Source organism: Candidatus Tisiphia endosymbiont of Thecophora atra, from assembly GCF_964026395.1.
Lineage (GTDB): Bacteria > Pseudomonadota > Alphaproteobacteria > Rickettsiales > Rickettsiaceae > Tisiphia.
Genome location: NZ_OZ032145.1, coordinates 57,672 through 115,342 on the forward strand (window position 1 = coordinate 57,672; position 57,671 = coordinate 115,342).

Annotated in this window: 63 protein-coding genes, 2 tRNA genes, 1 rRNA gene and 1 other RNA gene (2 of these 67 cut by a window edge); 19 read left to right on the forward strand and 48 right to left on the reverse strand. The window is 34.2% G+C overall.

Features of this window, described 5'->3' with window-relative positions; translation table 11 throughout:
• From AAGD45_RS00305 to AAGD45_RS00480, 35 genes are all read right to left on the reverse strand, one after another.
• A protein-coding gene (locus AAGD45_RS00305; protein WP_341761516.1) for an efflux RND transporter permease subunit crosses the window boundary here: on the reverse strand, positions 1–456 show its 5' portion. The gene continues 2,553 nt to the left of window position 1, outside the view; 456 of the gene's 3,009 nt are visible here — the first part of the coding sequence; it begins with the start codon at positions 454–456; its stop codon lies off the left edge, out of view.
• Positions 457–1,274: 818 nt separating this feature from the next.
• Positions 1,275–7,424 (reverse strand): hypothetical protein, encoded by a 6,150-nt coding sequence (locus tag AAGD45_RS00310; RefSeq protein ID WP_341761517.1) that lies wholly within the window; start codon positions 7,422–7,424, stop codon positions 1,275–1,277.
• Positions 7,425–7,544: 120 nt separating this feature from the next.
• Positions 7,545–8,663, reverse strand: coding sequence for an efflux RND transporter periplasmic adaptor subunit (locus AAGD45_RS00315; RefSeq protein WP_341761518.1), 1,119 nt, complete (start codon positions 8,661–8,663; stop codon positions 7,545–7,547).
• Between the two features lie 521 nt (positions 8,664–9,184).
• Complete coding sequence (locus tag AAGD45_RS00320; protein WP_341761519.1) at positions 9,185–9,991, reverse strand: glycosyltransferase family 2 protein; 807 nt, start codon at positions 9,989–9,991, stop codon at positions 9,185–9,187.
• Between the two features lie 589 nt (positions 9,992–10,580).
• Complete coding sequence (gene rpsT, locus AAGD45_RS00330; RefSeq protein WP_341761521.1) at positions 10,581–10,844, reverse strand: 30S ribosomal protein S20; 264 nt, start codon at positions 10,842–10,844, stop codon at positions 10,581–10,583.
• A 24-nt stretch (positions 10,845–10,868) separates the two neighbouring features.
• Positions 10,869–11,288, reverse strand: a complete 420-nt coding sequence (rplQ, locus tag AAGD45_RS00335) for a 50S ribosomal protein L17 (RefSeq protein WP_341761522.1) — start codon at positions 11,286–11,288, stop codon at positions 10,869–10,871.
• A gap of 14 nt (positions 11,289–11,302) precedes the next feature.
• On the reverse strand, positions 11,303–12,322 hold the full coding sequence (locus AAGD45_RS00340) for a DNA-directed RNA polymerase subunit alpha (protein ID WP_341761523.1): 1,020 nt from the start codon (positions 12,320–12,322) through the stop codon (positions 11,303–11,305).
• A gap of 15 nt (positions 12,323–12,337) precedes the next feature.
• The gene (gene rpsK, locus AAGD45_RS00345; RefSeq protein WP_341748194.1) at positions 12,338–12,724 is read right to left on the reverse strand and encodes a 30S ribosomal protein S11; all 387 of its coding nucleotides are present in this window, start codon (positions 12,722–12,724) and stop codon (positions 12,338–12,340) included.
• Positions 12,725–12,736: 12 nt separating this feature from the next.
• Complete coding sequence (gene rpsM, locus AAGD45_RS00350; RefSeq protein WP_341761524.1) at positions 12,737–13,114, reverse strand: 30S ribosomal protein S13; 378 nt, start codon at positions 13,112–13,114, stop codon at positions 12,737–12,739.
• Positions 13,115–13,175: 61 nt separating this feature from the next.
• Complete coding sequence (locus AAGD45_RS00355) at positions 13,176–13,814, reverse strand: adenylate kinase (protein WP_341762257.1); 639 nt, start codon at positions 13,812–13,814, stop codon at positions 13,176–13,178.
• A gap of 96 nt (positions 13,815–13,910) precedes the next feature.
• Positions 13,911–15,212 carry a preprotein translocase subunit SecY gene (gene secY, locus AAGD45_RS00360; protein WP_341761525.1) on the reverse strand — a complete coding sequence of 434 codons (1,302 nt, stop codon included), beginning with the start codon at positions 15,210–15,212 and terminating at the stop codon, positions 13,911–13,913.
• A 3-nt stretch (positions 15,213–15,215) separates the two neighbouring features.
• Positions 15,216–15,671, reverse strand: a complete 456-nt coding sequence (gene rplO / locus AAGD45_RS00365) for a 50S ribosomal protein L15 (protein ID WP_341761526.1) — start codon at positions 15,669–15,671, stop codon at positions 15,216–15,218.
• A 10-nt stretch (positions 15,672–15,681) separates the two neighbouring features.
• The gene (rpmD, locus tag AAGD45_RS00370) at positions 15,682–15,891 is read right to left on the reverse strand and encodes a 50S ribosomal protein L30 (protein ID WP_341761527.1); all 210 of its coding nucleotides are present in this window, start codon (positions 15,889–15,891) and stop codon (positions 15,682–15,684) included.
• A gap of 230 nt (positions 15,892–16,121) precedes the next feature.
• On the reverse strand, positions 16,122–16,676 hold the full coding sequence (gene rpsE, locus AAGD45_RS00375; protein ID WP_341761528.1) for a 30S ribosomal protein S5: 555 nt from the start codon (positions 16,674–16,676) through the stop codon (positions 16,122–16,124).
• Between the two features lie 15 nt (positions 16,677–16,691).
• Positions 16,692–17,048: a 50S ribosomal protein L18 gene (gene rplR / locus AAGD45_RS00380; RefSeq protein WP_341751354.1), complete on the reverse strand. Its 357-nt coding sequence runs from the start codon at positions 17,046–17,048 to the stop codon at positions 16,692–16,694.
• A 16-nt stretch (positions 17,049–17,064) separates the two neighbouring features.
• Entirely contained in the window at positions 17,065–17,598 is a 534-nt protein-coding gene (gene rplF / locus AAGD45_RS00385; protein WP_341748187.1) for a 50S ribosomal protein L6, read from the reverse strand.
• Between the two features lie 9 nt (positions 17,599–17,607).
• On the reverse strand, positions 17,608–18,006 hold the full coding sequence (gene rpsH, locus AAGD45_RS00390) for a 30S ribosomal protein S8 (protein ID WP_341748186.1): 399 nt from the start codon (positions 18,004–18,006) through the stop codon (positions 17,608–17,610).
• Positions 18,007–18,278: 272 nt separating this feature from the next.
• A complete protein-coding gene (rpsN, locus tag AAGD45_RS00395) occupies positions 18,279–18,584 on the reverse strand; it encodes a 30S ribosomal protein S14 (protein ID WP_341761529.1) in 306 nt (101 codons plus the stop codon).
• Positions 18,585–18,602: 18 nt separating this feature from the next.
• The gene (gene rplE / locus AAGD45_RS00400; protein WP_375331539.1) at positions 18,603–19,142 is read right to left on the reverse strand and encodes a 50S ribosomal protein L5; all 540 of its coding nucleotides are present in this window, start codon (positions 19,140–19,142) and stop codon (positions 18,603–18,605) included.
• Positions 19,143–19,144: 2 nt separating this feature from the next.
• Positions 19,145–19,477, reverse strand: coding sequence for a 50S ribosomal protein L24 (rplX, locus tag AAGD45_RS00405; protein ID WP_341754669.1), 333 nt, complete (start codon positions 19,475–19,477; stop codon positions 19,145–19,147).
• The gene (gene rplN, locus AAGD45_RS00410) at positions 19,477–19,845 is read right to left on the reverse strand and encodes a 50S ribosomal protein L14 (RefSeq protein ID WP_341748182.1); all 369 of its coding nucleotides are present in this window, start codon (positions 19,843–19,845) and stop codon (positions 19,477–19,479) included. The genes rplX and rplN overlap by 1 nt, the downstream gene beginning before the upstream one ends.
• 102 nt (positions 19,846–19,947) lie before the next feature.
• Positions 19,948–20,193 carry a 30S ribosomal protein S17 gene (gene rpsQ / locus AAGD45_RS00415; RefSeq protein WP_341761530.1) on the reverse strand — a complete coding sequence of 82 codons (246 nt, stop codon included), beginning with the start codon at positions 20,191–20,193 and terminating at the stop codon, positions 19,948–19,950.
• A 4-nt stretch (positions 20,194–20,197) separates the two neighbouring features.
• The gene (gene rpmC, locus AAGD45_RS00420) at positions 20,198–20,410 is read right to left on the reverse strand and encodes a 50S ribosomal protein L29 (RefSeq protein ID WP_341761531.1); all 213 of its coding nucleotides are present in this window, start codon (positions 20,408–20,410) and stop codon (positions 20,198–20,200) included.
• A complete protein-coding gene (gene rplP / locus AAGD45_RS00425) occupies positions 20,403–20,813 on the reverse strand; it encodes a 50S ribosomal protein L16 (RefSeq protein WP_341761532.1) in 411 nt (136 codons plus the stop codon). The genes rpmC and rplP overlap by 8 nt, the downstream gene beginning before the upstream one ends.
• A gap of 15 nt (positions 20,814–20,828) precedes the next feature.
• Positions 20,829–21,488: a 30S ribosomal protein S3 gene (gene rpsC, locus AAGD45_RS00430; protein ID WP_341761533.1), complete on the reverse strand. Its 660-nt coding sequence runs from the start codon at positions 21,486–21,488 to the stop codon at positions 20,829–20,831.
• Between the two features lie 3 nt (positions 21,489–21,491).
• Positions 21,492–21,851 carry a 50S ribosomal protein L22 gene (rplV, locus tag AAGD45_RS00435; protein WP_341748177.1) on the reverse strand — a complete coding sequence of 120 codons (360 nt, stop codon included), beginning with the start codon at positions 21,849–21,851 and terminating at the stop codon, positions 21,492–21,494.
• 2 nt (positions 21,852–21,853) lie between these two features.
• A complete protein-coding gene (rpsS, locus tag AAGD45_RS00440; protein ID WP_341748176.1) occupies positions 21,854–22,132 on the reverse strand; it encodes a 30S ribosomal protein S19 in 279 nt (92 codons plus the stop codon).
• 13 nt (positions 22,133–22,145) lie between these two features.
• Positions 22,146–22,967: a 50S ribosomal protein L2 gene (gene rplB, locus AAGD45_RS00445; protein ID WP_341761534.1), complete on the reverse strand. Its 822-nt coding sequence runs from the start codon at positions 22,965–22,967 to the stop codon at positions 22,146–22,148.
• On the reverse strand, positions 22,968–23,267 hold the full coding sequence (gene rplW, locus AAGD45_RS00450; RefSeq protein ID WP_341761535.1) for a 50S ribosomal protein L23: 300 nt from the start codon (positions 23,265–23,267) through the stop codon (positions 22,968–22,970).
• Positions 23,264–23,887, reverse strand: coding sequence for a 50S ribosomal protein L4 (gene rplD / locus AAGD45_RS00455; RefSeq protein WP_341748173.1), 624 nt, complete (start codon positions 23,885–23,887; stop codon positions 23,264–23,266). The genes rplW and rplD overlap by 4 nt, the downstream gene beginning before the upstream one ends.
• A gap of 5 nt (positions 23,888–23,892) precedes the next feature.
• Positions 23,893–24,543, reverse strand: a complete 651-nt coding sequence (gene rplC, locus AAGD45_RS00460; protein WP_341761536.1) for a 50S ribosomal protein L3 — start codon at positions 24,541–24,543, stop codon at positions 23,893–23,895.
• Positions 24,543–24,866, reverse strand: coding sequence for a 30S ribosomal protein S10 (rpsJ, locus tag AAGD45_RS00465; protein WP_341748171.1), 324 nt, complete (start codon positions 24,864–24,866; stop codon positions 24,543–24,545). Before rpsJ ends, rplC begins: the two co-directional genes overlap by 1 nt.
• 131 nt (positions 24,867–24,997) lie before the next feature.
• Entirely contained in the window at positions 24,998–26,182 is a 1,185-nt protein-coding gene (gene tuf / locus AAGD45_RS00470; RefSeq protein ID WP_341748170.1) for an elongation factor Tu, read from the reverse strand.
• 84 nt (positions 26,183–26,266) lie between these two features.
• Positions 26,267–26,340, reverse strand: a tRNA-Gly gene (locus AAGD45_RS00475).
• Between the two features lie 20 nt (positions 26,341–26,360).
• Positions 26,361–26,446: transfer RNA gene (locus AAGD45_RS00480), tRNA-Tyr, on the reverse strand.
• Positions 26,447–26,896: 450 nt separating this feature from the next.
• Here AAGD45_RS00480 and rlmB point away from each other — a divergent pair.
• The 3 genes from rlmB to AAGD45_RS00495 all read left to right on the forward strand — a co-directional run bounded on the left by rlmB (position 26,897) and on the right by AAGD45_RS00495 (position 29,325).
• Complete coding sequence (gene rlmB, locus AAGD45_RS00485; RefSeq protein WP_341761537.1) at positions 26,897–27,631, forward strand: 23S rRNA (guanosine(2251)-2'-O)-methyltransferase RlmB; 735 nt, start codon at positions 26,897–26,899, stop codon at positions 27,629–27,631.
• Positions 27,632–27,758: 127 nt separating this feature from the next.
• Entirely contained in the window at positions 27,759–28,313 is a 555-nt protein-coding gene (locus AAGD45_RS00490) for a hypothetical protein (protein ID WP_341761538.1), read from the forward strand.
• The gene (locus AAGD45_RS00495) at positions 28,279–29,325 is read left to right on the forward strand and encodes a hypothetical protein (RefSeq protein WP_341761539.1); all 1,047 of its coding nucleotides are present in this window, start codon (positions 28,279–28,281) and stop codon (positions 29,323–29,325) included. Before AAGD45_RS00490 ends, AAGD45_RS00495 begins: the two co-directional genes overlap by 35 nt.
• A gap of 278 nt (positions 29,326–29,603) precedes the next feature.
• Here the strand turns inward: AAGD45_RS00495 and AAGD45_RS00500 are convergent, their stop codons facing one another.
• The 4 genes from AAGD45_RS00500 to AAGD45_RS00515 all read right to left on the reverse strand — a co-directional run bounded on the left by AAGD45_RS00500 (position 29,604) and on the right by AAGD45_RS00515 (position 33,246).
• Positions 29,604–29,765, reverse strand: coding sequence for a hypothetical protein (locus tag AAGD45_RS00500; protein WP_341761540.1), 162 nt, complete (start codon positions 29,763–29,765; stop codon positions 29,604–29,606).
• 301 nt (positions 29,766–30,066) lie between these two features.
• Positions 30,067–31,569: ribosomal RNA gene (locus tag AAGD45_RS00505) — 16S ribosomal RNA — on the reverse strand.
• Positions 31,570–31,783: 214 nt separating this feature from the next.
• The gene (locus AAGD45_RS00510) at positions 31,784–32,932 is read right to left on the reverse strand and encodes an FAD-dependent monooxygenase (protein WP_341761541.1); all 1,149 of its coding nucleotides are present in this window, start codon (positions 32,930–32,932) and stop codon (positions 31,784–31,786) included.
• 44 nt (positions 32,933–32,976) lie between these two features.
• Entirely contained in the window at positions 32,977–33,246 is a 270-nt protein-coding gene (locus AAGD45_RS00515) for a monovalent cation/H+ antiporter complex subunit F (RefSeq protein WP_341761542.1), read from the reverse strand.
• A gap of 108 nt (positions 33,247–33,354) precedes the next feature.
• On the opposite strand from AAGD45_RS00515, the gene AAGD45_RS00520 reads away from it, so the two are divergent.
• The 6 genes from AAGD45_RS00520 to AAGD45_RS00545 all read left to right on the forward strand — a co-directional run bounded on the left by AAGD45_RS00520 (position 33,355) and on the right by AAGD45_RS00545 (position 38,087).
• A complete protein-coding gene (locus AAGD45_RS00520; RefSeq protein ID WP_341761543.1) occupies positions 33,355–34,356 on the forward strand; it encodes an NAD(P)/FAD-dependent oxidoreductase in 1,002 nt (333 codons plus the stop codon).
• Complete coding sequence (locus tag AAGD45_RS00525; RefSeq protein WP_341761544.1) at positions 34,356–35,252, forward strand: bifunctional 5,10-methylenetetrahydrofolate dehydrogenase/5,10-methenyltetrahydrofolate cyclohydrolase; 897 nt, start codon at positions 34,356–34,358, stop codon at positions 35,250–35,252. The genes AAGD45_RS00520 and AAGD45_RS00525 overlap by 1 nt, the downstream gene beginning before the upstream one ends.
• Positions 35,236–35,892, forward strand: a complete 657-nt coding sequence (locus tag AAGD45_RS00530) for an outer-membrane lipoprotein carrier protein LolA (RefSeq protein WP_341761545.1) — start codon at positions 35,236–35,238, stop codon at positions 35,890–35,892. Before AAGD45_RS00525 ends, AAGD45_RS00530 begins: the two co-directional genes overlap by 17 nt.
• A gap of 36 nt (positions 35,893–35,928) precedes the next feature.
• Positions 35,929–36,024, forward strand: an RNA gene (gene ffs, locus AAGD45_RS00535) — signal recognition particle sRNA small type.
• A gap of 59 nt (positions 36,025–36,083) precedes the next feature.
• On the forward strand, positions 36,084–37,751 hold the full coding sequence (gene dnaX / locus AAGD45_RS00540; protein WP_341762160.1) for a DNA polymerase III subunit gamma/tau: 1,668 nt from the start codon (positions 36,084–36,086) through the stop codon (positions 37,749–37,751).
• 12 nt (positions 37,752–37,763) lie between these two features.
• Positions 37,764–38,087, forward strand: coding sequence for a YbaB/EbfC family nucleoid-associated protein (locus AAGD45_RS00545; protein ID WP_341761546.1), 324 nt, complete (start codon positions 37,764–37,766; stop codon positions 38,085–38,087).
• Between the two features lie 142 nt (positions 38,088–38,229).
• Here the strand turns inward: AAGD45_RS00545 and AAGD45_RS00550 are convergent, their stop codons facing one another.
• Together AAGD45_RS00550 and AAGD45_RS00555 are read right to left on the reverse strand one after the other, a co-directional pair.
• On the reverse strand, positions 38,230–38,796 hold the full coding sequence (locus AAGD45_RS00550) for a cell cycle transcriptional regulator TrcR (protein WP_341761547.1): 567 nt from the start codon (positions 38,794–38,796) through the stop codon (positions 38,230–38,232).
• Between the two features lie 98 nt (positions 38,797–38,894).
• Positions 38,895–39,611 carry an OmpW family outer membrane protein gene (locus AAGD45_RS00555; protein WP_341761548.1) on the reverse strand — a complete coding sequence of 239 codons (717 nt, stop codon included), beginning with the start codon at positions 39,609–39,611 and terminating at the stop codon, positions 38,895–38,897.
• A gap of 178 nt (positions 39,612–39,789) precedes the next feature.
• On the opposite strand from AAGD45_RS00555, the gene AAGD45_RS00560 reads away from it, so the two are divergent.
• From AAGD45_RS00560 to tyrS, 8 genes are all read left to right on the forward strand, one after another.
• Positions 39,790–40,677: a DMT family transporter gene (locus AAGD45_RS00560; RefSeq protein ID WP_341761549.1), complete on the forward strand. Its 888-nt coding sequence runs from the start codon at positions 39,790–39,792 to the stop codon at positions 40,675–40,677.
• 206 nt (positions 40,678–40,883) lie between these two features.
• Positions 40,884–41,129 (forward strand): type II toxin-antitoxin system Phd/YefM family antitoxin, encoded by a 246-nt coding sequence (locus AAGD45_RS00565; RefSeq protein WP_341761550.1) that lies wholly within the window; start codon positions 40,884–40,886, stop codon positions 41,127–41,129.
• Positions 41,130–41,134: 5 nt separating this feature from the next.
• Entirely contained in the window at positions 41,135–41,389 is a 255-nt protein-coding gene (locus AAGD45_RS00570) for a Txe/YoeB family addiction module toxin (protein WP_341761551.1), read from the forward strand.
• A gap of 119 nt (positions 41,390–41,508) precedes the next feature.
• A complete protein-coding gene (locus tag AAGD45_RS00575; RefSeq protein WP_341761552.1) occupies positions 41,509–41,643 on the forward strand; it encodes a hypothetical protein in 135 nt (44 codons plus the stop codon).
• 61 nt (positions 41,644–41,704) lie between these two features.
• Positions 41,705–42,955 carry an MFS transporter gene (locus AAGD45_RS00580; RefSeq protein WP_341762161.1) on the forward strand — a complete coding sequence of 417 codons (1,251 nt, stop codon included), beginning with the start codon at positions 41,705–41,707 and terminating at the stop codon, positions 42,953–42,955.
• A gap of 250 nt (positions 42,956–43,205) precedes the next feature.
• Positions 43,206–43,442, forward strand: a complete 237-nt coding sequence (locus AAGD45_RS00585) for a DUF2312 domain-containing protein (RefSeq protein WP_341751598.1) — start codon at positions 43,206–43,208, stop codon at positions 43,440–43,442.
• Positions 43,443–43,458: 16 nt separating this feature from the next.
• Positions 43,459–44,364: a protein translocase subunit SecF gene (gene secF / locus AAGD45_RS00590; protein ID WP_341761553.1), complete on the forward strand. Its 906-nt coding sequence runs from the start codon at positions 43,459–43,461 to the stop codon at positions 44,362–44,364.
• A gap of 110 nt (positions 44,365–44,474) precedes the next feature.
• A complete protein-coding gene (tyrS, locus tag AAGD45_RS00595; RefSeq protein ID WP_341761554.1) occupies positions 44,475–45,710 on the forward strand; it encodes a tyrosine--tRNA ligase in 1,236 nt (411 codons plus the stop codon).
• Between the two features lie 340 nt (positions 45,711–46,050).
• Here the strand turns inward: tyrS and lptB are convergent, their stop codons facing one another.
• The 7 genes from lptB to AAGD45_RS00630 all read right to left on the reverse strand — a co-directional run bounded on the left by lptB (position 46,051) and on the right by AAGD45_RS00630 (position 51,022).
• A complete protein-coding gene (gene lptB / locus AAGD45_RS00600) occupies positions 46,051–46,773 on the reverse strand; it encodes an LPS export ABC transporter ATP-binding protein (protein WP_341762162.1) in 723 nt (240 codons plus the stop codon).
• 38 nt (positions 46,774–46,811) lie between these two features.
• Entirely contained in the window at positions 46,812–47,183 is a 372-nt protein-coding gene (locus AAGD45_RS00605; protein ID WP_341761555.1) for an LptA/OstA family protein, read from the reverse strand.
• Positions 47,184–47,265: 82 nt separating this feature from the next.
• Complete coding sequence (gene lptC, locus AAGD45_RS00610) at positions 47,266–47,928, reverse strand: LPS export ABC transporter periplasmic protein LptC (protein ID WP_341761556.1); 663 nt, start codon at positions 47,926–47,928, stop codon at positions 47,266–47,268.
• Positions 47,928–48,884, reverse strand: coding sequence for a KpsF/GutQ family sugar-phosphate isomerase (locus AAGD45_RS00615; RefSeq protein WP_341761557.1), 957 nt, complete (start codon positions 48,882–48,884; stop codon positions 47,928–47,930). Before AAGD45_RS00615 ends, lptC begins: the two co-directional genes overlap by 1 nt.
• A gap of 63 nt (positions 48,885–48,947) precedes the next feature.
• Positions 48,948–49,556: an outer membrane protein gene (locus tag AAGD45_RS00620; protein ID WP_341761558.1), complete on the reverse strand. Its 609-nt coding sequence runs from the start codon at positions 49,554–49,556 to the stop codon at positions 48,948–48,950.
• 150 nt (positions 49,557–49,706) lie between these two features.
• Complete coding sequence (locus AAGD45_RS00625) at positions 49,707–50,390, reverse strand: outer membrane protein (protein ID WP_341761559.1); 684 nt, start codon at positions 50,388–50,390, stop codon at positions 49,707–49,709.
• A gap of 326 nt (positions 50,391–50,716) precedes the next feature.
• A complete protein-coding gene (locus AAGD45_RS00630) occupies positions 50,717–51,022 on the reverse strand; it encodes an RNHCP domain-containing protein (protein WP_341761560.1) in 306 nt (101 codons plus the stop codon).
• A 751-nt stretch (positions 51,023–51,773) separates the two neighbouring features.
• On the opposite strand from AAGD45_RS00630, the gene AAGD45_RS00635 reads away from it, so the two are divergent.
• Both AAGD45_RS00635 and AAGD45_RS00640 read left to right on the forward strand, forming a co-directional pair.
• On the forward strand, positions 51,774–52,730 hold the full coding sequence (locus tag AAGD45_RS00635) for a transposase (RefSeq protein WP_341760848.1): 957 nt from the start codon (positions 51,774–51,776) through the stop codon (positions 52,728–52,730).
• Positions 52,731–53,700: 970 nt separating this feature from the next.
• A protein-coding gene (locus AAGD45_RS00640; protein ID WP_341761561.1) for an autotransporter outer membrane beta-barrel domain-containing protein crosses the window boundary here: on the forward strand, positions 53,701–57,671 show its 5' portion. The gene runs 1,852 nt beyond the window's last position; the window shows 3,971 of its 5,823 coding nt (coding positions 1–3,971); it begins with the start codon at positions 53,701–53,703; its stop codon lies off the right edge, out of view.

Here is a 57,671-nt window from a genome sequence, read left to right on the forward strand (position 1 = left end):
ATCAGCAGTAGCTGATACATTGTTCTTAGAACTCACCGCAATATACATCATTGGTAAAACAGAAAAGCTTTCAGTAGATATTATAGGCTCTTTAGCCCCCTCTGGCAGGAGAGCCTTATTTTTTAATATCAAATCTCTAACTTGATTAATTGCTTGTTCTATAGGAACTCTTTTGGCAATGCTTAGAGTTATTTTACTCTCTCCTAACTGACTAATAGCAATAATCGACTTAAGACCATCAATATGTGAAAAAACTTCCTCAAAAGGTTTGGTAGTATATTTCTCTATCAGATCCGGCTTTACATTCGGGTTAATGATAGAAATGTAAATATTTGAAACAGGAATATTTGGTAGAAGTTGAATTTTCAGCTGCAAATATGAGTATATACCAAATAGCACAACCACAATATTTATTACAATAAAGAAGCTACTATGTTCCAACAATTTTTTTATCATAAGAGAGTCCAAAGATTCATAGTAGTTTAAAATATGCAATTAGAAGTTGTAAAAAATTTTTCATAATAATTATTTACTCACCTTACGCATAACCCCCATGGCAATTTAAAAGTCATAGGAAAAACAGCCTAGCGTCATTGCGAGCGTAAACGAAGCAATCTAGGAAACAATCTATAGATAAATGATGTTACTGGACAATTGCTTCATCGGTCTTACAGCCTCCTCGCAATGACATATAGGGAAGCTGTATTTACTAGCTTTCGACAGTTATGGATGTCACCCCTGCGAAAGCAAGGGTCTAAAGAAATAGCATGACTATTCAACATTTTTAGATACCTGCCTACACAGGGATGACATCCTAGGCTATTAAACCGATGTCTTATATCAAACTCATCCCCCTGTTAAGGGTGATGTCACCCCTGCGAAGGCAGGGGTCTAAAGAAATAGCACAGAAAACTATTCAACATTTTTAGATCTCGCACCGAAGCGCATAGGTGTCAACTTAAGAGTGTAATGATTGAGTATGTATAAGTAAATCAAACCTAAACGTCATTGCGAGAAGCCGCTGCAAGCGGCGACGCGGCAATCTAAGATACGCGAAGCGTTACTCTAAAAAACAGCTTCGCTGTTTATCTGGATCGCCACGGCATCTAACGATGCCTCGCGATGACGGATGTGTTTAATTTGTTTATACATGTTCAATCATTACGCTCTTAAGTTGACGCCTATGCACCGAAGCGGGGATGACATCTAAGCTATTAAACCGATGTCTTATATCAAGGTTATTATAATTTAATACTGCCGTAAATTTCTTCATATTACTGCCTAATATTCTTAGTAGGATCCTGCACCCCTGTTCTCCTCGGTAGTGAGTGCTGGGTGTTGGATTGCGGCTTAGCATTGTTTGTGCTTGCAGCTGGGATTGTAACTTTAGCTTTAATTACAGCAGCACCTGTTTTTACTACCTTTGGATTGATTACTTCAGTTGTAGAACGCTTTGAGGTTGCAAGTTGAAAATTCTGTTCTCTTAATACGTTACTAGCTCCAGTTCTTACTATTTTTACTGCACTCGCTCCCTCAGCTGAGGATACTTTTGGGATTACAACTGGAGGTTTGTTGCTCTGTTGTTCTAGTAGGTTAGTTTCAGCAACTTTCTGCTCTAATGAATTAGGCGATTTTGCTAAATCATTTAAATTACGAGATCTATCACTATATCTCTTACGAGTTCTCTTAACGGTATTGTCTGCTACATCTCCACCTATAGGTGACGGTTGCTTTAACTTTTCCATTGCTTGTTGCGCACTAGCTAATCCTTGCTGAGCTAATTCACCCATATCAGGTTTTAATGCTGCACCGTTTACCTGTTGTAGAGACTGATTTGCTTGTTGATACTTTGCTAACTCAGCGCTATGAGTTTGCTTCAAATCTGTAATTTGTTTTTCCAGCCCTTGAATCCTATTATTGTTTTTTGTCTGTTGAGCTATAGCTTTCTGCGATGATGTATAACTTTTAGTTAGATTTCTGTAGTTCGTATTTGATTCTTTAAGTTCTTGTGCTAGCACTTTATTAGCATTATTCGAGTTTGTTAACTCGCTCTGTATCGTATTTTTTTCTTCTTGCAATGCTTGCTCTCTTGCGTTAAAAGTGCTATTCAAACTTTGAACTACCTGCTCATGCCCCTCTGTAAGTTTTTTCTTTTCTTCTTTGAAATCTTTATTCAAACCTTGAACTACCTTCTCATGCTTCTCTGTAAGTTTTTGCTCTTTTTCTTTGAAATTGCTATTCAAATCTTTAACTGTCTTCTCATGCTCCTCTGTAAGTTTTTGCTCTTTTTCTTTATGAGTGTTATTTAACTCTTGTATATCTTTATCCATCTTCAGTTGTGCTACGTCAAATTCTTGCTTTCTTTCTTCAAGAACCTTAGTCAAATTTTCTATTTCTTCCTCTTTGTCTGCAAGAGTATTAGTTAAAGTTGTTAATTGTTCTTCTGCTACAGTGAGTTGTTCTTCTACTGCAGTGAATTGTTCTTGTGCGTCAAGTAATGCTTGATATTCTAAACCTGCTGTAGTCACAGGCACATTTTGTTCTCCACTCACATTTATTTTTTTAGCATTTGCTACAATCTGCTGTGCGGTTAGATTAGCTCCTGCAAGTTTTTGATTAGCCTTGCTTATTATACTCTTAGCCTGTGCTATAGTCTGCCGTGCTGTATTCTCAGCAGATGCAAGTTTTCCTTTAGCCCTTCTTACTACAGTCCTAGCCTGTCCTGCAAGATTAGTTGCTGTACTCTCAGCAGATGCAAGTTTTCCTTTAGCCCTTTTTACTACACTCCTAGCCTGTCCTGCAAGATCAGTTGCTGTATTCTCAGCAGATGCAAGTTTTATTCTAGCCCTTCTTACTAGATTCCTAGCCTCTGTGTTCCTCTCATCTGCGTAACTATTAGCTGATGCAAGTTTTTTATCAGCATTTCTTCGTATAGTCCTAGCCTCTATTCTCCTATTCTCTGCGAGAATATTAGCTGCTGCAAGTTCTCTTTTAGCTTTTACTAATTGTTGACTAATCTGTGCCCTCAGAGTTTTTACTTGCTCCTGTTGTTGCGTAATTGTTCTAGATTGCTTAACACCATCTGTCAAATCCCCTTTATTGCCCTGCAACTTTGCCAGTGCAACGCCTAACTCCTGTTCTTTTTCTTCTAAAGACTTAACCATCTCCTCTTTTTCTGCAATCATATCTTCAATTTGCTTTTTATAATCTTCGCGCTCTTCAGCCAAATCTTCTATTTCCTGCTCTTGATCTTCTAGATCTTCCAATATCTCCTTATTTGCTTGAATTAAATCCTCAATTTGTTTTTCATGAGCTTTAACCTCTCCATCCAACTTAACCTTCTCTGCTAATGCATCATCCTTTTCTTTATTCAAATCTGCAATTTGCTGATATTTTTCCTGTTTCTCTTTAGTCAAAGCTTCTGCCTTATTTCTAACATCTGCTAAGCTCTCCTCCAACTGCTGCTTACCATCTTCTAAGGCTGCCATCTTTTCTTGTAGCTTCTTACTTTCTTGCTCAAATTTGTTCTTCTCTATTTCTAATTCTTTCTGAGCTAATTCTAATGCCTGCTCGTTTGCTTTATGAGCTTCAACCGCTTCATCTAACTTCTCTTGTACCTTTTGTAATTTCGCATTTTGCTCCTGTTTTTCTTCAGCCAATGTTGCAGTCAACTCCTCAATTTGTTTTTCATGAACTTTAACCTCTTCATCCAACTTAGCCTTGTCTTTTAATGCCTCATCTTTTGCTTGATTCAAAGCTACCATTTTTTCTGCCTGAGCTTTAACATCTTCAACCAACTTATCCTTCTCTACTAATGAATCATCCTTTGCTTTAGTCAAATCTTCTATTTGCTTATCTTTTCCTGTCTGAGTTTGAGTCAAAGCTGTTACTTTCTGCTGTTGTTCTTTTAGATCTTTAGCTGCCTGCTCTCTTGCCTTTTGAGCTTCAGTCAAAGTGACATTCAAAACAACAGTTTCTTCAGTCAAAGCTTCTACCTTATTTCTAGCATCTACTAAATCCACCCCCAAGCCATCCTTATCTTTACCTAAGGTTGTTATCTGCTCTTGCAAATTCTCATTTTCCTTCTTCTTTTCTACTAATTCTTGCTGAGCTAATTCTAATGCCTGTTGTTTCTTTGCTATCTCAGCCTGTGCCCCCCTTTCTGATTCTTCTGCTTTAGCAAATTTAGCTTGAATAGCATCTTTTTCATTATTAGCAACTTGTAAACTATTCTCCAACTGCTTCTTACCTGCCTCAAATTGTTTCTGAGCTTCCGTCAAAGCTGTTAACTCTTGTGCTGCCTTCTCACTTGCTTCTTTTAATTTTTGCTCTTTTGCTTCATGAGTTTTAACCATCTCATCTTGTTTTGCATGCAAATCTGCAACTTTTCTCTGTTGTTCTTCTAGATATTCAGCTACCTGCTTGTTTGCTTGTTTAAATTCTTCCTCTCTTACTTTCCCCTCTTTAATCAAATCCGTTATTCTCTGCTCATTTCCCTGTTTTTCTTTAGCCAAAACTTCCATCTTATCTTTTAAAGCTGTTATATTCTCTTGCAAATTTAAAGACTTATCACTTTCCTCCTGAAGCTTGTTCTCCTTTTCTATTAATGCTTTCTGAGCTAATTCTAATGCCTGTTGTTTCTTTGCTATCTCAGCCTGTGTCACCCTTTCTGATTCTTCTGCTTTAGCAAATTTAGCTTGAATATCATCTTTTTCATTATTAGCAACTTCTAAGCTTTTCTCCAATTTCTCCTTATCCTGAGCTAACTTTTTACTTTCTTCTTCAAATTTGCTCTTCTCTATTTCTAATTCTTCCTGAGCTAATTCTAATGCCTGTTGATTCCTTACTATCTCAGCCTGTGCATCTTTGTGAGCTTGCTCCGATGTAGCAAACTTATCCTGTAGTGACTTTAACTCTGCCACTGATTGGTTTTGAGCTTCCTGCAACTTATTGAATTCCTCCTCTCTTGCTTTAGCTAGAGCAGCTTGCTCTTCCTGAGATTTAGTTAAAGCTTCAATCTTTTCTTCACGGACTTTAACCAATTGCTCTTTTTCTTTAGCCAAATTTACTATTTTTTCATCCAATTGCTTCTTACCTTCCTCAAATTGTTTCTCAGCTAATTCATACTTATCTTGTGCCACTTTTAATGCTTCATTATTTGCTTTAATCAAAGCTGCCATTTTTGCTTCATGCTCCTGCTCTTTTTCTTCCTGAGCTTTAACCATCTCATCTTTTTCTGTATTCAAAACCGCAATTTGTTTCTCACGATCTTTAACTGATTCAGCCAACTTAGCCTGCTCTGCTAATGCATCCTCCTTTGCTTGTTTTCCTCTAAGTAAAGTTTCATTCAAAGATACAATTTCTTTAGTAGAAGCTGCAACTTTTTCTTCTAGAGCTTTCTGATCTTTAACCGCCTGCTCTTTTTCTTTATTCAATTCTGCTAATTTTGCTTCATGTGCTTGGTCTTTTACTTGCTGAGCCTCAGTCAAAGTTGCATTCAAAGCAACAGTTTCTTTCGTCAAAGCTTCTGCCTTATTTCTAGCATCTGCTAAATCTTTCTCCAAACCATCCTTATCTTTAGCTAAGGCTGTTATCTGCTCTTGCGAATTCTTATTTTCTTCCTGCTTTTTTACTAATTCTTGCTGAACTCGCTCATGATCTTTTTTAGCTTCAGCCAACTTAGCTTGTAAATCTGTATTCAACTTATTATATTCTAAATCTTTTGCTACACTAAGTGTTGTCAGCTGATTTTTTGTCTCTTCTAACTGAGTCTTTAACTGTTTCTGAATTAGTGCGTTAGCTTTAACCTCTTCATTTAATTTATCCTTTACCTTTGCCACTGATTGGTTTTGAGCTTCCTGCAACTCTTGTGCATTTTTTTCAGCATCTACTAAGTTCTGTTCCAGCTGTTTTTTACCATCCTCTAAGGCTGTCATCTTTTTTTGTAGATTCTTACTTTCTTCCTCAAATTTGTTCTTCTCTATTTCTAATTTTTGTTGCTTATTTGCTATCTCAGCCTGTGCCAACCTTTCTAATTCTTCTGCTTTAACAAATTTAGCTTGAATAGCATCTTTTTCATTATTAGCAACTTCTAAGCTTTTCTCCAATTTCTCCTTATCCTGAGCTAACTTTTTACTTGCTTCCTCAAAATTGCTCTTTTCTGCTGCTAATTCGTTCTTAAACAATTCTAATGCCTGTTTTTTTTCTACTAATGCATCTTTATAAGCTTTAACCACCTCATCATTTGCTTTAGTCAAATCTGCTATTTGCTGAGCTTTTTCTTGCTGTGCTTTATTCAACTCTACTTTTAAATCTGCAATTTTTCCTTCCAACTGCAACTTATCTTCATTTTTTGCTTCCTGAGCTTTAGTCAAAGTTGCATTCAAAGCAACAGTTTCTTTCGTCAAAGCTGCTGCCTTATTTCTAGCATCTGCTAAATCCTTCTCCAAGCCATCCTTATCTTTACCTAAGGTTGTTATCTGATTTTGCAAATCCTCATTTTCTTTCTCCTTTTTTACTAATTCTTGCTGAACTCGCTCATGATCTTTTTTAGCTTCAGCCAACTTAGCTTGTAAATCTGTGTTCAACTTATTATATTCTAAATCTTTTGCTACACTAAGTGTTGTCAGCTGATTTTTTGTATTTTTTTCTGTTTGCTTTTCAAGTTCAGTATGATTTAATGAATTATCTTTTATTTCTAGTTGTTTAAGCAGTTGTGGTTGTAGTTGCCCTAGTTCTTCAAACGCTAATTTTTTCTCCATATAAGCATTATTCAAATCATTTTCTCTGCTCTGCAACTCTAATAATTTTGCTTCAGCTTCTTCAATATCACTCTGCAATAGTTCAAATTTCAAAGTATTTTCACGTGTTTCTAGTGGTTCACCATCTGAATCCAATTGGTTAGTTTGACTATTCGATTGCTTATTATCACCTAACATTACTTCTTGTTGGTTCAAATTTCCAGTTATATCACTTTGTGATTGATTAGTTTGTGATTGATTAGTTTTCTGCACAAAATCAGTAATATTTGGAACTTTTATAATATCAAGATTTTTGTCATCATTTACACATACTTTAGAATTCATTTGAGAACTTGCATTATCTTGAGTATTACGATTATTACTACCAATATACTGTTCTGGAGCAATATTATTACTACTATTAGTTCTTTGTCCAGTATTTGATGAAGAATTTGAGTTATTACTACCATTAATATTTTGAGATTCCTCCAGTTCTTGCTTTTTTTTCTCCAACTCTTCCTGAAGATTAAGTGCCTTCCTCTTTTGATCCTGTATAATAGCTGCTTGAATTATGTTTAATTGCTTAAGTTTAGCTGTGTTATCATCATTATTCTCAAGAGCATTAACAGAACTACAAAATAGCAGTATCATAAAAAAATATAATTTTTGAATTTTTGTACTCATTTAATTTAGTTCTCCAACAATGAAAGAAAGTATTAATATATTGTAATATAATTGAAATATCCTTGCTTTACTAGGCTATTATTATAATTTGTCAAATTTCGATTCCGGTGCATCAATAAGTTATGGTCTATTTCGTATTGTTGAGTGAGTTGTCTCATCTTCAATCAAAACCTTGGCTTCGTCATGCAATCCCTTCTTGCCTGAAATAACCACTTGGTCATTGGGTTTGATGCCACTAACTACCTCTACACTTTGGCTATCACTATCACCTATTTCAATCCTTACTTTTTTAGCTGTATTATTCTCAATAACATAGACATAGTAATAAGAGTCAAAAAAAACAGCTGAGTTTGGCAATTTTATCCGTTGCTTGTTGCCATTGAAAATAACATTTACGTTAACAAATAAGCCCGGCATGATTGAATTATCATCATTTGGAATAAATGCCTCAATATAGACTGAGTGATTCTTATCTTGGGCAATTTCTGAAGTTTTAAAATCACTTAGTTTAAGGGCTAAGTTTAAAGCGGGAATATAGATGTTGACATAACTTCCTCCCGAACTTTTAAATTTTTGATAGTCGCTTTCATCAAGACCAAACGCAACCTTGATAATATGAATATCATAAAGAACGACTATTTTATCCTTTTGTGTAACAAGCTCCCCCACAGTAACAAGTTTTCGTTCAACAATTCCACTTAATGGTGCAACAACATAATGATTGGTTTTTTCATCAAGTAATGTATAATATTTTTGTTTAGCATCAAGGTATTCTATGTTATGGTTCACATACTCTGTATATCTAATGAGGTTCTTATCCAATAACTGCTTCATCGCATTAGCTTTTTTCTCTTTAAGACGATACTCTTCATTTGCTAGTTCAATCAGATAGTCAATTTGCGTGGTATCTAATACCGCTAAAACATCACCTTTTTTAACATAGCTACCTATAGGCAAGTCAAGTTCTTTAATTCTTCCTGTTGTATTGACTTTAACTGCATGTGTTTCATAGGCTAAGGTTTTGCCTGTTGTAACCAATATATCATTTGTCTCCTCTGAATATTGAGCCTTAAACACTTCAACAGGAATTACGACAGCTTGATTGTCCACTTGCTGTGTTGGGGCTTGTCTGCTGACTACTTTTTTGATAGAAACTATCACTACAACAATCGATACTGCAACAAATAATAGTCCATATATATAGGATCTTCGACTTATTAATATCTTCCCTAGGGTCATTTGAATTTTACCATATTTTTTATTAGATTGCTAATCTTCTCTTTAATCTATTCATTTTCAACCTCGATTATACTCAAATCATTTGAGTATAATTTCTGATAACAAAAGAACCGTAACAAACGGTTTTATTGTGTTCTAGTCACATATACAGTAAAATTTTATTTTATGCAAGTAATTATTTTGAAATTTTTTAATTTTGTTTACAGAAAGTAGTAATGTAGCTAACATGGAAATGTTTCAACCATAACTAGCGTGTAGCCTTATATACATTATAGCTAATCTAGAAATGTTTGAGTCATAGTAATAGAATTGATGTCACCCCCTGCAAAAACAAGGGTCTACAATCTATAAACACCCCCCTCAGAACATTTCTTTCCCGTACCGAGGCTGGGATGACATCGATAGCAGCTAAATATATATTTATACCAGCCACTGGTAACGACTTTTAAACTGCCCTGTATTTATGTCTATATGCTGAGCTTGCTACTAAACCTTACAAAAATTGTAGGCTATTATGTAATCTACGCTTCTATGTTGTTATCGCCTTTTTTATTATTTAACAACTCTCTTGCTTTAGCAAGTCTTATAAACCGTGCAAAAGCAAAAATCATAGAGTCAACAAAACCATCAAGACCAAACACCCAATATCGTCTTATAAAAAATGATTTAAAAAAATAAAACATAGTTTCTGTAACAATTCTTGTTTTTGATGGACTCCTACCTAGTTTAACTAAGTTTTCTGCTTGCTCAGAGGAATAGCAATTTGCTTTAGCTACCAGTTGTTCAATTGACGTGCCAAGCCTGCGATAAATTATACCATTTAAATCATAGATTTTGTTTTGTAAACTAATATTTAGATTAAATAACACCGAATCATGGGTAGTAATATTATTATCAGAAAAACTACTATATTTACGATTATACAATCTGATGCATTTATTATAAGGAGCAAAGCAGCGAATCTTATCATCATTACGGTGCAATGTGACAATTTTAGTGCGATAGGCTAAATAGTTATCTTGATTATTTGAAGCGAATATAAACTCTATTTCATCCTGTAATTCTTTTGACAATTCTTCATCAGCATCAATATTTAATATCCAATCATTTTGACATAAATTTTTACCAAAAGTCTTTTGTTTAACATATCCATTCCATCCGTTAGAAATCACTTTGACTCCTAAATTTCTAGCAATTTGTACTGTATCATCAGTACTCCCACTATCAACAACAATAACCTCCTCGACAATGTCCTTAACACTGTTGATAGCTCTTGCAATCCTAGTAGCTTCGTTTTTTGTGATAATAAAGGCTGAAATATTTAGCATATCCCTCTCAACTATATCCTTTCATACATTTTCTATCTAGCTTCTGTAAAGGTTTCATTTCTATAGTCTATATGTTCATTAGACTTCTTTCGAAACTCTACTTCTGCTGGTGATTTGTACGTCGATGCGGTACTCGAATCCTCACGTACATTAGAGTACGCTGCGGTTCTGCGTTCCGCGTCTCCTTCAAATCCCTCAGCATAAGCGAGTTTCGAAAGAAGTCTATTATTTTTAGGAAGTACCCACAAATTGAATAATTATTGAGGAATTTCTGAGTAAAAAAGTAGCCAAGTAACCACAAGCAGTACATATATGTCCATGAGGAACGAAAGCAAATTTTGACAACAAAACTACCAAAAGGAATCAATTCGTGAACACTTCTTTTTGTTCTCGAATCCTCACTTGCATACCTACTATTACCTACATCTTTTAAAAGTCGTATATTTGAACCTACTGACGTCATATACGACGTCCCACAAATCTAGAGATGTGGGTAATAGTAATAAGGCAGGGATAATACACCCTAGGCTATTAAACTGTCTTTCATCAAACTGAGGTTACACAGAAGGCATACACAAGAAGCTAGAAGCTAATTCATATTTTTAATTTTTTGAGATAATCTACTGATTTTACGTGATGCTGTATTTAATTTGATAATGTTTTTTGTTACACCTTTCATTATTTCAGATTGTGCAACAGTCAAAGCTAATTTAGCTGATTCTTTCGAGCCATGCGTTACTTCTTGCAAAACTTTTTTTATGTAAGTTTTAATTCTACTTGACCTATTCTTATTTATTAAAGTTTTTTTTATTGTTTGTCTTATTGCCTTTTTTGCTGATGAATGATTAGCCATATTTATTATTTTCCTACAGATTCATTAGTTTTGTTCTTCATGGTTATGACTTTCTGCTTTTGGGGTCATACAGCCTTTACTATTTACATCTCTATCAACGAACTCAATATAAGCTACTGATGCCATATCCCCATAACGAAAACCAGCCTTTATTATCCTAGTATAACCACCTGGACGTTCACTATATCTTTTGCCTAAAACACTAATAAGTTTTTCAGTAGCAACTTTATCTTTGATTTTAGCAAGCACCATTCTTCTAGTCGCTAAATCAGATTTTTTGGCCTTAGTTACCAGCACTTCAATATATGGTCTAAGCTCTTTAGCCTTAGGTAAAGTTGTTTTTATTTGCTCATTCATCACAAGTGCAGCGGCCATATTAGCAAACATCGCCTGTCTATGACTACTTGTTCTATTAAGCTTTCTACCCTTAATTTTATGTCGCATGTTGTTACCTTTTATTAATATGGATCTTCATAACGCTTAGATAGCTCCTGAATATTTTCTGGAGGCCATCCTGGTATGTCCATACCAAATTTTAAACCAAAGCCTGATAATATATCCTTAATCTCATTAAGAGACTTTCTACCAAAGTTTTGAGTTCTAAGCATCTCTGTTTCTGTTTTGATAACAAGATCGCCTATATAAATTATATTTTCATTCTTTAAACAATTCTGAGATCTAACAGATAATTCTAATTCCTCAACTTTCTTCAACAACGCTGGATTAAATGCTAATTCTTCTAACTTATCCTGTTTATCTTCTGTTTGTTCTTCAAATGTAATAAATAATTGCAACTGATCTTGCAAAATTCTAGCAGCAAGTGCTATAGACATCTCCGGAGAAATACTACCATTAGTTTCAACGGTCATAATCAATTTGTCATAATCTGTAACTTGACCAACACGTGTATTATCAACTTTATAGGTAACCTTTCTTACAGGACTGAATAACGCATCTATTGGGATAACGCCAATAGCTAATTCCAAACCAACGCTGCTTGCAGCGGGAACATACCCTTTTCCCGTCTCACACACTAATTCCATTTCAAGCTGAGCCCCTTTTGCCAAAGTACAAATCACATGATTAGGAGTTAGTACCTCCACATCATGCCCTGTTCCAATCATCCCAGCAGTTACAACGCAAGGACCAGTAGCACTTAATCTAACAATCTTTCTTTCTGAAGAATGCATCTTAATGACCACAGACTTAAGATTCAAAACTACATCAACTAAATCTTCCTTAACCCCAGGTATAGCAGAAAATTCATGCACCACCCCTAGTATCTTTATTGATGTTATTGCAGCACCCTGAAGAGATGAGAGTAGAATTCTCCTCATAGCATTACCTATTGTTAAACCAAAGCCTCTCTCTAAAGGTTCAACCACAATTTTTACTATATTACTACTCTTATCAGGACTGTCATAAACTATCTTAGAAGGTTTTATTAATGCACTCCAGTTTTTATTTAATGATAACATTATTTACCTATGCCCCTATACTCTTCTTCTTTTTGGTGCTCTAACACCGTTATGTGCAACAGACGAAACATCTAAAACTGACGTAACTATAAAATTTTGACTAAATACCGCACGCATAGCCGATTCCCTTTGAGCCCCTGCACCTTGCACTCTAATTGAAACAGTTTTCAGACCGTGTTCTTTTGCAACTTCTGAGGCTTTATCAACAGTTATTTGAGCAGCATAAGGCGTAGCTTTTCTAGCCCCCTTAAAACCATGTGTACCTGCTGTTGAAAAAGCTATAGCATTACCTTGTACATCCGTAAAAGTAACAATAGTATTATTAAAAGTTGTCTTTATATGAACAACGCCAAGAGTAATATTTTTTCTTTTTTTCTTGACCTTAGTATTAGCCTGACTCATCATTATACCATATTACTTTGTAACTTTTTTCTTACCGGCAATCGCAACAGCTTTACCTTTTCTTGTTCGAGCATTAGAATGAGTATTCTGACCTCGAACAGGCAACTTTCTTATATGTCTAAGACCTTGGTAACTTCTAATATCCTTTTTCTTCTTGATATTAAGATTCACTTCTCTTCTTAAATCACCTTCTACTTTATATTCTTTTTCAATAATATTACGTAAAATAATAAGTTCTTGATCTGTTAAGTCTTTGACCCTTTTACTTGCAGATATTCCAGTTTTTTGACAAATCTCTTCTGCAGCAGAAAAACCAAGCCCATAAATATATGTTAAGCTCACTACTAATCTTTTGTTTGCTGGAATATTAACACTCGCTATTCTTGCCACAAATAATCTCCAAAATTTCGATAATAACCAAAAGGGAATAATATAAAAATATCCCTTAAAGTCAAATCATTTTTAACACTTTATATAAAACAAGTTCTACTTCTTCTTTATCCTTATTTGCATCAACAACATAGAATTCACTATTATCTCTATAATAGTTAAGTAACGGATAAGTTTCTATTTTATATTCTTCTATTCTTTGCTTAATAGTCTGTTCATCATCATCTTGTCTGTGCATAAACTTATCTGACCCACAAACATCACAGACATTATCAACCTTAGGTTTAATGAAATAACTATTATAAATTTGTCCACAATTCTCACAATTAAACCTACCTAAAATCCTCTTGATAATCACTTGATCGTCTATGTTGAAAAACACAACTTTAATCTTTTGATTAGCAAACATTCTTAAAAAATTAGCTTGCTCTAAATTACGAGGATAACCATCTAGAACATAACCGTTTTTATATATATCCTGAGTTAAAAACTCCTTAACTACATTATTCACCAATTTAGGAGGGACAAGTTTTCCTTGTGCCATATACTCTTTAATTAACAAACCATCCTTGTTATTAACCTTTACCATTTGTCTGAATATATCGCCAGTAGACACATGAGGTAAATTTAACTTTCTTGCCAATAACTGCCCTTGAGTTCCCTTCCCTGAACCAGGAGACCCTATAAGCACTATAATCATTTGAAACTCTTCTTTAAACATAACATAATATATACCCTCCACTAAGTTAAAATGTATAATTTTTTGCTTTAAAGAATTGTTTTTTTATAATATCAGTTAGTTTTTTAACTTCATTTTTTTAATTAATCCCTCATACTTACTGCTAAATAAATGAGTTTGAATTTGTACAAATGTATCTAGAACAACATTAACAACAATTAAAAAACTTGTACCCCCTAAGGCAAAAGATACGGCGTATTTATTCATTAACATTTCAGGAACTATACATATAAAACTAAGATATATACCACCTATTACAGTTAACCTAGTTAACAAATAATCAAAATATTCCGCAGTATTCTTACCAGGTCTTTTGCCAGGAATATATGCCCCATACTTTCTTAAATTATTTGCTGTTTCTTCTGAATTAAAAACTACTGCTGTATAAAAAAAACTAAAAAACATTATCAACGCAACATACAACAAAATATATAAAGGCTTCCCATGCCCTAGATGGAAAGTTAATAAACTCATAATTTCTGAATTATTGCTAGAAAAATTAGCTATTGTCACAGGAAACAACAAAATCGAACTAGCAAATATTGGCGGAATTACCCCAGAAGTATTAAGTTTAAGAGGCATATGAGTCGAATCACCACCATAAATTTTATTGCCAACTTGTCTCTTTGGATATTGTACCAAAACTTTTCTTTGTGCCTTCTCAAAGAAAATTATTATAGCTATAATTACAATAACTCCTAAACAAATAGCCATAACTACTATCGGAGACAAACCACCACTTCTTGACAACTCAAACATGCTTATAATAGCACTTGGTACCCCCGACACTATACCTATAAATATAATCAAGGACGATCCATTACCAATACCTCTACCAGTAATCTGTTCACCAAGCCACATTAAGAACATAGTACCTACAACTAAAGTAATAACGGTAGTAACCTTGAAAAAAAGCCCCGGTATAATAACTACTGGACCTACATTAGTTACAACATGTTCCAAACTTACTGCAACACCATATGCCTGAAAAGAAGCTAATAAAACAGTTAAATACCTAGATAATTGATTGATTTTCCTTTTACCAACCTCACCTTCTTTTTTTAAATTCTCTAAAGGCTTGTAGGCTATTGACATTAATTGAATGATAATTGAAGCAGTTATATATGGCATAATTGCTAAAGCAAAAATAGACATTCTACCTAGAGACCCCCCAGATAGCATATTAAACATACCAAGTATACCAGATTGATTTTGTTCAGCCACACTGCTTAACGCAACCGAATCAATACCCGCTATAGGAATAAATGACCCAAATCTACATACTATAAGAGCCAAAATAGTAAAAATAATCCTATTAGCTAAGTCTTTATTAGATTTTTGTGTGGAATTTAAACTCATAAATTACAATATTTGACCACCAACTTGTTCTATTAACTTCTTAGCAGAAGCAGAATAAGCATCTAATTGAAATGATAAGGGACTATTAAATTCACCACTTCTAACAGATAGTAATTTAACCAATAATTTAGTATTCTTAATTAACCCGACTTCAACTAATCTCTCTTTTGTTACAACTTCTGTTGAGTTCAAACGATTTTCTGCTATTAAAAATTCTATATCAGCAATATTTACTACACTATATTTCTTAGAACTAGGACAGTTAAAGCCTCTCTTTGGCAATCTTTTAATCATAGGCATCTGCCCCCCTTCAAAACCCTTAATAGCTACACCAGATCTAGATTTCTGCCCCTTAACACCTCTGCCACATGTTTTACCTTTACCACTGCCAATACCGCGACCTACCCTTTTTTTATCTCTCTTGGCACCAAAATTGTTAGATAACTCATTTAATTTCATTTTCTAAACTCTAATTTATATTTTCTACTTTTAACAAATGTCGTACCTTCTTGATCATCCCTCTAACAGAGTTTGTATCTTTCAAAATAACAGATTTATGCATTTTATTTAGACCCAAACCTACCAAGGTTTCTTCCTGATCATATTTACGACCTATACTACTACCAATTTGGGTAACTTTAACCTTTGCCTCATTCACTTTTTCTTGATTACTACTCATAAATTCCTACAACCCAATTATTACTTTAAATATAAAGACTCACTATAGCCCATTGCTTCCAAACCCCCTTCACACGCAAATTCAGGATAAGAATTAACTAATTCTTATCCCGAATTGGGGTTAATAGCCTTTGCAGGTTATTTTTTAGATTCTGCTACCTACGCGAGAATGACATCGAAACTTCTTAAGTTGACACCCATGAGCCTACGCTGAAAGGACTATTACACTACTTAAACTTGCACACTTGCTTCTGATATTATTTGTTGCCCTTTTGTAGATTTAGTTGATACCTCATTTATTCTTTTTCCTCTCCTTTCAGCAATATTCTTTGGAGAAGAGAGTTGAGATAACGCATCAAAAGTTGCAGCAATCATCGCATATACATTACTAGAACCCAAAGATTTGGCAACAATATCATGAACTCCTAAAGAATCAAAAATTGCTCTCATAGCACCACCAGCGATAACACCAGTACCTGCCTTGGCTCTTCTTAAAATGACTTTAGCTGCTCCGCTTTTACCAATGACATCATGATGAATAGTCCTATTTTGATAAAGAGGAATTTTAATCATATCTTTCCTTGCTTCTTGAGTAGCCTTAGCTCTAGCTTCTGTTACCTCTTTCGCCTTACCATGGCCATAACCAACCTTACCGGCTTTATCACCAGCAACAATACAAGCAGAAAAAGAGAATTTTCTACCCCCCTTTACTACTTTAGTAACTCTGTTTACATCCACCAAAGTTTCTGTTAGTGCTTCACCCGCATTTTTTTTAGCTTTAGCCATTTCTTAAACCTAAAATTAAAATTTCATTTTTTTTCTTGCTGCATCAGCTAAAGCCTTAACAACACCATGATATTTATAACCACCCTTATCGAATACAACTTCTTGTACCCCTTTAAGCGATGCTCTTTCGCCTATTAAATCACCTACTTTCGTGGCTGTACCAATATTACAGTTGGATTTTTTTAACTGTCTAATTTCTTTATCTAAAGTCGAAGCAGATGCAATAGTTATTGATTGTTTGTCATCTATGACTTGTGCATATATGTGCTTTCCAGACTTAAAAATAGACAGCCTGAGTCTGTTTGATACCTTTGATATCTTAGACCTCACTCTAGCCTTTCTTATATCAAACTTTAACTTTGAACTACGCATATTTAACTCTTAAATTTTAATTTTTCTTACCTTCTTTCCTCTGAACATATTGACCTTTGCGTTTAATACCTTTACCTTTATATGGTTCAGGTGGTCTCTGCTTTATAATAATTGATATAAACTGACCTAATTTTTCTTTATCAACACTTTCCAATATAATCTGATTTTGTTTAGGAGCGGTAACTTTAATATTTTGAGGTATTTCTACTTTAGTATTATGACTTTTAGCAAGCATTAAGTTTAAATATTTATCCTTCACCAAAGCCTTATAACCGACGCCATTGACTTCAAGCTCTTCTGTAAAACCTTCTTTAACACCTTTTATCATACTATTTATTATACTTCGTGCCGTACCCCACATAGATCTAGCACTTTTAGTCTCTGCTAATGGTTTTACAAAAAGCTGATTATCTTGCAATAAAATTGCTATATTTCCTGCGAAAGTTTTTGTTAATTCTCCCTTGGGACCAACAACATTAACTTTCAACCCATCAAGTTCAACTTTCACCCCTTCAGGCACAGGGACTGGCAATTTTCCAATACGTGACATCTTTATACCTTAAAACACTTTACAAATTACTTCACCGCCAATTTTTTGGCTATGTGCTTCTCTATCTGATAAAACTCCTCTAGAAGTAGAAAGAATATAAATACCCATATTGTTATAATATCCTTTTAGTTTATCAATAGAAGAATAAATCCTCTTACCTGGTTTTGAAACTCTACTTATTTCACATATAGCAGGTTTTCCATTAACAGAATATTTTAGATCCACTTCAATATGACTTATATTACCATCCTTGACAACTACATACTCTTTGATATAACCTTCTTTTTTTAAAACGTCCAAAATAGCACATTTTATTTTTGAACAAGGTAGAGATATATTCATCAATTTACTTTTTTGACCATTTCTAATTCTAGTCAACATATCCGCTATATTATCTGTCATTGACATACGATAAACCTACTATTTTAACTTCAGTTCGATATAAGAATTATTAATTTTTATATCTAATTGGCTTGTTATAAGGAAAAGTGTACCCTTGAAGCGGTTCTACGAGTACATTTCAACTTTTTTCATCATTCAATGGGTGATTTTAATTATTAAAACCACCTATTGAATAGAATATTACATTTTAACAATCAGGTACTGAACCGCTTCAAACCTGATTGTTTCTACTTAACCCTTGAATTCGATATAATAAGTTATATCGAATTCAAGCTATTTTACCAACTTGCTTTAATCAAACCAGGAACTAATCCCTTACTACCAAGTTCTCTCAGCTTATTTCGTGATAGACCAAATTTACTATACACTCCTCTTGGACGTCCAGTAAGCTCACACCGATTTCGGACTCTATTCATAGCTGAGTTTCTAGGTAACTTAGCTAAAACCATCACTAGCGAAAATCTTTCTTCCAAAGATAAAGTTTTATCGTAAATCTTGTCCTTTAATTTAGCACGCTTGTTATATAAACTTTGTGCCATCTTTCTTCTTCTATTATTCTTTTTTATAGAACTTACTTTAGCCATCTATTTTTCTTCTAAAAATTAATTATAAAAAGGCAAATTAAAGCCAGAAAGTAATAATTTACCTTCTTCATTATTCATAGCACTTGTAACAATCGTGATATCCATACCACGAATTACATCTATCTTGTCGTAATTAATCTCTGGAAAAACAATCTGTTCTTTTATACCAAAAGTAAAATTACCTCTACCATCAAAACTTTTACTGGAGAAACCTCTAAATTCTTTAATACGCGGTAGAGCAACGATTACTAATCTCTCTAAAAAATCATACATTCTATCTTTGCGCAGAGTAACTTTACAACCAACTTTCATACCTTCACGAAGCTTAAAAGTAGCAATAGATTTTTTGGCCTCAGTCACTAAAGGCTTTTGTCCTGAAATTAGAGTTAGATCATTGACAGCATTATTAATTACCTTAGAATCTGCAACCGTTTCACCAACACCCATATTAACAACAATTTTTACAACCTTAGGCATTTGATGTTTATTCTTGTACGCAAACTCTTTCTGTAAGTTTGGTACAATCTCTTTAGTGTATAAATCTTTAAACCTGAGCAACATTACTTACCTTCCTTACTACTAATAATTTCACCAGACTTCTTAGCTACTCTTACTTTAGAACCATCTTCTAGAAATTTAAAAGCAACTTTTGTATGGTTACCTGTTTTAGGATCTATGTGAGCAACATTGGATATATGTATGGATAATTCCTTTGACACTATGCCACCTTCACTTGTTTTACTCGCCTTAACATGCTTGCGAACAATATTTATACCCGAAACAATAGCTCTATTTTGCTCAGGCAAAACCTTTAAGACCTTACCCTTTTTTCCCTTATTTTTTCCGGTGATAACAATAACTTCATCACCTTTCTTAATTTTTAGCTTAATCATTACAACACCTCTTCTGCAAGTGACATAATCTTAACGAATTTTTTTGCCCTTAATTCTCTAGTTACAGGACCGAAAACTCTTGTACCTATTGGTTCTCCTTGCTTATTTAAAAGTACTGCTGCATTAGAATCAAATTTAATTGTACTACCATCTGCCCTTCTAACACCCTTTTTTGTTCTAACAATTAGAGCCCTATGTACGTCACCTTTTTTTACTTTTCCGCTTGGTAAAGCTTCTTTTATAGATACCACAATGACATCCCCAAGATTTGCTATCATGTGATGTGAACCACCAAGCACTTTAATACACATAATTTTTTTAGCACCAGAGTTATCCGCAACATCTAAGATGCTCTGCATCTGAATCATAACTTACTTCCACTTGAGAATTTAATAACGCAACACAATAAACAATCTAAACAACAAAGTCAAAGGATAAAACTCACCATTCTGTAACAACTAAACCTATTATTAAAGAGATACCTCTACATCCCCTAACACTACCCAAGACTTAGTTTTAGATATAGGGCGACTTTCAACTATACTAACCTTATCACCATCCTTATAAGTATTTTCTGAATCATGAGCAGCATATTTTTTAGAAACTTTCACAATTTTTTTGTATATAGGATGCTTAAACCTACGCTCTACTTTAACTGTAATAGTCTTATCAGTTTTTGAACTTACAACAACACCCTGTAGCACTCTTTTCGGCATTTCCCTATTCTCCAGTTTTTGATCTTATAGTTAACTCTGTATTAATACGAGCTATTGTTTTTTTTACAAAAGAAAACCTGCTAGTATTTTGTAATTCACCTAATGTTCTCTGAAACCGTAGATTAAAAAACTCTTTTTTAAACAAAATTCTCTTTTTGTGAAGCTCTTCCGTAGTCTGCCCAACCAATTCCTTTGCTGATACCCCTAAATTATTCATAACGCCTCACTATCTTTGTTCTTACAGGCAATTTTGCACTAGCAAGCTCAAGTGCTTTCGTCGCTACATCATCTGTAACCCCTTCCACTTCAAACATAATTCTTCCAGGTGATACTCTCACTGCAAAAAATTCAGTAGAACCTTTTCCTTTACCCATTCTAACTTCCGCAGGCTTCTTTGACACAGGCAAATCAGGAAAAATTTTAATCCATAATCTCCCCTGCCTTTTCATACAACGAACTGCAGCCTTTCTTGCTGCCTCTATTTGTCTTGCGGTAACCCTTAAACCATCTAATGATTTCAAGCCAAAAGAACCGAAAGCTAGCATAGTACCAGCCTTTGCTTTTGAGGAAACTCTCCCCTTATGTGCTTTTCTAAATTTTTGTTTTTTTGGAGCTAACATTATTTTACTTCAAAATTAATTATGTTTCTTTCTATTTTCCACATGATCACCCCTATAGACCCAAACCTTTATACCTATAACTCCATAAGTTGTCATAGCTTCAGCAGTCGCATAGTCAATATCAGCTCTCAAAGTATGTAAAGGTACTCTACCTTCTCTATACCACTCTGTTCTCGCTATTTCAGCTCCAGCTAAACGTCCAGAACAAGCAACCTTTATACCTAATCCTCCTTGCTTAAAGCAGGCTTGGATAGCGGTTTTCATAGCTTTTCTAAAAGACACTCTTTTTTCAAGCTGCATAGCAATCGTTTGAGCAATAATGTTAGAGTCTATATTAGGCTTCTTTACTTCATGTATATTAATATATATTTCTTCTAAACCCGTAATTTTTTGGACAGATTTTTTTAATTTATCAATGTCGTTACCACTTTTACCTATAATAACTCCAGGCTTTTTAGCAAAAATATTAATTATAACATTCTTATTAGAAGGCCTCTCTATTAATACTCTACTAACTTGTGCTTGCACATAGTTTTTATTAACTAGATTTCTAACCTCTAAATCTTGGATAAGAAGAACTTTATAGTGCTTCTTATCAGCATATAACACCGAGTCCCAACCTTTAATTAATGTCGAACCAACCCTAAAGCCATGCGGATTAACTTTTTGCCCCATATCTTATTTCCCCTCAACTTCAGTAACTGTAATATATAAATTACTAAAAAATTTATTAATCCTTGTTGCTCTTCCTTTAGCTCTTGGCATAATTCTTTTCATCACCAACGCCTTACCTACAGTTGCAGAAGTAATAAACAAAGTATCAATATCTAAACCAAAATTATTTTCAGCATTAGCAACAGCAGACTGCAAACATTTTTTTACATCTTGAGCAATTCTTCTAGGGGAAAAGGTAAGCTGAATTAGAGCCTCAGACACTTTCATATTCCTAATAGAAGTTGCAACCAAATTCAATTTCCTCGGACTCACTCTAAGAGACTTAGCAATTGCTGTAGTAGAGCCTTTATTCACCTTCACCATATCTATTTTCTCTTAACTTTTTTATCTGTGCCATGACCATGAAAAGTCCTAGTTGGAGAAAATTCACCTAATTTTTTACCAACCATTTCTTCACTTACAGTAACAGGTATAAATTTATTTCCATTATGTACAGCAAATGTTATTCCAACAAAAAATGGTAAAATTGTTGACCTTCTAGACCAAGTCTGAATCATTTCTGATTTACCAGATTCAATCAATTTTTGTACTTTTTTTATCAAATAACCATCTACAAAAGGTCCTTTCCAAACTGAACGAGCCATAATTACTACCTAATTACTTTCTTCTCTTAATAATAAATTTTGATGTAAGCTTATTCTTACGTGTTTTCTTACCCTTAGTTGGGAAACCCCATGGAGTCACTGGATGACGACCACCAGAAGTTTTTCCCTCTCCCCCCCCATGTGGGTGATCGACTGGATTCATTGCAACACCACGAACATGTGGTCTCCAACCTAGCCATCTATTTCTTCCGGCCTTACCTAAATTGGTATTTTTTTGATCAGGGTTTGAAACAACACCTATGGTAGCTTTACAATCTAACGGTATCAATCTAAATTCTCCAGATCGAAGCTTGATCTGTGCATAACCCGAATCCTTACCTACTAAATTAACAGAAGTACCAGCAGATCTTGCAATTTGACCACCTTTACCAACTTTCATTTCTACATTATGTAAAGTAGTACCAACAGGAATAGATTTCAAAGATAAACAATTTCCTATTTTTATGTCAGCTTCATCACTTGATACTATTCTATCTCCTATAATAAGCTTTTGTGGTGCTAAAATATAAGAATACTCACCATCATCGAATTTAATTAAAGCAATGAAGGAAGTTCTATTAGGATCATATTCTATTCTTTCAACAGTGGCAAATACATCCTGTTTATTTCTTTTAAAATCAATTATACGATAAAGTCTTTTATGCCCTCCTCCTCTATGCCAAGCAGTGGTTCTACCCAAATTATTTCTACCACCAGTCTTAGATAAACCTTTAGTTAAAGCTTTATGAGGCTTACCCTTCCAAAGATCAGATTTATCAACCTGTACTAATTCTCTAAGGGATGGAGTAACTGGATTAAACGTTTTTAAAGCCATTTATTTAATACCCCCTGTAAAATCAATAGTATAATCTTTTTCTAACGTCACAATTGCTTTCTTTTTATCTGATTGTCTGCCGTTAATACCCTTAAATCTTTTTCTCTTACCTTTTACATTCATTATGTTAACTTTTTTAACCTTAACCTGAAAAATTTTTTCAACCGCCATCTTGATAGAAGCTTTCTCAGCACTATCAGCAACATGAAAAGTAAACTTATTTTGTTGCTCAGATAAAATATTGGTCTTCTCAGTGATCACAGGATTCCTAATAAGATCATAATGTTTATAAGACTTCACTTTAACCTCTTTTCTAAAGCATCTACAGCTTCTTGTGATAACAAAACATAATCATGGCGTATTATATCATAAACATTTGCACCAATTTGCGGTACTGAAATAGTATTTGGAATATTTTGTACTGCCAAAGAAAAATTGATATCAACCTCATCACCACTAACAATAAAATAACTTTTACCATGAAAATTATTTAATAATTTTATAAGATTAGAAGTTTTGGATTCATGTAATTTTAAAGAATCTACTATTAGCAATTTCCCCTCAGCCAATTTTTCTGATAAAGCATGTTTTAAACCAAGTTTTCTAACTTTTTTTGGCAATTTTGTAGCATGACTCCTTGTTACTGGACCATGAGAAACTCCACCACCTCTCATTTGGACAGATCTTAAAGATCCTTGCCTTGCATTACCCGTACCTTTTTGCTTAAAAGGTTTCTTTGTAGTACCAGATACTTGCGACACTGTCTTTGTTTGATGTGTACCAGCCATAGCTTTAGCTCTCTGCCAATCAACAACAAGCTTGATAATATCTTCCCTAACAAAATCTACGGCAAAAACTTCGTTATCTAAATCAATCTCACCAACAGCTTCATTTTCAAGATTTAATAATTTGGCTTTCATATAGTTTATCCTATAGCTGTAATGGTTTTCTTAATAGCATCCTTAATGTAGACATAAGATCCTTTTGAACCGGGAATATTTCCACTAACTATGATTATGCTTTTTTCCATATCAGTATCGACTACTTTCAAATTTTGAATAGTAACTCTTGTACTTCCCATATGACCAGCCATTTTCTTATTCTTAAATACTTTACCAGGATCTTGTCTACCACCAGTAGAACCATGCGAACGGTGAGATACAGATACACCATGTGAAGCTTCAAGTCCTCTAAAATTATGCCTTTTCATACTACCAGCAAAACCTTTACCAATAGTAGTACCTACAACATCTATAAACTGACCAATAACAAAATGATCCACATGCAATGCAAAACCTACATCAAGGAAACAAGTTTTAGAAATTCTAAATTCCTTCAATTTTTCCTTTGGCGTAACTTGAGCATTAGCAAATACCTGCTTCATTGGTTTTGTTACTTTAGATAATTTTTTATCTTTTACCCCAATAACCAAAGCATTATAGCCATCCCTTTCTAGGGTCTTTTGTCCCACTACTTGGCAATCTTCAACTTGTAGAAAAGTAACGGTAGCTCTCTCACCCTTTTCATTAAAAATTGAACTCATACCAATTTTTTTAGCAATTAAACCGGTTCTCATTACTCAACACTCTCTAACTTAATCTCAACATCAACACCAGCAGGCAAATCAACTTTTTTTAAAGCATCAACAGTCTGAGGAGTTGGATAACTTATTATCAAAAGTCTTTTCTGAATTCTAATCTCAAATTGCTCCCTTGATTTTTTATTGACATGCGGAGACCTATTAACGGTAAATCTCTCAATTGTCCTTGGCAACGGAATTGGACCAATTATATCAGCACCGGTTCTTTTAACAGCCCCTACTATTTCTCTAGTACCTTGCTCAAGCGAGCGGTGATCAAACGACTTTAAACGAATTTTGATTTTTTGATTATTTTTCATTAACTAAACCTTTTTATAAACAGCTAGACCAGTCAAAGCACATTCTTTAATAGATTTACTCTAATTAAACATATTTTGCCTAACCCTAAAAAAATAGTCATCCTGAAATTTTTCAGGATGACTATTTCTTATTATTTTATAATCTTTGATACTACACCGGCTCCTACTGTCCTACCACCTTCACGTATAGCAAAACGTACGCCCTCTTCCATAGCTATTGGAGCGATCAATGCAATTTTCAGATTCGCATTATCACCAGGCATCACCATTGTTTTACCATCTTTCAAAGTGATTTCTCCAGTTACATCAGTCGTTCTAAAATAAAACTGTGGTCGATATTTATCTGTAAATGCTGTATGACGACCACCTTCTTTTGTGGTAAGTACATAAACTTCAGCTTCAAACTCAGTATGCGGAGTTATACTTCCAGGCTTAGCTAACACTTGACCTCTACATACATCTTCTCTTTTAGTTCCACGCAGTAATATACCAACATTATCACCGGCTTCACCTTGATCTAATAGCTTCTTAAACATTTCCACACCAGTACAAGTAGTTTTTTGAGTATCTCTTATACCGACAATCTCTACCTCTTCACCAACTTTTACTATACCTTTTTCGATTCTACCAGTAACAACCGTACCTCTTCCAGAAATAGAAAATACATCTTCTATTGACATTAAGAAAGGTTTATCTGTATCTCTCTCAGGTTGAGGTATATATTCATCAATAGCATTCATCAACTCTTTAATCGCAGCTTCACCTTCAGGTTTTCCTTCTAGAGCCTGTAAAGCTGAACCTCTGATAACTGGTATATCATCTCCAGGAAAATCATACATTGATAAAAGTTCTCTGACTTCCATTTCTACTAAGTCAAGCAATTCTGGATCATCAACCATATCAACTTTATTCAAAAATACAACTATTGCAGGTACGCCAACTTGCTTAGCAAGCAATATATGTTCCCTTGTTTGAGGCATTGGACCATCAGCAGCAGATACTACCAATATAGCAGCATCCATTTGAGCTGCACCACTTATCATATTCTTTATATAATCTGCGTGACCAGGACAATCAATGTGAGCATAATGCCTTTTTTTAGTTCTATATTCAACGTGAGCAGTAGCAATAGTTATACCCCTTTCCCTCTCTTCAGGAGCTTTATCAATGTCATCATAATTAGTAGCCTGTGCTCCACCTTCTTTTGATAACACTAAAGTTATTGCAGCTGTTAAAGAAGTCTTACCATGATCTACGTGTCCTATAGTACCTATATTACAATGGGGTAGATCCCTTTCAAATTTTACCTTTGCCATAATTCATTCTCCACAATTTAAGATTTAATACAATTTAACATAAAAATACAAATTTATCCAATTTCCAATTATCACCAATACTCTTGGAGCGGGTGATGGGAATCGAACCCACGTGGCCAGCTTGGAAGGCTGGAGCTCTACCATTGAGCTACACCCGCGTATCTACCTAACCAACTTGTGGTGGAGGAAGAAGGATTCGAACCTTCGTACGCTCACGCGGGCAGATTTACAGTCTGCTGCCATTGACCACTCGGCCATTCCTCCAAAGAATTTACGCAAGTATTAAATGGTCTAATTAAACGTAAAGCATATATATAACTTAGTATAAGTACCAACAAATCTTCTTTGCTCTTTTCCAAGGACATTTGAACTTCGGGCTACAAGCCTTTATAAATAAGGATATAACCCTTAAACAACATCAGTATCATTCCTGCGTAATCGCATGGGTGTTAACTTAAGAAGCCTCTATATCCTTCCCGCGGCAGAAATCCAAAAAACAGCCTAAAGGCTGTTAGGTATCATGGACTTGCCTACACGGGAAGGACATCTTTTTTGTTATAAAGCTGAAACTCAAATGACCCCGGCTCTTTTCTCTTGAACTATCCTAAATAAGCTAATATTAAACTTACATTACTTCAGAACGTTTATCAGTTGTAACTTTCTATAATAAATAGTAGTTTGTGTCAAGAATAAATTACTCTAGGTTCTAATAAGATGAGAAATAAAGCTAAAATTTCTAAAGATTTGCACTATATATACGGCAAACATCCAGTATTTGCAGCATTAAGCAACCCAAAACGTTATATTCAAAATGTTTTATGTACAGAAGATATTTTCAATTTGCACAAAAATTTAATCTCTAACCACCCGTATGAGATTACCAACATAGATTACTTAACACGTCTTTTTGGTTCAAATCATAATCATCAGGGAATAGCCGCTAACGTTAAAAGTATCTTCTCTAATCGTATTGAAGATATTGACATAACTATTCCTAATTGTAAAGTTGCTATTTTGGATCAAATAACCGATCCACAAAATATTGGTGCTATTATTCGTAGTGCAGCTTCTTTTGACATCACGACCATAATATTACCTCTAGATAATGCACCTGATGAAAATGCTACCATAGCAAAAACAGCTTCTGGAGCTTTAGAGCTAGTACAAATAGTTAAAGTCACTAATTTAAGGTGGTCAATAGAATATCTAAAAAAACATGGGTTTTGGATTATTGGTCTTGATGGCAATGCAAAACAATCTTTAAGTACAAAAATATTTTCAGATAAAATGGCAATAGTACTTGGTTCTGAAGATAAAGGAATCAGACGTCTAGTTAAAGAAGCATGTGATCACTTAGTTAAAATACCCATTTCAAGTAAAGTAGAAAGCTTAAATGTCTCAAATGCTGCTGCAATAGCGTTTTATTTGATTTCATTAGAGGCAAAATAAATAAAGCTTAATTATATAACATGAATTTTTAGCAAAATTATACTAGAAAATTAAGTAATTTTGTATATAATGACCAACCATAATCCGTTTTAAACGGATTAGAAATTTAATGATGAGTAGGAATTATATGCCAAATTTAGAATATGACAATAACCAAATATTAAAATTATTAGAAAAAGCTAAAAACAGCATAGGAACTAGCACCTTAACTATTGACAACAATATATTGAGAGCCATTGGTTTTAAAGGAATCCAGTATATTTTACAAAATAAAGTGCAATTTTCAGGAATGCTTGATAATGTTGATTCTATTAAGATTGACTATCTTAATAAAGATGATTTTGATGACTTTAAAGAGTTTATTTTATCAACCCCTCCGCTACAATATATACAACTAGATTGCCATAATTGCTATGATAATCACATTACATCTTTAAGCATAACATCTGGAGTAGAAATTAAATTTAGTGCAAACGATACTTTAATTAAAAATTTTTATAGCCAAGTTAAGGACTGTGATGCTAATAATCTAAGCAATGATGACTTAGCTAAGTTTGTAAAGAATGCTTGTAATACCTGTAATGAAGCGAAATCTACAAATGACAAATCAATGCAGTATCTTCATGCTTTAAAAATACTCATGAATTTTGATTTTACTGCAATTGATCAACGATCATTCTAATCTTAAAGATAAATTAAAATCTATATATGAATCACAAGAGGTAAAATCAGAAATTTACCATTTACAACAAGAATATCTTCATTTCTATATGGTGAAAGTTACAGAAAAAAATTGTGATATGTGGAACGAATATGCTGTGAATCAGAGGCAAAATAGCAAAAACTATTATACTACACATACAGGTATACAAAAGGCAGACATTGGTATTACAGGATTTTTGCCTAGTTTACGTTATCATGACCAGTATCTTACAGAAACATATGTTGCTTTTGTTGCAAATAAAATTTGGCAAGATCACAATAAAATTGACCAAGAATCAATTGAAATGTTTGTGAGTATGATGACATCTAAAAATGCTCATTTTACTGGACATGTAGGGATTGCAAGAGCCGCTTCTTATAACGGGGAATTTCATAAAAATCTATCAACAAATTTGCATAGTTTTATTGCTAAAGCTACATTGGAGCATCATCTAGATAAAGAGTATATGATAACTGTTCCAGCCTCACATATGAGAACAATATTAATTAAATCATTTGAAGATAATAGTAAGATTTTTATAGGAGATAATAATATACAATATAGCGAAGAGCCTTTAGAATCATTGATAAACACCCATGAAGCAATGGTTATTGCTGGATATAATAAAAGTAATCGTATGAGCCTTGAGTACAATCTACATTTACTATCAATTCATTTACTAAAGCAACAAGCATTATTGGAACAAGAAAACACCAAGATGCCTTTAGAAGTTAAAGAAGGTAATGGTTATAAAAAATATGAGTCATTTAAACTTTCAGCACAAAATGGTATTATATTAAATGACTTAACTGCCAAGGATATGGAAGGGGAATACGCATGGTTTTTTAAAAGCCCATACCTTTTTCACAACTCTTCTACCCAAGAACCAATAATAACATGCGACCTCAAAACTCTCGCAGATTTTTTACCGGCATCTACAGAGCTGGAATATCAATCATCTGTAGAACTTATTGGTGATACAGCATGTTGATTACCCTGTATACTCGATAATCAAGTTTTTTAGAATTATTAAAAAATATGTCTATTAGCAAGAAGCCGCGAAAAAGCGGCGACGCGGCAATCTAGGATACGCCTAGAAAAAACAGCTTCGCTGTTTACTTCTCATCTTCGAGATAAATATGAGCAGAAATTATGCTATAGAACGTGAGTATTATGCGACGAGTGGAGTGTAGAATTAAATTCTCGTTACTGACTACATTTTTTCACCTGTGGAATTTTATAATAAAGAAATACTGATAAAAGTGTACTTTAATGACAAGAGTTTTTATTTGAAACAAAACAATGGTAATACACATAAGAAGCATTATGTTGACTAATTTTTAGTATGTCAAGTAGAAAAGTGATGTTTACATGACTACAAACTTCATGCCAAAACCACTGCGAACCTGATTCTTTAGACGTTTCAAGCACTTTTTCGTCTCGAAGATGAGTTACTTGGATCGCCACGGCATCTAAAGAGCCTTGCTATGACGATTATAAAAAAATGTAGGGTACTATGCATCCCAGCCTTCGCTGTCACCCATAACTGTTGAAATTCATCAAGTATATATATTGGGAAATATTTATTTTGCTAGGCTTGGTGAATACAAAAGAATACTTAAAGAAAAAGCTGTTTTTAAAATTTGATAAACAATCAGTTAAAGGTAGTGACAGCGAAAGTCGGACTTGAGCAAGTATTACAAAAGTAATAACATGCTATAATTAAGTCTTTAAAGGAGGTAATCCAGCCGCAGGTTCCCCTACGGCTACCTTGTTACGACTTCACCCCAGTCGCTAATTTTACCGTGGTTGGCTGCCTCTTACGTTAGCTCACCACCTTCAGGTAAAACCAACTCCCATGGCGTGACGGGCAGTGTGTACAAGGCCCGAGAACGTATTCACCGCGGCATGCTGATCCGCGATTACTAGCGATTCCAACTTCATGCTCTCGAGTTGCAGAGAGCAATCCGAACTGAGATATCTTTTAGGGATTTGCTCCACGTCACCGTCTTGCTTCCCTCTGTAGATACCATTGTAGCACGCGTGTAGCCCAACCCGTAAGGGCCATGATGACTTGACATCGTCCCCACCTTCCTCCGGCTTATCACCGGCAGTTTCCTTATAGTTCCCGGCATTACCCGCTGGCAAATAAGAATGAGGGTTGCGCTCGTTGCGGGACTTAACCCAACATCTCACGACACGAGCTGACGACAGCCATGCAACACCTGTGTGTGATCCAGCCGAACTGAAGGGATGCATCTCTGCTTCCCGCGACCACCATGTCAAGGGTTGGTAAGGTTTTTCGCGTAACATCGAATTAAACCGCATGCTCCACCGCTTGTGCGAGCCCCCGTCAATTCCTTTGAGTTTTAATCTTGCGACCGTACTCCCCAGGCGGAGTGCTTAATGCGTTAGCTACGAAACCGAAAGAAATTCTCCCGATATCTAGCACTCATCGTTTACGGCGTGGACTACCAGGGTATCTAATCCTGTTTGCTCCCCACGCTTTCGTGCATCAGCGTCAGTTGTAGCCTAGATGACCGCCTTCGCCACCGGTGTTCCTCCTAATATCTAAGAATTTCACCTCTACACTAGGAATTCCATCATCCCCTACTACACTCTAGATTAGTAGTTTTGAAAGCAGTTCCGAGGTTAAGCCTCGGGCTTTCACTTCCAACTTACTAAACCGCCTACGCACTCTTTACGCCCAGTAATTCCGAACAACGCTAGCCCCCTCCGTCTTACCGCGGCTGCTGGCACGGAGTTAGCCGGGGCTTTCTTGGTCAGGTACCGTCATTATCTTCCCTGCTGAAAAGGGCTTTACAACCCTAAGGCCTTCGTCACCCACTCGGTATTGCTGGATCAGGCTTTCGCCCATTGTCCAATATTCCCCACTGCTGCCTCCCGTAGGAGTCTGGGCCGTGTCTCAGTCCCAGTGTGGCTGATCATCCTCTCAGACCAGCTACAGATCGTTGGCTTGGTAGGCCATTACCCTACCAACTACCTAATCTGACGCGGGCTCATCCATCAGCGATAAATCTTTCCTCCGAAGAGAATATACGGTATTAGCATTTATTTCTAAGTGTTATTCCGTACTGATGGGTAGATTCCCACGTGTTACTCACCCGTTTGCTACTAACTAATTCAGAGCAAGCCCTAAATTAATCCGTTCAACTTGCATGTGTTAAGCATACCGAAAGCGTTCGTTCTGAGCCAGGATCAAACTCTCAAGTTTGATTCTGTCTACTTTTTATTCAAAAAATTGACAGGTTTAATTTATCACTTTTAGTGATAAGTACATTTTGCTGTCACTACCTATATCTGATTATTTACTTTTAAAAACAGCTACGAATAATTAATGTTCGTCTTTTCGTAGGAGTAGTTATATGCAAAATCTACCATCCTGTCAACTGGTATTTTGAACTTTTTTTATAATTTCCTTATTCATTTTATCTACGACCCATGGCATACTCTACTAACAAATTTTTAATAGGCTGTATATTATCAATAGTTTTAAGCCCCAAACGTCTTAGATACCACAAGGTTTTTGAATGGTTTGAGAAAATACTATTTAAGCTTTCAGTAATCATATACATATGAAAATTATCATTTTGTCTTAATTTTTGATATCGTTCTAGCATTCCTGTACTTATACCACTACTAGCCACTAACCCCGTTAAAGTTTCAATATCCTTTATTCCTTGATTCAAAGCCTGACCAGCTAAAGGATGAATTGTATGAGCACTATCTGCCACAACTGCTATTTTATTATAAAAATATTTACTAGCTATACGAGCCTTTAAAGGAAAAGAGCTAATAGTACTATCTAAAGCAATAGACCCTAAAGAATTCCCACAATTTTTACTTGCTAAATACTCAAATTCTTCCTTTGGTAAGCTCATCAATAATGCAGCCTGCTCTTGCCCAGTAGTCCATATTATAGATGAGACCTTTTGATCCTTGAGAGGTAAAATGGCAAAAGGACCAGATGGCATAAAATGTTCAATAGCACAATTTTCGTGATCTTTCTCATGCTTAATATCAAATGTCAAGGCGATTTGGTTATAGGTTCTCTCTATTTTATTAAAAAAATAATATTGACGAACTTTAGAATTACGTCCATCACAAACAATCAATAAGTCACTATTCATAGTCTTATTGTCATCTAGATATATGGTTGAATGATCAGGTTTACTATCAACTTTTTTATAATCACACTGATCAATTACCTTAATCAGAGGGTTTTTTCTAACATTTGCTAGCAATATTTTCTTAAATTCACTATTTTTTACTATATAACCTAGTGCATCATTTCCCTTAATATTTGGCAAACATAACATTTCTGGGGCTTTATTATCAACAACATAGACGTCCAACATTTTGCTAGCTATCTTCTCAATCTCAAACCATACATTAAGACCTCTTAGAAACTGCACAGAAGCAGGGGTTAAGGCGGTCGTTCTGATATCAGTACAAAAATTATCAGAATTTATCGATTGATACTCAAGGATGGTAGTCTTAATATCCTCTTTTGCAAACGATAATGCCGTAAGCATACCACTGAAACCACAACCCAATATTACTATTTCTTTTTCCATCACATCACATATATTAGATTACGCGAATTCGGGATAAGAATTTGTTAATTCTTATCCTGAATTTGGGTAGATTGATTGATAAAATACTTTAAATATGCTCCACTTGCTATAAAACTTAAGAGAAAATAAATTATAGCAATGTCTAGATAACAATTATTCATTTTAAATGAACCAAGAAAACAAATGAATAAGGTTATTATACTAGTTAAACTATTTAGCACTAAGAGTTTGACAAAAATATTTACATTTTTAATTAATAAATAGATCATTAAACCAATGAACAAAATATTGATAACTAAATAAAAATTTATCATGATACAAAATTAATTTAAACTGATTAGTTGATTATTTATCCATTCTAACATAAAATCCCGGTATCGTTAAGAGTTTGACTATTTTTTTATTTATAAAAATTTTATTTTATGCACAATACTGATATTATAATAATTGGTGCAGGTCCAGTTGGTCTATTTGCTATTTTTCAAGCTGGGATGCTTGGTATGCGTTGCCATGTTATTGACTCCCAAGAGATAATAGGAGGCCAATGCAGCCAACTTTACCCGGAAAAACCTATATATGACATACCAGCATATCCTAAAATTATGGCAGAAGAGTTGATAGCACAATTGGCATTGCAAGCACAACCGTTTGATCCGGTTTATCATCTAAATCAGCAAGTAGTGCAGTTAAAAAAAAAAGAGGGGCAATTCCAAATTACCACTTCTAAAGACATCCTAGTTACTGCTAAGGTTATTATTATAGCTGCTGGATGCGGCTCTTTTGGACCTAACAGACCTCCATTACCTAATATAGAAGCATTTGAGGGAAAATCAGTATTTTATTTTATCAATAACCGCAATAGTTTTGCCAACAAAGAAATTGTAATAGCTGGTGGAGGGGATTCGGCTGTAGACTGGGCAATATCACTCTCTGAAATTGCTAAAAAAATATATTTAGTGCATAGGCGTGAGAAATTTCGGGCAGCAAATGAAAGTATAAGGCAACTCAAAGAACTAGCAAATAGTGGCAAAATTGAGTTAGTAATTAATTATCAACTGAACCATTTAGTAGGAAAAGACGGCAAACTAGAAGCAGTCAACGTCAAAGATTTTGAGGGAAATATTTGTACTTTACCCGCGAATATTTTATTACCATTCTTCGGACTTGCCCAAGAATTGGGCCCCATAAAAAATTGGGGATTAAATCTCAAAACTAATCATATAGTTGTAGAACCTTCATATTTCGAAACAAATATTTCGGGCATTTATGCAATTGGCGATATTGCTAGTTATCCTGCAAAATTAAAATTAATTCTTACTGGTTTTGCCGAAGCAGCTAGCAGCTTACATCACGCCTATGGCAGGGTATTTGAGGGTAAGGCCTTACACTTCGAATATTCAACTACCAAAGGAGTGCATAAATAGTGAATGAACGTAGTAATATAATCAATGGCAAATATGTTGCAGAACAAATATTATCTAAGTTAAGGGCAGAGATTAATTTAATCAAGGAACAACACAAGTTAGTACCAACCCTTGCTATTATACTAGTGGGTGATAACCCAGCTAGTAGTATATATGTAAGAAATAAGATCAAAGCAGCAGGAGCAATTGGTATGAACGCCTTGCAAATAAATTTGCCCAATGAAATTGATATTGACCATATGCTGCATGAAATCAGTATGCTCAACAATGATTCAAATATTTCTGGAATTATCGTACAACTTCCTCTACCTGAACATATCAATAAAAATTTAATCTTATCTGCCATCAATCCTAGCAAAGATGTCGATGGTTTCCATCCTATAAATGTTGGTTATCTACATAGTAACTCAGGCAATGGCTTTATACCTTGCACGGCTCTTGGTTGCATTGATTTACTTAAACAAGTTGAACCAAATTTAGCTGGAAAAAATGCTGTAGTTATAGGGCGTTCTAATATTGTAGGTAAACCATTATCAGCTTTATTACTTAGAGAAGATTGTACTGTGACTATATGCCATTCAAGAACTCAAAATTTAAGTTCTATAACTTCCCGTACTGATATAGTAATATCTGCTATTGGTTCTCCTTTAACACTAACAAAAGAATATTTCAGTCCTAACTCTATAGTTATTGATGTTGGTATTAGTAAACTTCCTAATAGCGACAAGATGGTAGGAGATGTTGATTTTACCAATGTTGTTGATAAAGTGAGATATATAACACCAGTTCCAGGCGGTGTTGGACCAATGACTGTCGCTTATTTGCTAAAGAATACACTTAAAGCAGCAAAACAAAATATAACACATATAGGTATAAAAGATGAGCTGGCTTTGTAAAGGTATTATTGTCATTTATTGGTTTCTAACCATAGCCTATGCTGAAATATTAGAGAATAAACCTCTTGATAACAAAGCTACTGATCAACTCAAAATATATTTACGTGAAATAAAATCCATGGCTGTGGACTTTAGCCAAGAGGATTCAGCAGGGAATAAAGCTGAAGGTAAGTTATTAATAAATAAGCCTTCTAAGTTTCGATGTAATTATTACCCACCATTCCCTTTGGTGGTTATTGGTAATGCTAATTATGTTTCTGTGTATGACTATGATATGAAACATGTAAGTCGTATTAAGGCAGAAGAGAATGTATTTAATTTTTTATTAGAAGATAGTATAGATTTTGATAAATATTTCAAAATTGAGTCAGTAATAGATCAAGATAATATGTTTAAAATTACTATTTATCATACTTTATCAGAACGACATAGTCAGATTACCTTTGATAAAAAAACTAAACAAATAAAAAAGCTAGAAATACTTGAAGATGAAAATGTTATTACCATAATATTTAATCATATTGCAAAAGTACAAAAATTTGATGATGATTTATTTAAGCTTAAGAATCCAGACATATTCGGAACACCAAGTAGACTGACAAAAAGCGATATAGAAAAAAAATACAATTTAGCTACTTAAATAACTTGCCTCTAGATGATAAAAGAACTATTTTATCATGTGCTAGTAGTGGGCATTGGTGCTGTTCAGGTGGTCAGGTTCGAAAGGAAGCAGCCAAAATAGTCTCTAGTGGGTCATTACTAGCATACTCTTCTGTTTTCAAGAATTGGATTTGAAATCATTTGAGTAGATCATATTTTTGTGAATATACCATAGTGACAAAAACAACTGACCAATATATTAATTTTGCTAGAAAATATCGCCCTACTAATTTCTCTGAGCTATACGGACAAGAAGTTTTAACAAAGATTTTAAGCTATACTATTCTAAAAAATCGTATATCTCAAGGTTATCTTCTTACTGGTATTAGGGGTGTTGGCAAAACTACTTCAGCACGTATTATCGCTAAAACTATTAATTGTACCAATCTGATAGTTGAAGGTGATAGTATTAAACCTTGTGAGAGTTGTCAGAATTGTAGTAGTTTTAATAAAAATAACCATCCCGATATAATTGAAATTGATGCTGCTAGCAAGACAAGTGTTGATGATATCCGTAAAATAATAGAAAGTAGTGAATATAAGCCACTAATCGCTAGGTACAGTATCTTCATAATTGATGAAGTTCATATGCTATCTAAAGGTGCATTCAACGCTCTACTTAAAATCCTTGAAGAACCACCAGCACATGTAATATTTATATTTGCTACTACTGAACCACAAAAAATTCCATTAACCGTAATTTCTAGATGTCAGCGATATGATTTAAGGAGGCTAACATTTGATGAAATTTTTCAATTGCTTCAGTTCATCGCTAAAAAAGAACAGTTAAACGTTGAGATAGAGGCTATGAGAATAATTGCGTCTAGATCTGATGGTTCAGCTAGAGATGCAGTTTCAGTACTAGACCAAGCAACTAGTTTGGCAGCAGGATATCTGATCACTCCTGAAATCGTTTATCAAATACTTGGTTTAGTGGATACAGCTAGTATAGTTAAGTTTTTTGAATATATTATTCAAAAAGATGCTACTAAATCGATTGATTTAGTAAACAATCTCTATATGTCTTCAGCAAATTTAGAAACTTTTGTAGCATTAGTTGCTGATTTTACTGCCTATCTTAATAAAATAAAGATATTATACTCAAATGATTTGGAGAATGGGGACAATAAACAAGGAGTGAGCGAACTAGGCGTACATGAAGTACGTGAGTACGCGAATACCCCGCAAGTATTTGCAAAAACCAATTCTTCAAAGCAGAATAGTATACCTAATTATCAAAATCCTATATATGTATCTTTTAATGATAATGTTACAAATATTTTAACAAAAATTACTCTTCCTCAATTATCTATTATTTGGCAAATATATAGTAAAGGAATTATAGAGATGAGAACTTCACATAATCAATTGATAGAAGCTGAAATGCTGGTGATAAAATCTATTTACTCACAGATGTTGCCATCGCTAGAAGAATTAGCGGAATATAATGATGGGGAACAACTAGAACAGCCGGTATTACAACAATCAACTCAGAATTATCAAATTACCGCTCTTCTTATCGATTTTCTTGAGTTTTTACATTTGCATAATGAGATGGAAGTTTATTACAGATTACTAAACCAAGTGGAGTTAAAATCTTTTGTTCTTCAAACTATAGAAATTGCTGGAAGCGATCTCAATACAAAAATAAAAGAACAAATTGCTAATTTATTATTTGCTTGGTCAGGAAAAACTTGGAATGTTATCATTACAAAACAGTTAAAAATAATCACTCTTAAAGAACAATTGCTAAATAAAGTAAAATCAAGTCAAGATTGGAAAATTTTAACACAACACTTTCCAAATGTTACAATTTCAGATATTTTGTTAGAAAATTAAAAGGTACATAGTATGACAAATTTTAATCAATTTTTAAAACAAGCTCAGTCAATGCAGAAAAAAATGCAAGCAATGCAGGAAAAAATGGCAAATGCTGAATATTTTGGAAAAGCAGGTGGTGGGTTAGTAAATATTACCGTTAGTGGTCGTGGTGAGGTTCGAAAGGTCTCCATTGATTCCTCTTTGCTTAAAGAGACAGAGAAGGAATTATTGGAAGATTTAATTGTTGCTGCTTTCAACGATGCTAAAAGCAAGGTCGATGAAGATTCACAAAACTCTATGTCTGATGCTTTAGGTAATATTGGTTTGCCACCTGGACTAAAGATGCCATTTTAAATCCTCCCAACTTCCGCATGGAGGATTTGTTGCATGAACCATGAGTAGGTCATTCCCGCATAGGCGGGAATCTATAACATCTCATAGCCTTTGCAGGCATGTCTATAGCAACTACCGTTCGCGGCTTTTAAATTGCCCTGACTTATTCTTTAGCAGTTTTTTCTTGCTTAGATAAAAGCTGTGCTTGCTCAATACTCTTGTCTAATTCCACTTGACTACAAATTCCAAGTAAAACTGGATCACGTGGGCGAATGTTTTTCATGTTCCAGTGACTACGATCACGGATAGCTTCTATGGTTGACTTAGTAGTACCAATGAGTTTTATAATTTGATTATCTAAAATTTCTGGACAATTTTTAAGTAACCAATATATCGCGTCTGGTTTATCCTGACGTCTAGCAATAGGAGTATATCTAGATTGTTGTTTTTTCTTTGTACTTACCAAATCATAGGCACTACTCACAAAAAGTCTTAAACTACTACTTGGATCTTTCGTGCAACGCATTATTTCTTCTTGAGTTAATTGTCCTCCAGCAATAGGATCTAGCCCCATAATACCTTGGGACACTTCACCATCAGCAATGCCTTTAATTTCAAACTCATGAATCCCACAAAAATCAGCTATCTGCTTAAACGTTAAAGCAGTATTATCAATCAACCAAATAGCAGTTGCTCTAGGCAGTATGGGTAATTTTTGTTGTGAACTCATAGTAAAAAACTAATAATATAATATTGATATGTCTAGAAAAGATATAGTCTCTTCTAACTAATAAGTCAACTTTCAATTTCTCGCTTAATTAGGTCAGGCTAAAACCTAAAACCAATACCTACTGCAATCATTAACGGATTAAATCTTACTTTAGATGATATAGGTTGTTTTATTAAACTATTTTTATAATCAACTTTGGTCTTAAGAAAATACTGCCTTACATCTAAGTTAATCAATGTATCATCCTTAGCATATAAATCAACCCCGATCTGTAATACAGCACCGTGACCATTTTTGACTGTACATCCTTTAGATTTACTGGACATATAAGCTCCATGATAACCAACGCCAACATAAGGTCTAATAGCACCAAAGGGAGCTATATGATATTGCCCCGTGACAGTCAGAGGGATCATATAAATATCTTTTCTCTTACCAACGTCTGCTGGATTACCACCATAATTATAAGCCACATTCTTTAAACTATTATTTTTAGTACGTAATACATTAAAACCTAAAGATAATTCTGCGGCAACATTACTAGCAAAGAATATTGATGTAGAAGCATCAAAACCGTAACCATTTTCAACAAAATTACCAATCGATACCGGATCTTTGGCGGTAGCCTTAGGAAAGCCTTGTTGCTTTGCACTAGATTTTATACCCCCCCCTCTTATTTTAAACACAAGATTACCTTCATTTTCATAATAATCAGCATCATAGTCATTATTAGTTGAATCAGAATTAGCAAAGCTAGAGATACTTACACAACCTACCAACAGCAATATTCCAAATTTTTTCGTGACTTTTATCATAACTATAAACCTTTTCTTGCTTTAAATATATTGCTGTATTATATATATTCTTTCTTATTTGGAAATCAAATTGATAATAAGATTTTTAAACTTGTTTAATATTAGTGATACTATAACACTAAATATAGAAAACACTAATACAAAAAATATAAAAAAATAACGAATTAAGGTCTATACAATGAATAATAAATTAAAAACTTATTTTGTTGGTATTGGTTGGTTTATATTAAGCTTGGTAAGTAGTGCAACTAATGACATAACAGCAAAATATCTTGGACTTAGGCTACATAGTTTTGAGGTGACTAGTTTTCGCTTTTTCTTTAGTGCTTTAATTCTTGTCCCTTTTATTTTATATTATGGGAAACAGACTCTTAAAACTAATCGTCCTTTTATACATATTGCAAGAGGGGTTTTATTGTTTTTTGCTATGACGTCTTGGATTTATGCTCTCAGTATTGCCCCAGTGACTACTGCTACAGTTATTAGTTTTGCTACACCTTTATTTACTCTAGTTTTAGCAGTTTTTTTCTTAAATGAGAATATTATTTGGCAAAGATGGGCAGCAACTTTATTTGGTTTTATTGGTATTGTTATTACCCTGAGACCTCATGCTAGTGACTTTAATCCACAGATATTGATTTTTGTCTTAGCTTCTATAGCTTTTGCCATGTTAGATATTATCAATAAGAAATTTGTAGTAAAAGAATCAATGATTAGTATGCTATTTTATTCTGCTTTAGTAACATCTTTAGTATCAATACCACCATCGATAATGTATTGGCAAACACCTACCAGTTCAGAATTTGCATTGCTATTTACCTTAGGAGCTGGAGGTAGTTTAATCTTATTTCTCTTATTAAAGGCTTTCTCTCTAGTTGATGCCACTGCCACCGCCCCTTATAGATATTTAGAGTTAATAATTTCAGCATCAGCTGGATATCTTGTGTTTAATGAAACACCTGAAAACAGTACTTTATACGGAGCATTGATAATAATACCTGCAACATTGTTTATAATATATTCTGAGAAAGGAAATATTACACAAAATGATAAAGCTACTGCATGAAAAAGTACTCGCAATGCTTGTTTTTTTCAAACATTTTGTTGAAATGATATTGAATGTACAATATCATGTACTATATGTGTATATACTCAAATGATTTGTAGAATTGGATTTAAAAATAAGGGACGAGCGAACGGAGTGTACGCGAGTCCTTGATATTTTCAAAAGACAATTCTTCAAAGCGAGTATACTTATAAGGGAGATAAATTATGAACGTACAGACAATATCGGTAGCAAGAGCTAATTTATTTAGCCTTGTACAAGAAACAAACGAAACACATAAACCAGTATATTTAAAAGGTAAGAATTATGATGCAGTGCTATTATCTAGAGAAGACTACGAATCTTTGCAAGCGACATTAGAATTATATTCGATACCTGGATTAGTTAAGGAAATATTAAAAGCTAGGCAAGAACCTTTGGATGAGTGCTTAAATGAAGATGATATGAATTGATGTCATTGTACAATTTGAAATTTACTAAAAAATCATTTAAAGATTTCCAAAAGTTAAAATCAGAAAAGCTTGATAATAAGGCTAGAAAACTATGGACTGAATTAAAAAATAATCCAAGACCTATCAGCAGTGAAAAACTCGTAGGCAACTTAAAAGGTTGCTATTCTCTAAGAATTAATATCAAACATAGATTGATATACGAAATTTTTGAAGATGAAAAGACTGTACTAATAATCAGCTTGAGTGGGCATTATGAGTAATACCATTTCCCAAAACTAAATTGCTACTCGGAGTACGAGTGTCGAGTACCGGAGCGTACAACTAGTACGTGAGGAGCGGAGATTATGAAGTACGACGACGTGATGATTAGTTTTCAGAAATGGTATACTCAAATGATTTGGAGAATTGGAACGTAAAACAAGGGGTGAGCGAACAGAGCGTACATAAAGTACGTGAGTACGCGAATTCCCCGCAATTTTGTGAAGCCAATTCTTCAAAGCAGAAGAGTATATAAGTCATCATCTATGTTGCTAATAAGCATTCTAACCCTTGATAGCCAAGAAATAATAAAAAATATGAATAAATGTAAGTTGGTTTTTGCAAGTGGTGTAGCAAATGCATTTGAGTGGTATGATTACGCACTATTTGGTTACTTTGCTCCTATAATAGGGGCAAAGTTCTTTCTTGGATCAAGTCCTAGCTCGTCTTTATTACATGCTTTTTTGGTATTTGCTATCGGTTATTTAATGAGACCAATAGGTGGGGTATTTTTTGGGGTACTCGGAGATCGTTTTGGTAGAAAAACTGCTTTAAGTACATCTATATTTTGTATGTCTCTGCCAACGGCACTAATTGGCATATTACCAACTTATGACAATATAGGTGTTACCGCAACTATATTAATGATTCTACTTCGGATGCTGCAAGGTTTATCAATGGGCGGAGTACTTACTGGCTCAATTGCATTTGCTATTGAACATACAGGTAAGGTGCATCGTGGCTTTACTGGCAGTATACCAATGTCCAGTATTTGTATTGGCATATTATTTGGATCACTCATTTCGCAGCTTATACAAAGCCTTTTATCAGCACAACAATTTAATGATTGGGGATGGAGAATACCATTTTTATTAGGAATTTTTATTTTATTTGCTGGACTTTATATAAAAAAATATACCAGTGAAACCCCTAGTTTTCAAAGTATAAAAGAAGATGGTGGGATTTTAAAATCTCCTCTGAAAGAAGTTATCTCTGTATATTGGATTGATATGTTAATATCAATCTTCATCAATTCTACAGGTTCAGTAATATTCTATCTACAAGCTACTTATCTAATGTCATTTTTGAGGATAAATCGTGGTTTTACCGATGACCAAGTTAGCAATTTAGCTAATTATTGTTATATAATCATGGCTATTGTTACTTTATGTTCTGGCTATTTATCTGATGTAATTGGTCGAAAGAAAATTTTTGTGATTAATTTACTGGTAATTATTTTAGTTATCCCTTTTTTGATGAATGTAATTGAAACTGGAGAATTTTATTTTATAATTATATCTCAAATCGTATTATCAATTTTAGCTGCTTGTTATATTGGTCCTGAACCTGCACTGCAAGCTGAATTTTATCCAACCAATATCAGAAATACTGCTTTATCATTGTCTTATAATACAGCAACCAGTATTTTTGGTGGTACAACACCTTTAATACTAGAATATCTTGTGCAAAAAACTGGTACTATTACTTCATCTATTTATTATGTAATTGCTTGTGCTATTTCAAGCCTAATAGCTCTTCGTTTTTATAAGGATCGTTCAAGAGGGTAACAACTCATCTAAAGATTTTTCTAGCATTTATAGCAAAATTATCTATAAATTACTTAGTGGCTTGATAAAATAATATATACTAGCCATATTATTATACTCAAATGATCCTACGAATTGGATTTGAAAATGAATGGTGAGCAAGCGCAGCGTACATATAGTACGTGAGCATGCGAATCCATGATATTTTCAAAAAACAATTCGTAGGAGCAGAAGAGTATACAATTTTTAATAAACAATAAACTTTAATTTTATGACAGAAGTGATAGCTAAAGAACAATTAGAACAATATATAAATCAAATAGAAGGGCTTGAACAAGAAAAAGCTGAATTATCTGAAGCAATAAAAGATATATTTGATGCAGCCAGCTCTAGTGGCTTTGATACCAAGGCTATGAAGTCGGTGTTAAAACTAAAAAAACTTGATAGAAATAAGCTAGCTGAACAAGATGCGATCTTAGAATTGTATAGACAAGCTCTCGGTATATAAATTAAAGAATTCAATAATGCAATTATATCCATTAAGGCTTTTACCTGATAAAATCAACTTTGATTTTATCAAATTTAAGAAAGTAAGTTATACAATATCCATTATTTTATCTCTTATAAGTATTATTTGGATAGGGATTTACAAATTTAATTTTGGTATTGATTTTGCTGGTGGGATTGTTATAGAAGTGCGGCTTGATCAAGACCCTGATTTAACCAAAATGCGTGAGGTGCTTAATAACCTTAAGATTGGTGAAGTAGTATTGCAAAATTTTGGTAATCAGCATGATTTGTCAATACGAGTTGGCAGCAATAGTGAAGATACTTTAATGCAAAATATTGAGCTTATCAAATCAACTTTAAAAAACCAATTTCCTTATAAATTTGAATATCGTAAAGTAGATTTTGTCGGTCCACAAGTTGGTACTCAACTGATAAAATCAGGAATAACGGCACTAATTCTTTCGTTTCTTGCCATAATGGTTTACACTTGGGTTAGATTTGAGTGGTATTTTGGGCTTGGTATACTTGTAGCTTTGTTACATGACGCCATACTAAGCTTAGGTTTTATGAGTGTAATGAGGCTAGACTTCAATTTAAGCTCCATAGCTGCTATTCTTACCATAATAGGTTATTCTGTGAATGATTCAGTAGTTATCTATGATAGAATCAGAGAAAATTTACGTAAATCACATAAGAAAGTAATGCCACAAATTATTAATCTGAGTATTAATGAAACTCTGTCTAGAACTATTCTAACAGTTGTTACAACCTTACTCGCAAACCTAGCTTTGGTAATATTTGGTGGGGAAGCTATTTATAGTTTTAGTGTATTAGTGTTTTTTGGTATAATAGTTGGTACATATTCATCTATTTTTATATCTGCTCCTATATTGACCTACTTCAAAAACTTGAAGAATTGATAAATCAATTTTCAAGTTTTTGGATAAAAGTTGAGTGGCAAAATTGAAGTAGAGGTCTTCAATTCTGCTACAAAATAATAATAAATATTAAAAAAAAATTAGTTTTAAAAATGTTTATTAAAGATTTTGATAGTAAAGGTTTTCTATATCAATGTACTGATTTAGAAAAACTAACAGAGCTAATGAAAAACAGCAAAATCTCTGCTTATATTGGTTTTGATTGTACAGCACAATCTTTACATGTAGGTAGTCTGATGCAAATTATGATACTGCGTTTATTGCAACAATATGGTCATAAGCCAATAGTACTCCTAGGAGGGGCAACTAGTAAAATTGGTGATCCTACTGGTAAAGATGAAGCAAGGAAATCTTTAACAAAAGAAGAAATTGCCCAAAATGCTGAAGGTATAAAAAAATCATTATCAAAATTTATTAAATTTGGTACTGGGGAAAATGATGCAATATTAGTTGATAATTCAAATTGGCTAGAATCGTTAAATTACTTAGATTTTCTTCGCAATTTTGGTAGTTTTTTTTCTGTGAATCGTATGTTATCTATGGACTCTGTAAAATTACGTTTAGAGAGAGAGCAACATATGAGTTTCTTAGAATTTAATTATATGTTGCTACAAGCCTACGATTTTTATCATTTAAATAAACTATATGGTTGTTCTTTACAAATAGGTGGTAGTGACCAGTGGGGTAATATAGTAATGGGCGTTGATTTTACAAGGAAACTAACAGGTAATGAAGTCTTTGGTATGACTACTCCCTTACTAACAACTGCTTCTGGCAACAAAATGGGCAAGTCTGTTGGTGGAGCTGTGTGGCTAAATGAGGATATGTTAAGCCCGTACAATTATTATCAATATTGGCGGAATTGTGAAGATCAAGATGTGGTCAAGTTCGCAAAATTATATAGTGAGTTAGGAGAAGATGCCATGCAAGAGTTTATCTTACTTAGTGCATCTGATATTAATAGTGCCAAAAAGCAATTAGCCTTTAATTTAACTAAACTTTGTCATGGTAAAGAGGCAGCTATGATAGCTTTAGAAACAGCTACCAAGCTTTTTGAACAAGGAGAAATTGATTGCAATTTACCAACTATTTATCTAGAACAGGGGAGGTTAGCTCTAGGTATTCCAGCATATGAGTTACTTTATGAAGCAGGTCTTGCTAAATCAAAATCCGAAGGACGTCGGTTGATTAGAGGGGCTGGAGCAAAAATCAATAATCAATTAATCCAAGACGAAAACATGGTTATTGATTTGATCTTTATGCAGGACAACCAAGTTATTAAGATCTCCGTAGGTAAGAAAAAATATGTGTTGATCAGGTTGACATAATAGTAAGCTAAAAAATATCTACTTCTGCTGGTAATTTTTTCATGTATAGATATCCTGTAAAATGACTCCTGTTTAAATTGAACTTAATTTATTTTTGAAACTGTTCTTTCTGAACTTTGACTTCGTTCTAAAATAATGAAGTATACTGCTCGTAAATGAAGAGTTGATAGACGATAGAATCAAAATCATGATAGTAGCAGGAATTACCAAGTCGAGGTGTAACCGTTCACGAGTATTTAAGTTTTGAAAGAAAATAGTTGAAAATAGGTATAAGATTTTGTAAGTTATAGGATAGATAATTTAAAGTGTATGGTTACCTACAATTACAGTATGTCTATTATTACAAACAAAAAGATTGCCCTAGATATACTTCCTTTACTTGATAGCTTGTGGCTATTTCTTGTGGAGTTCCTTCTAATAGGACTTTTCCTTCGTAAATAACATAGGCTCTGTCAACTATATTAAGAGTATCTCTAACATTGTGATCGGTAATTAGGATGCCGATATTGCGGTTACGTAAGTGAACAATCAAATTTTTAAGATCCTCAATTGCTAATGGATCAATGCCTGCAAGTGGTTCGTCAAGCATAATAAATTTGGGATCTAGTGCTATTGTTCTTGCGATTTCTAGCCTACGTCTTTCTCCGCCGGATAGTCCTATTGCTGGCATGTCTTTTAGATGAAGAATAGAAATTTCTTTAAGCAAATCTAATGTTTTTTGTTCGATAATTTCTTGGTCATTTTCTAAAACCTCTAGCATTAATCTAATATTATCTCCTACAGATAGCCCACGGAAAATTGATGGTTCTTGAGGAAGATAGCTAAAGCCAAACCTAGCTCTTAAATAAATTGGTAAATGAGTAATATCATGATCATTATAAAATAATGCTCCACTATCTGGTTTGGTAAGTCCTATAATAATACTAAAACAGGTAGTTTTACCTGCACCGTTTGGACCAAAAAGACCAACTATTTCTCCTGTTTTTAATTGAAGAGATACGTCGTTTAGGATCACTCTCTTATTATAAGATTTTGAAATACTACTTACTTGTAATTTATCTATTATTAAATGCGGCATACTTTAAAAAATTTCTTACATAACTAATTTTTTGATTTGGTATAATCTATATTATTGAGTTCCGTATAATATACTAGTTTGTCAGTTTTTATAATACCATCCTTATTCTGTACTATTACATCACCAAGCAGTACTAGTTCTTTTCTTTCTACAAAATATTTTGCAGAAGTAGCAGTTAGTAACTCTTGACCATTATTCCTCTTAGCAATCAATCTTGACGGTATGGAGATGTAATCAATAGTTTTTTTATTATCAACTGTTTTATAAAAAATTTCTAAATTAGTTGTTTTTACCATCATATCATCAAACCACAAAATCACCTCTCCTGTAAAACAAGCTTGATTCTTAGTTTGATCAATTACTAAATTGTCAGAATGAATATATAATCTATCCATACTCGAATGTTTTGAGTACGGATGTTTCCCATAGGCTACGGATGAACTTATGATTAGAAAAAACAATACATAGCAAATTATGCTAAAAATCCGATACATCAATAACCGTCGATACATTACCTTTGAAATTTATAATATCATTATCATGTGTAGCACTAAAATTATTAGAAGTAATTTTACAATTTTTATAAGATAATACCACTCCTGTGTTACTATATGTTTCTTTATTTAGTAGATTCAGTTGGGCTTCTTGTGCTTTTAATGTGCTTTCTCCTAAAAAAAACTGTACATCATTTTTTAATTTTAACATATGACTATTCTCATTTAATATACCATTTTTTGCACTGATCACTAAGTCTTTGTTATCATTTATTTTATATGTAGCATTAATTTCTTCTAGTTTATATTGATTACCTAAAGTCCTAACTGCTTGCACAGCCTGAATCTGGTAAGGATTTAAGTTTTTATTGAACCCCTTAAAAATTGAATTTGAAATTTTTATTTCATAATCTTTATCATTTGGATTAAAAGCACTATTGCTACTATTGTCCTCAGTTGATTTTGAATTATTACTGATAGGATTTAAATTTATATAAATAAAATATAAGGTTAATACTATTCCTAAACAAGATAAGATCTTTGATAGACTAATTGAACGTCTATAAGATGAAATGATAGCACTACTACCTTTATCTATGAAGGGAATCTTAATCATAATATTGCCAACATTATCATGAACATTCATCAGCTGATTCCTGCCCTAAGTAAGTCATGTATATGAACAATACCAATCACTATATTATTTTCAGTTACTGGTATGCTAGTAATCGATTTACTATTCATTAGACCTAAAGCCTCTCCCGCTAATTTCGAAGAAGAAATTTGTTTTGGGTTAGAAGTCATTACATCGCTTGCATACTTCATATCTATTTTATCATTAATATGTCTACGCAAATCTCCATCTGTTATAATACCAACTAAACTCAAATCTTTATCTACCACTATAGCACATCCAAGACTCTTTTGATTCATAACCAATATAGTATCGGTAAATGAGGTATCAGCATATACTAAAGGCAACTGATCTTTCACCCGCATTAAGCTCTCTACCTTTATAAGATTCGCTCCAATCTTTCCTCCAGGATGATACAGCCGAAAATCATCTTCAGAAAAGCCTCGTGCTTCATGTACAGAAGTGGTAAGTGCATCTCCAAGAGATAACATCATTACTGAAGAAGTTGTTGGAGCGGCAATATAAGATGCTTCATTGATTCTTGGTATTAATAATAGGAAATCGCTATTGATTGCTATAGTAGAGTTGGCATTCATAGTCATGGCAATTATTTTTATAGAAAATCTCTTACAATATTTCATTATATCAAATAATTCTTTTGTCTCCCCTGAATTAGACAGCATGAATACTACATCATTGTCAGTTACCATACCAAGATCACCGTGGCTAGCCTCAGCTGGGTGCAGATAAAAAGCAGCCGTACCGGTAGAAGCAAAACTTGCTGCTATTTTATGAGCTATATAACCACTCTTTCCTATGCCGGTTAAAATAACCCTACCTTTACAGTTAATTATATAATCTACTATATTGTTAAAATCACTAGGAATATTATTAGATAATTCAACTAATGCAGCAGATTCTTTTAATATAACCCTTTTGGCAACATCACAATGGTATGGTATTTTCATATAGTGTCCGAATTGTTCAATGATGTTGTCGTAGCTAGAGGAATGACAGAATATTAGAACATATTACACATCAAGCCTGACGCCGAGTGATACATTATGACCTTTATATGCTAATGATTTAATATGATTTTTTATTTCTTTTGTGCTACCAAAATCTTTCCAACTGTAAGCTGCTTCAACTTTTACTCCTGGGGCTAACTTTATAGCAGCTCCAAGAGTAAACTGGTAGACTAGGTTATTTTTTTTACCACTAGAAACTGATACACCATTATTCTTAGTAATTTGGTTTTTTAGTTGACCAACTCCAGCACCAGCACCAACAAAAAATTCACAAATACTTATATCAACAATATCCACATAACCATTAAGCATTAAAGTAGCAATTTGAGGCTTAATTTTTGAGTCTGTACCGGCAAAAGAATGCTTAGATTGATGATTAGCAATCCAAGCAAGCATGAGATCAGCTCTAACATTATCTAGAATATAATAACCCAAACCTCCGCCAAGAAACATAGCGGTATTTTGCTTTAATTTTTTATCATTTAACTTAATATTAGCCATTTTATTCGCCCCAACCTCTGCTTTCAAATAAAATTGATTTTCAATAGCCAAAGAGGAAACAGAGAATAAAAGTGAAATAGCTATAATCGTTACTAAGAGTAAATGTTTCATAATTCTATTTTTTAATTTACAGCTTACTATAAATTAAACTAATCCGCTAGCTTATTTTCAAGATCACCCTACAAATAACAAAAGAAGAGGGTTACTAAAAGCCCTCTTCTTTTGTAGCACAAAAATAATAAATCTATAAATTATTTACTATTAGATATCAAATCTTAAGCCAGCCATTAAATTGTGACCTCTGTAAGCGGTTTTAGATATTTTGCCAGTCTCCTTCTTGTCTTTATTTTTAGAATTTGTTTCTCCATAATCTCTCCAGCTATAGGCAAGCTCAACATTTACACCATCAGCCACATTAGCAGAAGCACCAACAGTCAACTGATAAGCAAAATTATTAGCGGGTTTCTTAGTTATTGCAGGACCTGTATCTACCTTTTTATTCTCAGTGTATTCCACAGTTACCTTTTCTTTTACTTGAGCCATACCAACACCTGCTCCGGCAAAAAATTTAGCAAAACCTGCATCATACAAATCAACATAACCGCTGAGCAACAATGACATCACTTGCCCTTTAGCTGTCATTTTATGACCTGCGTCAGTTGCAGTTTCAGGCATAGAACTAGTAAATCTTGGATTGACTAGGAAATCAAGTGTCAATTCTGCTCTAACATTATCCATGGCATAATAACCAGCACCAAGACCCAAAATAGCGTTGGTTTTAGATTTAAATTTCAAGCTCTTTTTATCATCAGATTCCATTTTCGTATTATTCAACTTAGTCACACCACCTTCGGCTTTAATATAAAATTGTCCTACATCTGCAAAAGATGTAGCAGAAGTTAAAAGAGCCGTACTTGTAGCAGCGATTAAAAACAACTTTTTCATAATATTTCTCCTTAAATTATATAGACAAGAATCCCCTTATTAGATTCTCAAATAAGGCCCGTGAAACACAAATCTCTCCAAATCCCACTTAGACCACCTAGTTCGGTATATATAGCATACTATTTCCCTTAGGGCAAACTAAAAACTATTATGAGCATTAATCAATAGTGTTATAGAGATACTTTGTGGCAATAAAAACACAATAGACTGATCTATAGTTAACCCGCAAATGTTTGAGCTATAGTAATGGTGATAGAATTTATGCCATTGCCCTGATATTACGCGAATTCAGGATAAGAATTTGTCAATTCTTATCCCTAATTTATTCAGGCATAACTGAAAACATCTAGCAAATTCTCTACGCTATCTGTGTTCGCAAGCTTGTTATTTTTATATTCTCCACATTTAAGACATTTATGGGTTAGAATTATGCCCTTTTTACTATCGAGTTTATAGGAAACTGGCTGCATTAGTCCGTTACATCTAGAGGCTCTATCCCCAGGGTTAATATCCACATGCTTGCTGTAGAAACATGTTGAACAATGGTTAGTATAACCATTTCCTTGTACCGATTCACTACATATCTCACAAATAAAATCTTCTTTATTTCTGTAAAACCTTTTTGTAACCATTCTTTAACTTTTTTTAATTTTTTTTGGCAACACATGCTATTTTTTTAGACCCCCTACCTACGCAGGGAACACCCCACAACTGTTGAAAGTTAGTAAATACAGCTTCCCTATACGTCTATTAGCGACTCATCTTCGAGATAAATATGAGCAGAAATTATGCTATAGAACGTGAGTATTATACGACGAGTGGAGTGTAGAATTAAATTCTCGTTACTGACTACATTTTTTCACCTGTGGAATTTTATAATAAAGAAATACTGATAAAAGTGTACTTTAATGACAAGAGTTTTTATTTGAAACAAAACAATGGTAATACACATAAGAAGCATTATGTTGACTAATTTTTAGTATGTCAAGTAGAAAAGTGATGTTTACATGACTACAAACTTCATTCCAAAACCGCTGCGAACCTGATTCTTTAGACGTTTAAAGCACTTTTTCGTCTCGAAGATGAGTAGCGAGGAGGCTGTAAGACCGACGAAGCAATTGTAAGTTAAAAGTATGATATAATAGATATTGAAGTCAATGTAAATAATGATTTATACTGACTTATAAGGGGGTATTACAGCGATAGTCATTAATAATATAAATGACTATCGCTGTGCAGGCGTGAGCGACCGTGAAGCAATTGGTTTTAAGACCGAATGGATATTGGTACTCTAGCCCAAATCCCCGAAACGTTTGAATAGTTGATTGGGATGCCTTTGCACGCCCGCTTACAATCGTAAACATTAAAAGTCTTCGAGGTATTATGCTATTATATAATAATTTTATCGGTCTTGATATAGGAAAATTCAATTTTGTTGTTGCTATTCATGGAAAAAAAGAAACTAAAGAATATAATAACAACTCTAATGGAATAGCTGATTTTATCAAGGATTACAAAAAAGAGATTAGTTCTGCATTGTGTGTTTTAGAAACTACTGGTGGATATGAAATGGAACTATTACTAACGCTTTGCAATCAGGGTTTTGCTGTACATAGAGCCAATACTCGTAAAGTTAAAAACTTTATTAGGTCTTTTGGTAATGCAGCTAAAACTGACAGTCTTGACGCTAAAGCTCTAGCACTTTATGGTTTTGAACGATCAGAAAGATTAGAGCTATTTAAAGTACAATCTAAGCAAGCTTTAAACTTGTATGAATTAGTAGGACGTAGGAACGATCTTAAACAAATGTTGATTGCAGAAAAAAATAGGTTTCAGTCCCCGAGAGCTGATTTAATCAAGTCTAGTTGTGTTAAAATGATCGAAGTACTAGAAGAACAAATTGCATCTATTACTAAAGAAATAGATGACTTAATAGCAAAAGATAAGCTCTTGCAAGCTAAGAAAGAGACTCTGCAAACTATTAGTGGTATAGGCGCAGTAGTATCTAATGAGCTTATAGCTTTGTTACCTGAACTTGGTACATTGAACCGCAAACAAATAGCATCATTAGTAGGTGTTGCACCAATATCTAATGATAGCGGTAGATATAGCGGATATAGACATACAGGTCATGGTCGAAATTTTGTTAGACCTATGTTGTTTGTAGCTGCTATGGCTGCTAGAAATTCTAACTCTGAACTGAAGGTATTTTATGAGAAATTGATCAATAGAGGAAAAAAGAAAATGGTGGCGATGGTAGCATTAATGCGTAAAATCATTGTGATTGCAAACGCTAAGTTACGTGATTTAACTAGCTCTGCACAAGCAATAAAAATTTAAACCAAATTTATTTAAATTTTTATTGCGAACATAGTTGATCCATTTTTGGTTACTTTTATGGATTACTTCGTCGACCTACGGTCTCCTCGCTAATAGACGTTGACCATATACAACTTTTAAACTGCCCTGCCTAAAACCGCTTCCTCTTCTAACTTTCGACAGTTGTGGGTGAATAACTAAGAAATATTAGTATCAGAAAGTTTAACTATCATACTAGTTGATTATATTTGAAAATTACCATAAAACCTTATATCTAACAAATTGTAGCACAAATAAGCTAGCATCACTAGTAATTTAAGCAAATACAGAATTATATCTTGCATCTTGATTGAATTTTTATGGCTATGCTATTAATTTCTGCAATTGATCTATATGACAAGCTTCATGGATTGCCACGCTCACGTACGTTCGCTCGCTAATAGACGGTTTAAGCCTTACAATTGCTTCGTCGGCTTATGCCTCCTCGCAATGACGCTAGGTTGTTTTTCCTATGACTTTATAAATGCCACGCGTAAAGTGAATTAGTTACAAAAAGAGTTTTTTTGGGGTTGTCTTTCTACAACTTTAGTGTAAAATCAACAGAAAACCAACTTATTTTAGACCGCTGCCTACGCAGGGCAGTTTAAAAGTCATAACTAATGATAGAAAATACTAAGTTATAAAAACAAATAGTTGTCATCGCGAGCCACAAAGTGGCACAACTGTCGAAAGTTCAACAAACGTCATTGCGAGGAGACCGTAGGTCGACGAAGCAATCCATATGACAAGCTTCATGGATTGCCGCACTCACGTACGTTCGCTCGCTAATAGACGGTTTAGGGCTGACAACGCTCCTCGCTAATAGACATTTATGCATTTTAAAAAACAAACTTTTCTATCATTAGTTAGGACTTTTAAACTGCCCTAGTGACATAATGATGGCAGGGATATAGACATGAATTATTTTTTTTAATTATAGAATGGTAAAATGATGACAAAAAAACAAAAATTCTTTAAAAATTTGCTGACCAGCGTGTCAGTTGCCTCTATCGTAGCAAGCATAGGGGGAAGCAACGTGGCTTTTGCTGTTGATTTTGATGTTGATGTTGGTGGTAATCTTTCTGCTATTTCTGATGATCTTGTTAGGGCTGGTAATCCTGCTATTATTAATAATGATATGGCCGTTTTTAATGATGATGCTGATATTCGTAACCTTAGGGTCGATATCCTTGATGCCATAAGTATAAGGGCACCACATGCCGGTACTGTTACAATAGATAGGGATAACTTTACTATAACAGCTATAACAGGTAATGCTGGAAATATAGCTATTACCGTTAATGATGCCAAGGGATTAACGTTAACTGGAAACAATGAGGCATTACGTGCTGTAACGCTTAATGGTGCTAATGCACATCTTATAGCTACTGGGATAATTCCTGGTACCATTGATGGTGCTGGTGCTGGTGAAGGAATATTAACCTTCGCAGGAGCTGGTACGGTAACTGGGACTATTGGTGCTACTAATGCTTTAGCAACGGTTAATTTTGGAATTGCTGTTGGACAGCCTAATGAGGGTGGAGGTGTTGTACAGTTAGGGGGTGCAGCCATTGCCACAGGTTTTAATATAAACCATGCTAAGGCACATGTTATCGCTACAGGTTTGATGACTGGTACGGTAACTTTTAATGCGACTGGTAAGTTAGTTGCCCTAGGTGGGATTGTGGGTAATGTGGATTTCCACGGTAATGCAGGTACAATTATTCTAGGAGCTGATCAGACAATCACTGGTGCTGTGGATAATACTGATGGTGCTGGTGGTGCTGCTGTTGCTAATGCTGGTATATTAAACTTCGTAGGAGCTGGTACGGTAACTAGGGCTATTGGTGCTACTAAGGCTTTAGCAGAGGTTAATTTCAAAGGGGCTGGTGCTGTAAATTTAGGGGATGTAGCTAACGCCGCTATTTTTAATATTGCCAATGCTAAGGCTAATGTTACCGCTGCAGATTTGATGAAGGGTACTGTGACTTTTAGTAAGGCTGGTAAGTTAACTGCTAATGGTGGGATTACGGGTAATGTGGATTTCCACGGTAATGCAGGTACAATTACTCTAGGAAATGGTCAGACAATCACTGGTGCTGTGGATAATACTGATGGTAAGGGTGCTGCTGCTGGTGATGTTGCTGGTATATTAAACTTCGCAGGAGCTGGTACGGTAACTCAGGCTATTGGTGCTACTAAGGCTTTAGCAAAGGTTAATTTCAAAGGGGCTGGTGATGTACACTTACGGCAAGCAGCTAAGGCTCGGACTTTCACTTTTAATGAAGTTGCTACGTTACATGCCCATGATAATATTACTGGTAATGTGCATTTCAACGGTCATAATGGTACAATTAATCTAGCAGATGGCAAGACAATCGATGGTAGTATCACTACGAAAGGTGGTGGTGAAGGAATATTAAACTTCGAGGAAGCTGGTACAGTAACTGGAGATATTGGTGCTATTGATCCTGATGAGCCTGCTCTTAATAAGCTTATTCACCAAATTAATATTAAGGCAGCTGGCAAGAATGTTATATTAAGACAAAATGTCTATACTGATGAACTTAACTTTGTTGATAATAGTACTGTGAAAATCGGTGGTAATTTTGTAGGAAGAGTTAGAGGAGTTGGAGGAGGAGTTGATTTTACTGCTGGGGGAGGAGTGTTAGAATTTAACGGTGCTGATGGTCCTGCAGGGGAAATAATATCTCGTCTTTTCGACTCAAAAATACAAAATGGTGCTAATGGTACTTTAAATGTTAATACTAGCATACTCGTAGCTACAAATGCACAGATTGGAAATATTAAAACCATAAATATAGGTGATGCTGTTGGTGGTGCTAAAGTTCTAGCAATAGATGCCTCAGCTGCTGATGTTATTCTCCTTGGTCGAGTTAATCCTGCTGTTGGTGTTGCTGTTAATCAAAAGATTAATTTTATACATGCAAATTCGATCTTGGGATTAGGTACAATAAGACGTGATAGTATTATAACCTTTAACGCTAACTTATCAGGAGGAATTCCTAATGCTCATGGTGTTATTGCTGGTGATGGAGGAATCGTGTGGCTATCTGGTGCTGATACTGACCTCCACACTTTAACTGTGCGATCTGCAACCGGTGCAGAAACCCTTGGTGTTGTTGGTCATAAGCTAGATGAATTACGTATTTCTCATCGAGTTACCATCGCAGGGGAAGATCATGTTAATAAGCTTGGTGTCCAAAATGCAAATAAGTTGACCATTATTCATGGGGCGGAATTTACCGATAAAAGTACTACCTCGGCACAGATTGCCAATATTCATATTGGGGCAGATGATGGTTTTGGTGCTGGTATCGGTCCAGCAACTTATATACTTGATGCAAAACACCGTAATTTTGAGTTAAATGCTGATAATGCTAATCAGATTGTTTTTGACCATGCAGATGCTCAGTTAACTTTACGGAATAGTGCTGATGCAAATAGAACAATAACTTTGGTAAATGATTTAGATCTAGGTGCTGGTGCTGGTGCTGATGGTAAGGGTATAGTTGAGCTTCATTCTGCTGTGAATGGAAGAACATTGACAATTGATGGAGCAGCTACATCTTTAGGTACTGGTGGTAATAACCTAAAAAAGGTAATTTTTTCTGGTGCTGGTAAATTTGACACTCGGCAGATTACCATTCATAGCAAAAATATAGAATTAAATGTAAATGAACTAACATTGGGTGCGATTAATAGCAATATTTTATTTGCTACAAATACTGTGCTTACCGCTGAGGGTCATATTACAGGTAATGTAGATTTCCAAAATCATGATGGTACAGTTAGTTTGGCAAATGGTAAAAACATCAATGGTAGTGTAACTAGTACTGGTACTGGTGATGCTAAGGGAACATTAGTATTCCTAGGAATTGGTGAAGTAACAGACCCGATTACTAAATTAAAGATGTTAAGAGCTGGGGCAGGTGAGGTAAAATTAGCAGGTGGCAATTATAATATTACTGAAATTCAAGGTAATGGTAATAATAATTTAATTTTTGCTAATAACTTTAATTTAGAAGGTTCTATTAACTCAACAGGAGGAGCTGCAGTTGGTTTAATATTCAAAGGCAACAATAGAGTTACTGGTGTAGTTGGAACGGCAAAAAATCCTGTTGGTACTATACAAGTCCAAGCTGGTACTAATATCTTTAGTAACACAGTTCAAACTGCTAATGATAAGGACATCATAATATCTAAGGAGGCAACTGCTAAGTTTGCTAACAGCGTGACGACTCGTAATATTAAGGGAGAGCTAACTGGCAAAGGTACGGTTCAATTTAGTAATGCTGAAGCTATAACCGTTAATAGTGCAATAGGTGCTACTAATGCAGTATATACTCTAGACATAGCGGGAGCAGATGTAAAGATTACCCAAGCAGTTTCAGCGAATTATATTGACTTCTCTAATGCTAGTAAAGAGGCAACTTTAACTTTAGAAGGGACAAGTACTGTAGGTGGTATTAGGACTAATGGTAATAATGTTCATACTCTTGAATTGGCTGCAGATTTTACCACTGAAATACAAGATATTGGGTCAGAGAATAACAGGTTAAAATCTATTAAATTACTGGGTGATCATAAAATTACTATTAATAGTGGTGTCTATTCCGATATATCAACTAAAACTGATAATACTGGTAAAGTAGTTTTCAACTCGGATAGAAGCTTTGCTTATAATTTAGGAACAGATAAATTAAGATTGTCTGATGTAACCTTTGCTAATAATGCTACGGTAAAAGGTGATGTTTATTCTAAGCAAATAACAATTGCTAGTGATAAGACTGCAACTTTTGCTGGTACTATAAACAGAACTATATCTGTGCCAAACCTCACTGTAGATAGGTCTAGCCTGTCAAGATCATTGAGAAGTTTTGCCTATAGTACACAAATTGT

What these genes read in the sequence shown, in the direction of transcription:
- rplQ (WP_341761522.1), bottom strand. Translation starts at nt 11,288, where the DNA reads ATGCGACATAAAATTAAGGGTAGAAAGCTTAATAGAACAAGTAGTCAT.
- AAGD45_RS00605 (WP_341761555.1), bottom strand. Translation starts at nt 47,183, where the DNA reads ATGGATAGATTATATATTCATTCTGACAATTTAGTAATTGATCAAACT.
- AAGD45_RS00585 (WP_341751598.1), top strand. Translation starts at nt 43,206, where the DNA reads ATGACAGAAGTGATAGCTAAAGAACAATTAGAACAATATATAAATCAA.
- AAGD45_RS00510 (WP_341761541.1), bottom strand. Translation starts at nt 32,932, where the DNA reads ATGGAAAAAGAAATAGTAATATTGGGTTGTGGTTTCAGTGGTATGCTT.
- rplF (WP_341748187.1), bottom strand. Translation starts at nt 17,598, where the DNA reads ATGTCACGTATTGGAAAATTGCCAGTCCCTGTGCCTGAAGGGGTGAAA.
- rpsS (WP_341748176.1), bottom strand. Translation starts at nt 22,132, where the DNA reads ATGGCTCGTTCAGTTTGGAAAGGACCTTTTGTAGATGGTTATTTGATA.
- rplX (WP_341754669.1), bottom strand. Translation starts at nt 19,477, where the DNA reads ATGATTAAGCTAAAAATTAAGAAAGGTGATGAAGTTATTGTTATCACC.
- tuf (WP_341748170.1), bottom strand. Translation starts at nt 26,182, where the DNA reads ATGGCAAAGGTAAAATTTGAAAGGGATCTACCCCATTGTAATATAGGT.
- AAGD45_RS00355 (WP_341762257.1), bottom strand. Translation starts at nt 13,814, where the DNA reads ATGATTATAGTGCTTATAGGGTCTCCTGGTTCAGGGAAGGGAACTCAA.
- rplR (WP_341751354.1), bottom strand. Translation starts at nt 17,048, where the DNA reads ATGCGTAGTTCAAAGTTAAAGTTTGATATAAGAAAGGCTAGAGTGAGG.
- AAGD45_RS00315 (WP_341761518.1), bottom strand. Translation starts at nt 8,663, where the DNA reads ATGACCCTAGGGAAGATATTAATAAGTCGAAGATCCTATATATATGGA.
- AAGD45_RS00530 (WP_341761545.1), top strand. Translation starts at nt 35,236, where the DNA reads ATGAGCTGGCTTTGTAAAGGTATTATTGTCATTTATTGGTTTCTAACC.
- AAGD45_RS00555 (WP_341761548.1), bottom strand. Translation starts at nt 39,611, where the DNA reads ATGATAAAAGTCACGAAAAAATTTGGAATATTGCTGTTGGTAGGTTGT.
- AAGD45_RS00580 (WP_341762161.1), top strand. Translation starts at nt 41,705, where the DNA reads ATGAATAAATGTAAGTTGGTTTTTGCAAGTGGTGTAGCAAATGCATTT.
- rpmD (WP_341761527.1), bottom strand. Translation starts at nt 15,891, where the DNA reads ATGAGTAGTAATCAAGAAAAAGTGAATGAGGCAAAGGTTAAAGTTACC.
- lptC (WP_341761556.1), bottom strand. Translation starts at nt 47,928, where the DNA reads ATGAATGTTCATGATAATGTTGGCAATATTATGATTAAGATTCCCTTC.
- rplO (WP_341761526.1), bottom strand. Translation starts at nt 15,671, where the DNA reads ATGAAATTAAATGAGTTATCTAACAATTTTGGTGCCAAGAGAGATAAA.
- AAGD45_RS00515 (WP_341761542.1), bottom strand. Translation starts at nt 33,246, where the DNA reads ATGATAAATTTTTATTTAGTTATCAATATTTTGTTCATTGGTTTAATG.
- rplB (WP_341761534.1), bottom strand. Translation starts at nt 22,967, where the DNA reads ATGGCTTTAAAAACGTTTAATCCAGTTACTCCATCCCTTAGAGAATTA.
- rpsC (WP_341761533.1), bottom strand. Translation starts at nt 21,488, where the DNA reads ATGGGGCAAAAAGTTAATCCGCATGGCTTTAGGGTTGGTTCGACATTA.
- rlmB (WP_341761537.1), top strand. Translation starts at nt 26,897, where the DNA reads ATGAGAAATAAAGCTAAAATTTCTAAAGATTTGCACTATATATACGGC.
- AAGD45_RS00615 (WP_341761557.1), bottom strand. Translation starts at nt 48,884, where the DNA reads ATGAAAATACCATACCATTGTGATGTTGCCAAAAGGGTTATATTAAAA.
- rpsT (WP_341761521.1), bottom strand. Translation starts at nt 10,844, where the DNA reads ATGGCTAATCATTCATCAGCAAAAAAGGCAATAAGACAAACAATAAAA.
- rplC (WP_341761536.1), bottom strand. Translation starts at nt 24,543, where the DNA reads ATGAGAACCGGTTTAATTGCTAAAAAAATTGGTATGAGTTCAATTTTT.
- rpsJ (WP_341748171.1), bottom strand. Translation starts at nt 24,866, where the DNA reads ATGAAAAATAATCAAAAAATCAAAATTCGTTTAAAGTCGTTTGATCAC.
- rpsK (WP_341748194.1), bottom strand. Translation starts at nt 12,724, where the DNA reads ATGAGTCAGGCTAATACTAAGGTCAAGAAAAAAAGAAAAAATATTACT.
- AAGD45_RS00520 (WP_341761543.1), top strand. Translation starts at nt 33,355, where the DNA reads ATGCACAATACTGATATTATAATAATTGGTGCAGGTCCAGTTGGTCTA.
- AAGD45_RS00340 (WP_341761523.1), bottom strand. Translation starts at nt 12,322, where the DNA reads ATGTTATCATTAAATAAAAACTGGAGTGCATTAATAAAACCTTCTAAG.
- AAGD45_RS00635 (WP_341760848.1), top strand. Translation starts at nt 51,774, where the DNA reads ATGCTATTATATAATAATTTTATCGGTCTTGATATAGGAAAATTCAAT.
- AAGD45_RS00565 (WP_341761550.1), top strand. Translation starts at nt 40,884, where the DNA reads ATGAACGTACAGACAATATCGGTAGCAAGAGCTAATTTATTTAGCCTT.
- rpsH (WP_341748186.1), bottom strand. Translation starts at nt 18,006, where the DNA reads ATGTCAATGACAGATAATATAGCGGATATGTTGACTAGAATTAGAAAT.
- AAGD45_RS00490 (WP_341761538.1), top strand. Translation starts at nt 27,759, where the DNA reads ATGCCAAATTTAGAATATGACAATAACCAAATATTAAAATTATTAGAA.
- AAGD45_RS00625 (WP_341761559.1), bottom strand. Translation starts at nt 50,390, where the DNA reads ATGAAAAAGTTGTTTTTAATCGCTGCTACAAGTACGGCTCTTTTAACT.
- rplP (WP_341761532.1), bottom strand. Translation starts at nt 20,813, where the DNA reads ATGTTAGCTCCAAAAAAACAAAAATTTAGAAAAGCACATAAGGGGAGA.
- secF (WP_341761553.1), top strand. Translation starts at nt 43,459, where the DNA reads ATGCAATTATATCCATTAAGGCTTTTACCTGATAAAATCAACTTTGAT.
- AAGD45_RS00630 (WP_341761560.1), bottom strand. Translation starts at nt 51,022, where the DNA reads ATGGTTACAAAAAGGTTTTACAGAAATAAAGAAGATTTTATTTGTGAG.
- AAGD45_RS00560 (WP_341761549.1), top strand. Translation starts at nt 39,790, where the DNA reads ATGAATAATAAATTAAAAACTTATTTTGTTGGTATTGGTTGGTTTATA.
- rpsE (WP_341761528.1), bottom strand. Translation starts at nt 16,676, where the DNA reads ATGGCTAAAGCTAAAAAAAATGCGGGTGAAGCACTAACAGAAACTTTG.
- rpsN (WP_341761529.1), bottom strand. Translation starts at nt 18,584, where the DNA reads ATGGCTAAAGTAAGTTCTATAAAAAAGAATAATAGAAGAAGAAAGATG.
- rplN (WP_341748182.1), bottom strand. Translation starts at nt 19,845, where the DNA reads ATGATTCAGATGCAGAGCATCTTAGATGTTGCGGATAACTCTGGTGCT.
- rpmC (WP_341761531.1), bottom strand. Translation starts at nt 20,410, where the DNA reads ATGAATAATTTAGGGGTATCAGCAAAGGAATTGGTTGGGCAGACTACG.
- tyrS (WP_341761554.1), top strand. Translation starts at nt 44,475, where the DNA reads ATGTTTATTAAAGATTTTGATAGTAAAGGTTTTCTATATCAATGTACT.
- AAGD45_RS00575 (WP_341761552.1), top strand. Translation starts at nt 41,509, where the DNA reads ATGGTATACTCAAATGATTTGGAGAATTGGAACGTAAAACAAGGGGTG.
- secY (WP_341761525.1), bottom strand. Translation starts at nt 15,212, where the DNA reads ATGAGTTTAAATTCCACACAAAAATCTAATAAAGACTTAGCTAATAGG.
- AAGD45_RS00550 (WP_341761547.1), bottom strand. Translation starts at nt 38,796, where the DNA reads ATGAGTTCACAACAAAAATTACCCATACTGCCTAGAGCAACTGCTATT.
- AAGD45_RS00320 (WP_341761519.1), bottom strand. Translation starts at nt 9,991, where the DNA reads ATGCTAAATATTTCAGCCTTTATTATCACAAAAAACGAAGCTACTAGG.
- AAGD45_RS00620 (WP_341761558.1), bottom strand. Translation starts at nt 49,556, where the DNA reads ATGAAACATTTACTCTTAGTAACGATTATAGCTATTTCACTTTTATTC.
- rplV (WP_341748177.1), bottom strand. Translation starts at nt 21,851, where the DNA reads ATGGTGAAGGTGAATAAAGGCTCTACTACAGCAATTGCTAAGTCTCTT.
- AAGD45_RS00310 (WP_341761517.1), bottom strand. Translation starts at nt 7,424, where the DNA reads ATGAGTACAAAAATTCAAAAATTATATTTTTTTATGATACTGCTATTT.
- AAGD45_RS00545 (WP_341761546.1), top strand. Translation starts at nt 37,764, where the DNA reads ATGACAAATTTTAATCAATTTTTAAAACAAGCTCAGTCAATGCAGAAA.
- rplD (WP_341748173.1), bottom strand. Translation starts at nt 23,887, where the DNA reads ATGAAAGCCAAATTATTAAATCTTGAAAATGAAGCTGTTGGTGAGATT.
- rpsQ (WP_341761530.1), bottom strand. Translation starts at nt 20,193, where the DNA reads ATGCCGAAAAGAGTGCTACAGGGTGTTGTTGTAAGTTCAAAAACTGAT.